The sequence below is a fragment of the Ensifer sp. 4252 genome (assembly GCF_050434565.1).
In the GTDB taxonomy this organism is placed as follows: Bacteria; Pseudomonadota; Alphaproteobacteria; order Rhizobiales; family Rhizobiaceae; genus Ensifer.
Genome location: NZ_JBNDIU010000021.1, coordinates 1 through 57,671, shown reverse-complemented (window position 1 = coordinate 57,671; position 57,671 = coordinate 1). Strand labels below are relative to the sequence as shown.

Below are 57,671 nucleotides of genomic sequence, written 5' to 3'. Positions count from 1 at the left end.
TGGTGATGAATTCCAAGCTTGCGCAATGGAGAACAGTCGCGGCCGACGCGTCGCTCGCCCTAGACCGACGCGCAGCGGCGACTACCGATCTGGTCGAGGCGATTACGGCTTACATCCCCCAGCAGAGGGCACACCAGGAGATATCCGCCGTCAACGACGCGCTTGTTAAATTGGCGAACGCACCGACGCCCGGCGATCTTACATTGATGCTCTTTCCGCTGCGCCGGTCGCTCGCCGTCCTCGAAACGGTTTCAACCGAGATCGACGAGAAGCTACGATCCCGCTTCCGACAGCGGGTGGGCGAGTTCAAGGCGCTGATCGATGGTGGCAACAGCATACCGAAGGCGCGACAGGACGAGTTTGCCGTCCTTGCTGAGGGCGAAAAACTTCTGGCCGAAAACAATCGGCTGTCCCGCAGTCTCACGGCTGCCGTCGATCGTCTTGTCGCCGCAGCAAACCGTGAGATCGCCTCGTCCGGTCTCGAGGCCGCTGTCGTCCAGCGCTACGGCACCGGCGTTGTCATCGGCTCGGCCTTCCTCAGCCTGTTGAGCTCGATTCTTGTCGTCTGGCTCTATGTCGACCGCAGCCTTCTCGCCCGCCTGGGAAGTGTGAGCCAGGGCATGCTCGCGATTGCCGGCGGCAATCTTTGTGCGCCATTACCTGCCGCGGGCCACGACGAAATCGGCCGCATGGCCGAGGCGCTCAGGCTGTTCCGTGACACGGCTGTAGAGGTCGAGGAAAAGAATCTGCGCGAGGTCGCTGAAGCGCGCCAGCGGCTCGTCGATGCCATCGAGAGCATCTCGGAGGGGTTCGCTCTCTATGACGTGGACGACAGGCTCGTTCTCAGCAACAGCCGCTACCGCGAACTGCTCTACAGCGATGTTGCGATCGAATTGACGCCCGGCACTACATTCGAACACATCATCCGCCGATCCGCCGAGCGCGGCTACATCAAGGATGCCGAGGGGCGGTTCGAGGAATGGGTCGCCGAGCGGCTCTCCCGACACCGCAATCCTGGCGAACCGTGGGTGCAGCGGCGAGGCGACGAGCGATGGATCATGATAGGCGAGCGCCGAATCACAGGCGGCGGTACGGTCGCAGTTTACTCGGATATCACGGAGTTGAAAAAGCGGGAAGAAAACCTCGCGGAGAAATCCGCAGCTCTCGAGGCGCTCTCGAGCAAGCTGGCGAAGTATCTGGCGCCGCAAGTATACAACTCGATATTCACCGGCCGTCAGGACGTCAGGATCGCCAGCCAGCGGAAGAAGCTGACGATATGCTTTTCGGACATCGCCGGCTTTACCGAGACCACCGACAAGATGGAGTCCGAGGATCTCACCCAACTCCTCAATCACTATCTGACGGAAATGTCGAAGATTGCTTTGGAACACGGCGCCACCATCGACAAGTATGTCGGCGACGCGATCCTGATGTTTTTCGGGGATCCGGAGACCCGCGGCATCAAGGAGGACGCGCTCGCCTGTGTTGAGATGGCTCTCGCCATGCAGAAGCGAATGAGCGAACTTGCAGAAATCTGGCGCGACATCGGCATTGAAACGCCGCTGCGATGCCGCATCGGCATCCATACCGACTACTGCACTGTCGGCAACTTCGGCAGTGAAGATCGAATGGACTACACGATAATCGGAGGCGCCGTGAATCTCGCCTCGCGCCTCGAGCAGGAGGCGCCGGCGGGGGCAGTGCTCATTTCCTATGAGACCTTTGCGCAAGTGAAGGACACGATCGCTTGTGTGGAGCTGGGGCATGTCCAGGTCAGGGGTATCGCCTATCCCGTCGCCACATATCGCGTCCTCGATCTGAAGGCCAATCTGGTCGCCGCTCGCAGCGCCGTTCGAACCGAGCTGCCCCATCTCAGACTAGAAGCGGAACCCGAGTTGATGTCTGCTGACGAGCGAGACGAAGCCGCGACTGCGCTTCGCAACGTGATCGATCGACTTTGCCACAAGCCTGGGTAGGGGGGCGGGCTCGCAACCGGATCGACGACAACTACCGCGGTCACTTCGTCGACCAGCAGTGATGTATCGTCCCCATCGGGAGCTGAACTGTCCTTTTCCGCTACAGCCTGAGCCCCGGCATCGGCGGCTCCAATGCGGGCAGGATCTGCCATGGCCCCACACGAGGCCTCGGGGATGCGCACAATCTGTACTGGAAGATTGCCGTCGCATTGAAGGGGCAGGTCGAGGAAACCCTCCTCGACGGTAACGAATCCGCGCGGCGCCCTGTGGATCGTCGAGTTCCGGCGAAGCGTATCGCAGGGTGTTCTTTTGGAGAACCTAAGCGAAGTGCATCATGCCTGTTTTGAAGGGTAGAGGCTCAGCCTCCTTCCTGCAAATTTGCCATGAACACTTCGGCGGGCGTCTGAAAACCGAGGCACTTTCGCGGCTGATTGTTGAGGTCGCGTGCCAGCCGATTGAGCGCGTGCTGCGGTATGACCGCGAGAAAGCGGCCGATGCGCTTGTTGGTGTTTTCCACGGCACCTTTCTGCCACGGTGCGCTGGGGTCGAAAAACCAACTGCGCGGTCGAATGCGCGCCGAGTCCGCTTCTTTGCACCTTCGCATTCCAGGTTCATCTTCGGTGGATAACAACTTAATGACGCCGCCAAACAAATTCGCGAGCACCACGCGTTCACCATTTACTTACGATGGAATTACGCGGAAAATTGGCGTCGTGGGAGGAAGCATTCGGCCCTCACGACTAGCGCGCCCGAACGGCTTCTGCCCCTTTCAAGGGAGGACCAGTTATGAGGCGTATTTTATTGCACGCGGCAGCATCGGTCGCGGCGCTCTCGCTTGGCGTCTCGTATGCATCCGCGCAATCAGGCAGTGTCGAGAAGGCGGTCGGCGGCTACAGGTTCGAGGACGCCGCAAAAGAGGCGCCCGGTACCAAGGACTTCCATTCGGCCGACGGCCACCTCACCTTTGGTATCGTGACACACACGGCTGGGAACGGGTTTTTCGATCCCGTCTATGTCGGCGCCACGGTGGCCGGCAACATGATCGGCGCCAAGATCCTGCTGCTTGGCTCGGAGTCGCCGGTGGACGATCCGGCCCGCGAGATCGAAATCCTTAATCAGATCGTTCAGGATCCGACGATCGACGGCATCATCATGACGACGCCGCAGGTCGGCGCCTACAACGACATCGTAAAGGCCGCCGAGGCAAAGGGCATTCCGGTCGCCACGACGAACTCGTTTGACGGGACGCTGCTCAACCGCAGCCGCATCAGTCATACCGGCCAGGACGCATCGGCGGCCGCGATCGGCGGCGAAGCACTTGCCAAATGCGTGCTCGACAGCGGCAAGACCAGCGGCTCGATCCTGCTGCCGTCCTCGACCGCGATGGGCAATATCGAAGTGAACAATCGGGTGACCTCGGCCTTTAATGCCATCGTCAAGACACTGAAGGATGCCGGAAAGCTTGAAAACTTCAAGGTGGACGCCGGGCCGGAGAATGTCGGCATCGACACGAACCCGAACGATCCCGTGAACGCGCTCGTGTCGCTCTTCGAGTCGCGTGGTGACGTCGTCGGGGCCTTCACCGCAAACAACGTCTTCACGCCGCCCCTCGTCAAGGCAGTCGCGCAAATGGGATGGACCGGCAAGTTCTGCGCCTTCGGCTTCGACCTGGGGCCGGCGCAGCAAGAGGGCATCACCGCGGGGAACCTTACAGGCTCGCTGGGACAACAGCCATTCCTGCAAGGCTTCTGGCCGGTCATGCAGCTCTACCTGCAGATCGACCGCGGCATCTCGGCCGCCAATCTCGACACGCGGGCCCAACTGGTGACGAAGGCAACTGTCGCCAATGTCGGCAAGCGCTTCGAGAACTGATTTCGCTCGAGCCGCCTGACACACGGGCGGGAGGGCTGAACAGTCCTGCCGCCGGCACAAGTGCAGAGATCGACCGGACAAACCCATGGCGCCCTTGGAGACGACATCGCTCGGCCGCGCGCCTCCGCAGCTCGCCGGTGGCTGGGAGGCCGGTCTCCTACTGTTCCTTGTTCTGCTCTATGTCGGCGGCGTGTTCGCCAATCCGACCTTCTTCGCCTCGACGGACGCGCTTCACGCCCTGCTTCGCGACACCTCCCGCGTGGGGATTATCGCCGTGGGGATGACCTTCGTCATCGTCAACAAGGACCTCGATCTGTCGGTAGGTTCCACCTACGGTCTCGTCGCGGTGGTGTTCGCCCGGCTTTTTTCACCGAGCTTTCTCGATCTCGACATCACGGCCTCAGTCATTCTTTGCCTGCTGCTGGGGACGGCGATCGGGCTGCTCAACGGCGTGCTCGTGACCATCCTGAAGGCGCCGGCATTCATAGCGACGCTGACAATCCTCTTCATCGGCCGCGGTTTCGTGCTGGCGCTGACGCACGGCCAGGCGATCTATTACTCCGGCAAGGCGGGTGAATTTCCGCTCTTCTTCCACTTGGGTGAAACCAATATCCTCGGCTTCAACAACCAGATCCTCGTCTTCGCCTCCGTCGTCGCGCTCGGAGCCTTTGTGCTTGCCAAGACCCGCTGGGGCTACGAGACACTCGCCACCGGTGGCAACGAACAGGCGGCAGTCTATGCCGGTATTCCCGCGCGCTGGGTGCGCATCCGCGCCTACTTGATCTCGTCGCTCTGCGCGACCCTTGCGGCCCTCCTGTCGACGGCACAGGATAAGGGCGTAACCCCCCTTTATGGCGTCAGCTGGGAGCTCACCGTCATCGCATCCGTGGTAATCGGCGGCGCGTCGATCCTCGGCGGTCGCGGTCGCGTGTTAGGCTCTTGCCTCGGGGCCGCGGTCGTCGTGCTGATCGACAAGGTCTTGCGCGAAGGATGGCCGATCACGCGCATTGTCGTCATCGACGGCGAGAATATTGCGGTCAACGCCAGGTTCACCCTACCCGCGGGCGCGGTGCTGGTTTTCCTCGGCCTCCTTCTCGTCACTGCCGTGCTGATAGAGCCCTACCTCATCCGCCGCCAGGTCGCGGGCCGCTTCTGGGCGTGGCTGCGCGGCCGCCCGCCGCCACCCGCCTATGAGATGGGCGGCGTGGCCCTCGAGGGCGTCCAGACCAAGGGAGCGATGGCGAGCGACCTGGCGCTGACGGCTACCGGGTTCGGCAAATTTCTCGCCCGCCGCGACGCGCTTGCCATCATCCTGACCGTCCTGTTGTGGCTGACGGGGCTCGGCCTCAGGCCCGACTACTGGTGGAACCTCTCCAATACGTTCGCGATCCTGCTCAACTACACAGAACTTGCCCTCATCGCGGTCGGGCTCACCTATGTCATCGCTGCCGGCGATATCGATCTCTCCGTCGGGGCGGTGCTTGCGCTCTCCGGCAGCACCGCGGCCTATTTTCTGAAGGTGTTGGGCGCCGACCCGATGACAGCCGTGGCGATGGGCCTTCTTGTCGGAATGGCAGCCGGTCTGGTCAACGCCACCATCACGGTCGGCTTTAAGCTGCCGGCCTTCATCGCTACGCTGGGCATGTTCTACATCGCCCGCGGCCTTGCCGCCTGGTTCGTTGCCGGCCAGCAACTGACGGGCTGGCCCGAAAGCTACAACCTGCTCGGCCGCAAGGCGAACGACGTCCTCCTGTATTTCGGCTTTTCGCTGCCGTCTGGCTTTCTTCGGACCGTCGCAGAAGTCGTCAGCGTGCAGACGATCTGGATGTTCTTTGTCGCCGTGGCGGCTGGCCTCGTGCTCGCTTACTTTCCGTTCGGACTGAAGGTCCTGTCCACCGGCGGCAACCTCCGCGCCGCGGCTTACGCGGGGATCAACACGAACCGCGTGCGCTTCCTCGCGCTCCTGTTGTCGGCGCTCTGCGCCTCGATGGCCGGGATCATCAACGTCGCCTACTTCCGCAGTTTCAACCCCGTCGCCGGCCAGTTCCGCGAACTGGACGCCATCGCCTCGGTCATAATCGGCGGCGGATCAATCTTCGGTGGCTACGGCACCATCATCGGCTCGCTTGCCGGCGCTGCGGCGATTACGCTCGTGCGGGCGCTGCTGCAATTGAACGTTCAGGGGTTCACCATGCCGCAGCACTGGATCAATGTCTTCATCGGCGTCATCCTTATCGTGGCCGTGCTCGTCGACATTTGGGTGCGCCAGGCCAATATTTTCGGACGCATGCGCTCCTATTTGGCGCGACGCGGACAAGCATCGGAGACCACTGATGCCCGCTGATACCCAAGGCACACCGATCGTGGAAATGCGGGGCATCGAAAAGGCATTCGGTGCCGTCCAGGCGCTACGCTCGGTCGACCTCGTGCTCTATCCCGGCGAGATCCTCGGTCTCGTCGGCGACAATTCCGCCGGCAAATCGACCCTAATGAAAATCCTGACCGGCGCCTACCAGCGCGATGCTGGCGAGATTTTCGTCGCCGGACAGCCGGCGCATTTCAGGAGCCCGCATGAGAGCCGCGACGTCGGTATCGAGATGATCTACCAGGATTTCGCGCTGTGCGGGAACATGGACGTCGGGCAGAACATCTTTCTAGGCCGCTGGCCGCTCACAGGCCCGTTCGTCAATCGGCGGAGGATGTATGCGGAAGCCGACAAGGTGTTGAAACGGCTCAAGGTCGACGTCAACTCCGTCTATCAGAAGGTCGAAAGCCTGTCGGGCGGCCGTCAGCAATCTGTGGCGATCGCCCGCGCCATCTCGTTCGAGCCCAAGGTCGTAATCCTCGATGAGCCGACCGCCAATCTTTCGGTGATGGCGACCGAACGCTTGCTTGAAACGATGCTGGAACTGAAGAGACAGGGTGTAGCCCAGATTATCATCTCCCATCGGCTGGTCGATATCTTTGCCGTGGGCGATCGCGTGATGGTGCTGAAGCGCGGCGAGTATGTCGGCGACCGCTATATCAAGCACACTGACGAACACGAGATTCTGGAGATCATTGTTTCCGGCACCCGCGAACGGGCACTCACGGCCGAGCAGGCAGCGCGTTGACCAGGCCCCGGGATGCCGGTGCAGCCGGCACCCACAAAATCCGTCGTCTACCCAGCCGGCATATTGGGCGATGACGGCGTCTAGTAGCCCAACCCTCAGCGGTTCTACGATTCGCATCCGTTTATATGGCAGGCCCCGCCAAATAGATGCGTCGCCAATTATGAGCTCGACGGTTCAGATCCGTTCGTCGCGAGCGGGTGGAGAGCGGGCATTAATTACCACGGTGCCTAACGGCGGCACTGCGACAATCGGACAATGGACCGGCGTCGGTGCGATTATGCCTCATGCACCAACCGCATAGTAGCCATTCCTTGCACTAGCCGGGCCGAATACCGCTCTGGGAGGTCGGAAGCTGCTCCCGGACCCCAATAATCAACCAATCAAGATGGTAGACGTCTGCCCGGCTGACTGGTCGCGCGCGACCAATTCCCACTAGGTAAGATCCCAGATGTGGCACCTCACTCGCCTCCCTAGAAATCGGCGACCTTACCCCAGGCAGATTTTCGGAAACGGTCCGGATGGTACGCGCGGGGGTCGACGATTGGCTCGTTACCAGTGACGATGTCGGCGATCAGGTGACCGGCGCCGGGACCAATGCCGAAGCCGTGCCCGCTGAAGCCGGCGGCGAGGATGAACCCCGGTACGGCGGCGATTTCCCCAATGCCCGGCACACCGTCCGGCGTACTGTCGATATAACCCGCCCATGCGGCGGTGATGCTGGTGTTCTTCAGGTCGGGCAGGAGGTCGAGCGCGCGCGAATGGGTGAGGCGAATGGTGGCCTTGTCGACTGCAGGATCAAGGATGCGCATGCGCTCCATTGGCGTCGGGGCATCGAGGCGCCAGTGAGTCAGGCTCTCGTGACCGGAGCGGAAGCCTTCAAGGCCGCCAGGTGCAAGGCTGCGCCAGCGCCGGGCGAACATCGGCAGAAACTGCGGCGCGAAACGTAATTGCTGCGGAGTCGGATCGACACGGCCGCGGCCGCTGATGGCGAGCGTGTAGCCGCCGTCCCCACGCCGCGTCACCGAAACGGCGGCCGTATGCAGCGCATCCGGAAGACCGATGGCGCCTGGCGAGACGGCAAGAATCGACGAGCGGACCGACGCCTGGGGAAAGAAGATGCCGAGCTGCCGGCAGAAGGCGGAGGCCCAGGCGCCGCCGGCAAGGATCGCCGTCTTCGTGCGGATGGTGCCATGCTCGGTCACGACACCGGAAAGACGACCGCCTTCTGTTTCTATGCCGCGGGCGGCGCAGGACTGATGCACGGTGCCGCCAAGCTTGAGGATCGCACGTGCGACCGCGGGTGCTGCACTTGCCGGATCGGCGGTGCCGTCGGTCGGCGAAAAAACGCCCCCCTTCCAAGGCTTTCCGGTGGCGCGGCCGCGTTCGGTTGCCTCGGCACTGCCGAGCAGATGCGTCGTGACGTCGAGCGTACGGGCAAAGTCGCGCCATCGGGCCCAGCCGGCCAATTCCTCTTCGCTGTTGCTGAGGTAGAACAACCCGCAGCGTCGGAAGCCGGTGTCTTCGTCGCTCTCGGCGGCGAAACGATCCCAAAGATCGAGGCTCTTCGTCGCCATCGGCAATTCGCGGGCGTCCCGGTTCTGCTGCCGGCACCAGCCCCAGTTGCGGCTGGACTGCTCCGCGCCGATCCGGCCCTTCTCGACGACAGCTACCTTCAATCCGCGACGGGCAAGATAGTAGGCCGCGAACACGCCGACGATGCCGCCGCCGATCACAACGGTATCGGCGTCTTCGGGCAACTGCGGCGTTGTGTCGATGAGTTTCAGCGGTGCTGGCATGGGGTGACCTCCGTTACGACCACAGTCTAGCGGCTATTACGCGATGGCGTTGCCGGACTGCGGCTGGCGCGCAGCAGAAGATTCCGTCTTGCGGGAGCAATGCCGCCCTTTCTGCTTTGGCTCGTTGTGCCAAACGAAATCGACACGTCTCTCCAGTGTGTTAAGGTCATAGCTGGGAACGTCGCAGCACGATCTGCTGTTCCGTTGGCCACTTAGCAAGGGGGAAGGCGCGCCATGAAACTCGACCGGATCGACATCAAGATTCTGTACGAACTCCAGAAGAATGGCCGCATCACCAATGTGGAACTCGCCGAACTGGTCAACCTGTCGCCGAGCCCCTGCCTCATGCGGGTCAAGAAGCTGCAGTCGGAGGGTTACATTGAGGGCTATTCGGCGCAGATCAACGTCGGCAAGCTCGGGCAGACCCTGACGGTATTCACCGAGATCACGCTGAAGAACCACCGGCAGATCGACTTTGCCCGGTTCCTGGCGGCGATAGACAAGGTCGACCAGGTGATGGAATGCCATCTGGTGTCCGGCGGCTACGACTATCTTCTGAAATTCATCACGGCCGGGATCGGCGAATACCAGACGATCATGGAGCGCCTCACCGACATGGACGTCGGCATCGACAAGTATTTCAGTTTCGTCGTCTTGAAGTCGCCGATCGTCAAGGTGCACATGCCACTGACCAGCCTGTTTCGGATGTAGGATCTTCGGAGCGGTTTACTTGCGATTTGGCCCGCTCCTCCGGAGCCTCACCCGACAAAGCATGATGTCGTCCCCGTCTCCTTCTGTCCGCCTTCGGGCTCAGGCGATGACAGCAGGTTGGGATGAGCCGGCGCCTCAGCGCCGGCAATAGGCTCGCACGAGCTCCGGATCCTGTTCGAGCCCATCGAGCCACGTGGGATCGAGCCTCGGCACCGACGAGAAGAGCAGTTGCGAATAGGGGTGTTGCGGTGTCTTGACCTTCGCCGGCGTGATTTCCTCTACCTTTCTGCCGCCATACATCACGACAATCTCGTCGCAGATCGCCTCCACCACGGAGAGGTCATGGCTGATGAAGATGTAGGAAAGACCGAGCTCGCGCTGCAATTCCTTGAGGAGATCGATGACGGCGGCCGCGACAACCGTGTCCAGTGCAGAGGTGATCTCGTCGCACAGGATCAGCTTCGGCTCGGCGGCAAGTGCGCGGGCGAAGTTGACGCGCTGCTTCTGGCCGCCCGAGAGCTCCCCCGGGCGGCGATGACGCAGGTTGCGCGGCAGGCGCACCATGTCGAGCAGCTCGTCGATGCGTGCGCTGCGCGCCTTGGCATTCATGCCGTGATAGAAGGTAAGCGGCCGGGCTAAGATGTCCTCGACGGATTTCGCCGGATTAAGCGCCGTATCGGCATATTGGAAGACGATCTGCATTTCGCGCAGTTCATCGCGCGAGCGCGCGCGGGCGCTGCGACCGAGTTCCTTGCCGTCGAAGACGATCTTGCCGACAGCGGCCGGCAATATGCCGGCGATGGTGCGCGCGAGTGTCGACTTGCCGCAACCGGACTCGCCGATGATACCGAGGTTGCGCCCCTTCTCCACCTTGAGACTGACATGCTCGACGGCGCGCACGAGGGGCAGGCCGTCGGCCTGGACCTGGCCGTAGCCTGCGACAAGATTTTCGATTTCGAGCAACGGGGCCGGACCATTCTCTGCCGCGCCCGCAGCGCCACGGGATTTCGGCTCGAAGGCGGCGAGCAGCTCCCGCGTGTAGGGGTGCTTCGCGCCGTCGAGGATCTCTTTGGTGGTGCCGATCTCCTTGGTCTCTCCGCCCTTCAAGACGACGATACGGTCGGCGATCTGGGCGACCACGGCGAGGTCGTGCGAGACGTAAACGCCGGCGATTCCGCCTTTCTTCATGACCGACTTGAAGGCGCGCAGCACCTCGATCTGCGTCGTCACGTCGAGCGCCGTCGTCGGCTCGTCGAAGATGACGAGCTTCGGGTCGCCGATCAGCGCCATGGCGGCCGAAAGACGCTGCAACTGGCCGCCGGAAACCTGGTGCGGATAGCGGCTGCCGATCGTTTCCGGCTCAGGCAGCGACAACGCCCTGAAAAGCTCGACGGCGCGGAGGCGCGCCTCGTCGGCCGACATGAGCCCATGAATTCGGGTGACCTCGATTACCTGGTCCATGATCGTGGCGGCCGGGTTGAATGCGGCGGCGGCTGATTGCGGAACATAGGTGACCTCGGTGCCGCGCACCCTGGCGCGCTGCTTTTCGCTCAGCGTCACCATGTCCTTTCCGGCGACGGAGACGCTGCCGCCGGAGATGCGACAGCCGGGGCGGGCATGGCCCATCAGCGTGAGCGCGATCGTCGTCTTGCCGGAGCCGCTTTCGCCGATCAACGCCACGATCTCGCCCTCGGCAATGTCGAAGCTGACGCCGTTGATGATCTCGACGCGCCGGCCGGAATCGGTGGTGGCTTCGACCTTCAGGCCGCGGATTTCTACGAGATTGACCATCATTCGCTCCGATCGCGGATCTTCTTTGGCAGGTTGTCGATCAGCAGGTTGACGCTGATGGTGAGGCTGGCGATCGCAAAGGAGGGAGCCATCACCGCCGGTGCGCCAAAGGGCAGGCCGCCGATGTTCTCGCGCACGAGAGCCCCCCAGTCGGCATAGGGCGGCTGGACGCCAAGGCCGAGGAAGGAGAGGCCGGAGAGAAGGAGAACGATGAAGACGAAGCGGATGCCGAGGTCGGCAAGTACCGGTCCGACGATGTTCGGCAGGATTTCCGAGCGGATCAGATAGAGGGTGCTTTCGCCTCGGATGCGGGCGACGGTGATGAAATCCATCGCGTTGATGTTGACGGCAAGCGCGCGGGCGAAACGGTACGCGCCGGGGATATAGATCACCGACAGCGTCAGGATCAGCACGGGAATGGAGGAGCCGACGGCAGCGACGACCACAAGGCCGAACAGCTTGCTCGGGATCGAGTTGAGGGCGTCGAGGAAGCGGCTCAGCACCGTGTCGAGCCAGCCGCCGGCGACCGCTGCGATCATGCCGAGCATCACGCCGCTGAAGCAGGCGATCGTAACTGCCGCAAGCGAGATGCCGACCGTGTAGCGGGCGCCCATCAGGATTCGCGAGAGCATGTCGCGGCCGAGATAATCGGAGCCGAGCCAGAAGTCGCGGCTCATCGGGCCGAAGTAATCGAGGTCGACAATCTCGCCGACAGGGTAGGGGATGATCAGCGGCGCGAAGATCGCGATCAACACCCAGAAAAGGATGACCGAGAGACCGACCATGCCGATGATGTTGAAGCGATAGCCGAGCCGGGTTCCGGAAATCCGGTCAGACTTAGTCTCAGAACTGGTCATTGTCATCGGAGCCTCGGATTGGAAAGGATGGCTATGATATCGGCGGCCGTGATCAGGAGCAGGTAGCCGAGGCAGAAGATCATCGCGCAACTCTGGATCAGCGGCAGGTCGCGAGTGGCGACGGCGTCGACCATCAGCTTGGCAATACCTGGATAGTTGAAGATCGTCTCGACAATGATGACGCCGCCGAGCAGGTATGAGAGCGAAAGCGCGACCGCGTTGACAATCGGGCCCAGAGCGTTCGGCAGCGCATGCCGAAACACGATGCGCGGCCGCGAGGCGCCCTTGAGCAACGCCATCTCCACATAGGGCGTGTTGAGCGTCTCGATCACCGCTGCCCGGGTCATGCGGATCATTTGCGCCGAGATGACGAAGGTAAGGGTGATCACCGGCATGGCATAGATGCGCAGGAGCTCTGTCAGCGACGTGACTTCGTTCGCGAAGGAGAGCGCCGGCAGCCATTTCAGGTAGACGGCGAAGATCAAGACCGCGGAGGTCGCTATCATGAATTCCGGCACTGAGATGACGCCGATCGTCAGCACGGTCACCGCGCGGTCGTACAGCGAGCCGCGTAGCATCGCCGCGGTGATGCCGAGCGTCAGCGCGATCGGCACCGAAAAGAGCGCGGTGACGCCCGCGAGCTGCAGCGTGTTGATGAAGCGCCCGCCAATTAGATCCGCGACCGGCATCTCATTGGCATAGGAGGTACCGAGGTCGCCCTGCAGCAAACCAGCGATCCAGCGCAGGAAACGGAAGATCGCCGGGTCGTCGAGATGCATGGCCTTGCGCAGACCTTCGACTGCCTCCGGTGTGGCGGCCTGGCCAAGCAGGATCGTCGCAGTGTCTCCCGGCAAGAGCGTCGTCGCGAAGAACACAGCCAAGGAGACGATCACCAGCGTGATCAAGGCGATGAGCAATCTGCTCAACACGAGCGATAGGACACGGTTGTTCACGCGCGTTCCCTTTCGGTATTCGAGATTTCAAACCAAAAGAATCAGGGCTGCAGCGGTGCGGCTGCAACCCCGACCGTTCGCTTCATCAGGCTTCGAGCCAGACATACTCCGCGAAGGCATAACCCATCTGGCCACCAAGCGGGTTGGATTCCAAGCCCTTTAGCTTGGCGGTGATCGCGTCGACATTGGAGATATAGGCCGGAACGATGGTGCCGGCTTCGTTTGCGACCATCACCTGCATCTCGTTGTAGATCGCTTTGCGCTTCTCCTGGTCGAGTGAGCCGCGCGCCTCGATCAGCATCTTGTCGAATTTCTCCGACTTGTACTGGCTTTCGTTCCACGGCGCTTCCGAAGTATAGAGCAGCGAGAACAGGATGTCCGGTGTCGGACGCGGGTTGATGTTGCCGAAATGGACCGGCGCCTTGAGCCAATAATTGTCCCAATATCCGTCGGCCGGTACGCGCTGAACGTCGAGCTTCAGTCCGATCTCGGCAGCGGAAGCCTGGATGATCATTGCCATATCGATCGACGAGTTTGCCGCCTCGGATGCGATCACCGGGATCGACTGACCGAAAACGCCGGCCTTCTCGAAATGGAATTTCGCCTTTTCCGGATCGAACGCCCGCGGCTTCAGGTCACCATTATGGTAGAAATTTGCCGGCGAAACCGGCTGATCGTTGCCGACTTCTCCGAGGCCGCGGAGCGCCGACTTGACGATCTGCTCGCGGTTGACGAGATACTTCATTCCCTCGACGAAGTCCCGTTTGCTGCCGGGCTCCAAGTCCATGCGTATGTTGAGATTGGTGTAGTTGCCCGAGGTGGTTTTCGAGAGCGCGAAGGCGTCGCCTTGGGCCTCGACCAGGCGCATCGAGCGCGGATTGATTGTAGCGGCGAGATGGATGTCGCCCGAGAGCAGTGCATTGACGCGCGAGCTATCGTCGCTAATCGCGAAGTACTCGAAGGAATCGACGTTCGGGCCGGACTTCCAATAGTTCTTGTTCTTGATGCCGACCGAGCGCACGCCGGGCTCGAAAACTTCTCTCGCGAATGCGCCGGTGCCGTTGCCCTTGGAAAAATCGGTCGTGCCATCGGCGACAATCATGAAGTGGTGCATCGAGAGAATGGTAGGCAGATCGGCGTTCGGATTTGTGAGCGTGATCTCGACCGTCTGCTTGTCAACGGCCTTGAAGCCTGTCATCTGCGCGGCGATCTTCGCGACCTTCGAACCGACGGATGGATCGAGATGGCGTTTCAACGAGAAGACCACGTCGTCGGCGGTCAACGGCTTGCCGTCGTGGAAGGTGACGCCGTTCCTCAGTTTGACCGTCCAGGTCTTGGCATCCTTGGTCTCGATCGCCTCGGCGAGCTCCATCTGCGGGGTCCCGCCCTTATCGAGGAAGGTGAGACGGTTGTAGAAGGAGCAAGAGCGCACATAGTCGGTGGAGAGCGATGCCTTGGCCGGGTCGAGCGTGTCGGCGGTCGAGGACGACCAGCCGGCCGCCTTGAGCGCGCCGCCGGAGACCGGCGTTGCAGCAACCGCGTTGGAGGCGCGGCCGAGCATGAGACTACCGGCGGAGAGGGCAACGCCACCGGCGACCATCATCTGTAGCAGTTCACGGCGTGTTGCTCCGCGGCGGATGGCGTTTTCGACCATGGTGTCGTCGGATCTGGTCCAATTGGTGATCTTGTCGTTCATGTCATTCCCCTTTTCGTCTGTTGGCGGGCCGCCCGTCTTCCGTGGGCTTAGACCCAATCCGGTGAACTGGTCAGCTACGTGCGACGGCCACGGCATCGGCAAGGCCGGCCATGGAGGTGAAGTGGTAGTCGGGTTCGGTGTCCTCGGCCGGCTCTATGGTGACGCCGTAACCTTTCTGCGCGTGGCGCCGCTCGATCCAGCAGTTGGTCAGCCCAAGCTTCCGCGAAATGCCGATGTCGTGGTACTGGCTCTGGGCGACATGCAGGACGTCGTCCTTCGAATTGCCTTCCGAGCCGACGAAGTCGAAAACCTTCTGAAAGAAGGCGGGGTCAGGTTTTTCGGTACCGGTATCGTCAGCGGTGAAGGCGGCGTAGAAGGGATCGCCCAGTTCCTTGGCGAAGAAATCGAAGGCCCAGCGGCGCGCATTGGTCATAGCGACAAGCCGGTAATTCTTCGCAAGGCGCGCCAGCGCTTCGGTGCTGTCTCCGAAGGCCCTCCAGTTCCCGGCGGAATCCCTGAGACGCTCGCCATATTTCCGCTCAGTCGGAAGGCCGAGCTTCGGCGCGATTTCGAGATAGACGCGCACCAGATCGTCCGGGAAGAGGTCGGCGTCCTTGGAGTAGCGCGCCGCGCGGTAGAAGCTGAGCGCCTCCTCGCCATCGATGGCGACACTGGCCTCGGAGGCGATGCCGGCGAGGCAATCCTTGAGGCCGCCCTCGAAGTCGATCAGCGTGCCGACGACGTCGAAGGTCATGTATTTGAATTCGGGAAGGCTCTTGTGCACATCGATTCCCCAGTTTTTTCGCGTCCTAGGTCCGAACGCCGACTTCATGAAGAAGAATATTCTGTTCCCGTCGGCGGGATGTTTTCCCCGCTCTTGGTGGAAAGGCCGCATATGCTGGGATCCGGCCGCTTCCTTGATTTGAGTTTGGCAGTTGTGCGGCGCCGGAGTCTCCGAAAGGGCGCCGTGGCGCGGCACAAAATTTCGAATATGGCGGTTCCGCGATATATCGCGTCAGTCGTCCATCAGGCTCTTAAAGCCTGGCGAACATCCGGGTCTTCCAAGGTCTCGTCCAATGTTTGGCGGGTGCGCTCGACAATCGCGTCGATCTCCGCCGCGGTGCAGCACAGCGGCGGCGCATAGCCCAGCACGCCATTGGCGAAGGCGCGGATGACGAGACCGTTTTCCCAGGCACGATCGAAGATGCGGCGCGCCGGCTCTGCGGCCGCCGGCAAAGGGGTCTTCCTCGACTTGTCGACGACGAGCTCGACGGCGGCTAGCATGCCGCGGCCGCGCACATCGCCGACAAGGGGATGGTCCCTCAGGCTTTCGAGACCTTCCATCAGCCGTGCACCGGCCGTGACGCCGTTTTCCAAGAGGCCGTTCTCGTAGAGCCTCAGCACCTCGAGGCCGACAGCGGCGCTGACCGGATGCGCTGAATAGGTGTAACCGTGGCCGACGGCGGAAGCGCCGGCGCCGTCGGCAATCGTCTGATAGACGTGGTCGGCCATGAGCACGGCCCCCATCGGCACATAGCCGGACGTGAGACCTTTGGCCGTGGTGATGAAGTCCGGCACGATCTCGTCCTCGGTAGAGGCAAAGAGCGGTCCGGTGCGACCGAAGCCGGTGATCACCTCGTCCGCAACGAAGAGTATGCCGAGCTCGCGGCAGAGTTCGCGCATCGCCTTCATCCAGCCCTTGGGTGGCACCAGCACGCCGCCCGAACCCTGAATCGGCTCTGCATAGAAGGCGGCGACACGCTCGGGGCCGATTTCCCTGACCTTGCGGCGGAGAGCGGCCAGCGAGGCCTCGATGATCGCCTGCGGGCTCGATCCCACCGGATTGCGGTAGGCATAGTGAGACGGAATTTTGTGCTGCCAGTCGTAGGGAATGCCGAAGCCGGCATGGAAGGCCGGCAGCGCGGTCAGGCCGGCGCCGACCGTCGATGATCCGTGATAGCCTTGCTCCACTGAAATGAACTGATCGCGTTGCGGCTGGCCGCGGGCAATCCAATAATAGCGGATGAAGCGGATCGTGCTGTCGACGGCGTCGGAGCCGCCGAGCGTGAAATAGACGTGGTTGAGATCGCCCGGCGCGCGCTCGGCGAGTTCCGAGGCGAGGCGGATCGCGGGCTCGCAGCCGAGCCCGAAATAGGCCGTCGCATAGGGAAGCTCGCGCATCTGGCGGGCGGCCGCTTCGACGATTGACTCGTGGCCATAGCCGGCATTGACGCACCAAAGGCCGGCAAAGCCGTCGATCAGTTGCTTGCCCGAAGCGTCGGTGACCGTCGCGCCTTTCGCCGAGGCGAGCACGCGCACGCCGAGTTTTTCATGGCCGCGATAGGAGGCGACCGGATGAATGAGGTGGGCGCGATCGAGTTCGATGAGGGAATTGCTGTACATGACGATCTCCGGATCAGCCGAGCGCCTGATTGGCGAGGGCGAAGGTGGTAGCGGCCGGATCGGCGGCGCGGTGGATCGGGGGCTTCATCATGGCGATACCCCCGCCGACATGGGCGAGTCCCTGCTCGGCAAGCCAGAGAGTAAGGCCGGTCTCGGCAGTGGTATCGAGCCTGATGAACCGGCCGGTTCGCGTGGAAATGAAGTGGGCCACGAGCGCCTTGGCGTCTTCGAGACCTTCGGCGACGACAGGGCCGATGGCCTCGCCGCGGCCGAAGGGGCGGATGGCGCAGAACCCGCAAACGCGCCCGTCCCGGCGGATCACCGCAAAGTTGCCGACCTTGCCGAGATAGGCAATCATCCCTTCCCGGTCGGCGCCGAAGGCGAGGCGGTCGAGCGCGACGATCGCTTCGATGTCGGCCGCGGCCGCCTGTTCCGTTTGCCCAGGTTCGGCGATTGCTCCGACGATGCCCTGATGCTGCAACACGCGACCCGTCTCGCGGAAGCCGAGCTTTTCGTATAGCGGCAGGCCCTCAGTCGTTGCCACGAGTCTGAGCGGACGATCGGCCGCTAGCCGCAACGCGGCGTCCATCAGCTTGCGACCGAGGCCGCGGCCGCGCATCGCCTCGTCGACGATGACCATGTTGATCGCCGCACAGTCCGACTTGTAAGGGGTGACGAGTACAGTGCCGACGACCCGGTCGCCCTCAATCGCGACGACGCCTTCGCTCAGGGTCAGTGCCATCTGCCAATCTTCAAGGCGATGTGGCCAGCCGGCCTGCCGGGAGAGCTTGACGGCGGCTTCCAGATGCTCAGGCCCGAAGGCGGCAATATCGATCTGACTTGTCTGCATGGCATTTCCTTCATTTTCTGCCCGCAAGTCTGAAGGAGTGCCGGCCAGCAGATCGTCTGAAGACTTTGGCTCGCGCGGTATCTTATAGCTTTGCACATACCGGTCGCCGCATCTTATGCTGGCAGGGAAGAGCGCTGGGAGGGCGCCGGGGCGGAAGACGCCGTTGACCACCAGCAGGCCACACAACCTTCTGCCAAAGCCGGTGCTCGATACGATAGATTCTGCTTCGAACGCCGCCAAATCAGGCGAGGCGATGGGAGGCGCAACGCCTATGATCCTCACAGAATACTTGGTCCCGTTCTTTCAAGGATACGCACATGACGACGTTCCGTCCGAAATACATCACCTTCGACTGCTACGGCACGCTGACGAACTTCCAGATGGCGGAAGCGGCCCGCGACCTCTATCAGGAGCAGCTCAACGAGGCGCGCATGGCTGAATTCATCAAGAATTTCGCGGCCTACCGCCTGGACGAGATCCTGGGCGCCTGGAAGCCCTATGCCGAGGTGGTGCACAATTCGCTGGAACGGACCTGCAAGCGCAACGGTATTAAGTTCCGCGATGAAGCCGCGAAGGTGGTCTACGAGCGCGTGCCGACGTGGGGGCCGCATGCGGACGTGCCGGCGGGGCTTGCCAAGGTCGCCAAGGAGATCCCACTGGTGATCCTGTCGAATGCAATGAATTCGCAGATCATGTCGAATGTCGAAAAGCTTGGCGCACCCTTCCATGCGGTCTACACCGCCGAACAGGCGCAGTCCTACAAACCGCGCTTCAAGGGCTTCGAATACATGCTCGACATGCTGGGCTGCGGCCCCGAGGACATCCTCCACTGCTCGTCCTCCTTCCGCTACGACCTGATGTCGGCGCACGACCTCGGCATCAAGAACAAAGTCTGGGTCAATCGCGGTCATGAGCCGGGCAATCCCTACTACGGCTATGTCGAGATCGCCGATATCTCCGGGCTGCCGGGCGTCGTCGGTCTTTAGAAAAGGCGGTGCACCATGAAGTTCCTGTCCTACTGGCATGATACGGCCCCGGCCTTTGCCGGAGCTGCGCAAGGCCCGGTCGATGGCCATTACGACGTCGCCGTGATTGGCGGCGGCTTCACCGGCCTCAGTGCGGCCCGGCAGCTTGCCAGGGCGGGGGCGAAGGTCGTCGTGCTGGAGGCGGAGAAGGTCGGTTGGGGCGCCTCCGGGCGCAATGGCGGACACTTGAATAACGGGCTCGCCCATAGCTATCTCGCGGCCAAGGCGGAACTCGGCAGGGAGCGGGCGATTGCGCTCTACAAGGCGTTCGACGATTCAGTCGACACGATCGAGGCACTGATCTCCGAAGAAGGTATCGACTGCAACTTCCGCCGCGCCGGCAAAGTGAAGCTTGCCTCAAAGCCCCAGCATTTCGAGGCGATCGCCCGCAACTTCGAGGCGGTCAACGCGGAGGTCGATCCCGATACGGCGCTTCTCAGCGCCGAGGATCTGAAGCAGGAGGTCGGCTCACCCTTCTTCGGAGCAATGCTCTCGAAGAAGAGCGCGATGTTGCATATGGGGCGGTATGTCGTCGGCCTCGCCGAAGCGGCTACGCGCCATGGCGCCATGGTTTTCGAGAGCGCGGCGGTCACCGAGCATCGGCGGGGGGGCGGCCGGCACACATTGAAGACCCCCCGCGGCAGCGTCACCGCGGATGCGGTTCTTGTCGCCACCGGAGCCTACACGCCTTCGATCTTCGGTTATTTCCGCCGCCGCATCATCGCCGTCGGCAGCTTCATCATCGCCACCCGGCCGCTGACCGAGGCTGAGGTGAAGGCGACAATGCCGGGCAACCGCACCTGCGTCACGTCGATGAACATCGGCAATTATTTCAGGCTCTCGCCCGACAACCGGCTGATTTTCGGCGGCCGCGCACGTTTCTCGGCAACCTCCGATCAGAATTCGGACGGCAAGAGCGGCGCGATCCTCAAGGCGAGCCTTGCCGAGATCTTCCCGCAGCTTGGCAATGTCGAGATCGACTATTGCTGGGGCGGTCTTGTCGACATGACCAAGGATCGATTCCCCCGCGCCGGTTATCAGGATGGCGTTTGGTACGCCATGGGCTATTCCGGCCATGGAGCGCAGCTTTCGACGCATCTCGGCATGATCCTGGCGGATGCGATCCTCGACCGGCCGGACCGCAACCCGCTGAAGGGTCTCGAATGGCCGGCCGTGCCCGGGCACTTCGGCAAACCCTGGTTCCTGCCGCTCGTCGGCATGTATTACAAGATGCTGGACAGGATCCAGTAGACAACGCGGGGGTAGGAATAAGGGCGCGGACCGGACGGGTCCGCGCCCTTATTTGTTTGGATGACCTAGTCTGGCGTGCCGCGTCAAGTGTGCAGCGGTCTTGCGAAAGAGCTGAAGCGCCTGGCGCGCGCTTGAGAGCGGGATGAAGAAATACAGCGGCTTTTCGCGCGCATCCCGCTCTACTCCCAGCACCGATCATGTTTTAGGCTTCGGTTCGATTCGACCCAAGATCGTCGTGACCTACGGCGCGTCGCGTTCAATCGAATCACGCGACGCGCCATGCATTAATCCAGTCCGCCGATGTGGAAGCTCTTCATCTCGAGATATTCCTCGATACCGACCTGGGCGCCCTCGCGGCCAAGGCCGGATTGCTTGACGCCGCCGAAGGGGGCGACTTCGGTGGAGATGGCGCCGGTGTTGAGGCCGACCATGCCGAATTCGAGCGCTTCCGCCACACGCCACGAGCGTTTCAGGCTCTCAGTGTAGAAATAGGCAGCCAAGCCGAAGGGCGTGCCGTTGGCGATGGCGATTGCCTCCTCCTCCGTCTCGAAGCGGAAGAGCGGTGCGACGGGACCGAAGGTCTCTTCGCTGGCAAGCAGCATCTCGGTGGTGGCACCCGTGAGCACGATCGGGGCCTTATATTGTCTCCCCTCCGGCACCGACCTGCCGCGCGCCGCAAGCTTCGCGCCCTTGGCAAGCGCGTCCTCGACATGGCGGTCGATCTTGTCGATCGCCGCGTCATTGATCATCGGTCCGATCGCGATGCCGGGTTCCGTACCGGGGCCGACCTTCATTGCGTTAACGCGTGCGCCGAGCTTCTCTGCAAAGGCGTCATAGACGCCGGCCTGCACCAGGATGCGGTTTGCACAGACGCAGGTCTGGCCGCCATTGCGGAACTTGGACGCGATCGCGCCTTCGACCGCCAGATCAAGGTCGGCGTCGTCGAAGACGATGAAGGGGGCATTCCCGCCCAGTTCGAGCGAGAGGCGCTTGACGCTGTCGGCTGCGCCTCTCATCAAGAGAGAGCCGACGCGCGTCGAGCCCGTAAAGGAGATCTTGCGCACTGTTTCGTTCGCCATGAACTCGTTGCCGATTGCGGTCGGCATGCCGGTGACGATGTTGATCACGCCTGCGGGAATGCCGGCGCGCTCTGCCAGAATTCCGAGGGCGAGCGCTGAAAAGGGCGTGAACTCCGAGGGCTTGATCACCACCGTGCAGCCGGCCGCCAAGGCAGGTGCCACTTTGCGGGTAATCATTGCGTTCGGGAAGTTCCACGGCGTCACGATTGCGCAGACGCCGACCGCCTCTTTCAGAACGACGATGCGCCGATCGGCCGTCGGAGAGGGAATGGTGTGGCCGCCGATGCGACGAGCCTCCTCGGCAAACCATTTGACGAACGAAGCGCCGTAACGGATCTCGACGCGCGCCTCGTCGAGCGGCTTGCCCTGTTCCATCGTCAAGAGCAGCGCCAAATCCTCAAGGTTTTCGATCATCAGCGCATACCAGCGCTCAAGCAGCGCGGCCCGTTCGGCATGCGTCTTCTTCTTCCACGGTCCGAAGGCGGCAGCGGCGGCTTCGATGGCGGCGCGCGTTTCCTCTTTGTCCATGTCCGGAATGGTGCCGAGACGCGTCCGGCTAGCGGGGTCGAAAACGTCGACGGTCTTACCCGAGGCTGCTGCCAGCCAGGCTCCGTCGATGAGGCCCTCTTGCCGGAAAAGTTCCCTATCGTTCAACTTCATGATTTCTCTCCTCTAAAAATCAGTTGAGCGCGGCAAGTACCGCCGCCTTAATCGTTTCGGTTTTGTCTTTGCCCGCCACGGTGCCGATCCCGCGGGCGGTCGTTCTTTCGAGCGCGGTCATGACAATGCGCGCGGCTTCGCTTTCTCCGAGGTGCTCCAGCATCATCGCGCCGGACCATATGGCGGCGACGGGGTTGGCGATCCCGAGATGGGCGATGTCGGGTGCGGAGCCGTGTACCGGCTCGAACATCGACGGGGCGCTTCGATCGGGGTTGATGTTGGCGGAAGCCGCAAAGCCGAGCCCGCCCTGAATGGCGGCACCGAGATCAGTCAGGATGTCGCCGAAGAGGTTCGAGGCGACCACGACATCGAGGCTCTCGGGCGCCATCACCATGCGCGCGGCCATCGCGTCGATGTGGTAGCTCGTCACCTCGACATCCGCGTAGTCGGCAGCGAGCTCTCGCGTAATCTCGTCCCAGAACACCATGGAGTATCTCTGGGCGTTGGATTTTGTCACCGAAGCGAGTTTGCCGCGGCGTTGGCGGGCCTGCTCAAAGCCGAAGCGCAGGATCCGTTCGATGCCCGTGCGCGTGAAGATCGAGGTCTCCACCGCGACCTCATCGCCCGTTCCCTGATGCACGCGGCCGCCGGCGCCGGAATATTCGCCTTCGGTATTCTCGCGGATGCAGAGGATGTCGAAATTTTCCGCCTTCAACGGACCTTGGACACCCGGCAGCAGCCGGTGCGGGCGGATATTGGCATATTGCACGAAAGCCTTGCGGATCGGCAGGAGCAAGCCGTGGAGTGAGACGGAATCGGGCACTTCCGCGGGCCAGCCGACGGCGCCGAGCAGGATTGCATCGAAGCGGCGCAAGATTTCTATGCTGTCCGTCGGCATCATCGCGCCCGTTTCCCTGTAAAAGGCGCAGGACCATGGAAAGGGCGTGCCGGTGAGCGAGAAGCCGGAATGCCTGGCGACGGTCGAAAGAACCTGCCAGGCCGCATCCGTTACGGCTTGGCCAATGCCGTCGCCGGGGATGAGTGCGATCGAATAGGATTTCATGGAGGCTCCTAGAGGCTGATGAGAACGCTCTTGCTCTTGCGGTTGGCTTGGTACGCCTCGCGTCCGAGGTCCTTGCCGACGCCAGAGCGCTTGTAGCCGCCGGTCGGCAGGATGTGGTCGCGCGAGCGGCTATAGCGGTTGACCCAAATCGTACCGGCCTGCAGCAGTCGCGTCAGCCGCAGCGCGCGCGACAAGTCGCGGGTGAAGAGGCCAGCCGCCAGGCCGTAGGTCGGGTGATCGGCGAGAGCCAGTGCCTCCTCTTCGTCGGCGAAGGTCTGCATGGTCAGGACCGGACCGAAGATTTCTTCGGTAATCGCTGGCGAGGAGCTGTCGCGCACGGCCATCAACGTCGGCTGATAGAAATAGCCCGGCCCATCCATTGGGGCGCCCCCGAACAGGCATTCGCCGCCCGCCGCAACGGCAGCCTCGACGATGCCGTGGATGCGGTTCAACTGGCGCTTCGAGATGATCGGCGAGTACTCGCTCGCCTCATCCCAGGTCGGACCCGGCTTCGCCGCCTTCATGCGCGTGACGATCGCCTCGGCGAGCGGCGCAGCAACGCTTTCCTCGACGATCAGGCGGGAGCCGGCGATGCAGGCTTGGCCAGCGTTAGACATCATGCTCTGGGCGATTACCGCGGCCGCCTTGTCGAGATCGGCATCGGCGAAGACAAGTTGCGGGCTCTTCCCGCCGAGTTCAAGCGTCATGGGCTTGACCCCGGTGCGGGCGATATTGGCCATGATGGCCGAGCCGGCGCCGGTCGAGCCGGTGAAGCTGACCTTGGCGATGTCCGGATGGCCGGTGAGGGCAGTGCCGGTCACCGGACCGTCGCCCAGCACGATATTAACGAGACCGGCCGGCAGGCCGGAGCGGATCGCGAGTTCGGCGAGGTAGACGGTCGAAAACGGCGTCATTTCCGATGGTTTCAGGACTACGGCATTGCCGGCTGCAAGCGCGGGGCCGAGCTTCCAGGCGGCCATCGAAACGGGGAAATTCCACGGAGTGATGGCGCCGACGACGCCATAGGGCTCGGTCATGACCATGCCGAGACTGCCGTCGTCGGTCGGCACGAGATCGCTGCCTTCCTTATCGGCGAATTCGGCGAAGAAGCGGATCTGCTCGGCGCTGACGGCGATATCGCCGGCGATCAGGTGTCCGACCGGGCGGGTCGAGGAAAGCGCCTCGAGCTTGGCGAGGGTTTTCGCCTCCCTTTCGATCAGGTCGGCCCAGCGTTGCAGCACGACTGTGCGCTCGCGCGGACGCACGCCGCCCCAGTTGCTCGTCTTCAGCGCATTCTTGGCGGTTTCGACGGCGCGGTCGACGAGTGCCTCGCCCGCGAGCGGGCAGCCCGCATAGGCCCTGCCGTCGGACGGACGATGCATGTCGATAACGCCCTCGGCAGGGATCAGCCGGTCGCCGATGAAGTGCCCGACGGGCAGGGGAAGAGTGTCGGGGTCAAAGCTGAGAGTCATAGCGGGTCCTCGGATAAGCTCATGCGAGGCTACCGGAAGAACGCGAGCAGCATGCATCGAGTGGCGATGCGGCGACGGCGGAAAATTACGTTTTCAGTGACGAGACAGCGAAATCTTCGGAGGCTGAGATGGCCGGTCGGTGACGTATCGGCGATGCGCCGGAGCAATCCGACAGGGGCACGAGAAAGCGATTGCCAGGCTGGAGCAGCGGACGACACGCCAGAAAGCCGCGAGCGTGCCGTGGTGGGCGAGGATGCCGGTTACCGGCAAGTTTCCGCCGAAACCAGTTTGAGCGCGATCCGAGGGAGATAGGCCTTGTATCACAGGCCTCGATCGGATCGCGCGGCGGGCACTACATGACCGTTACGTAGATCTTACGTACGGTCTCGATCGTCTTCCAGACACCGACAAACCCCGGCTTCATGACGAAGCTGTCACCGGCTTTGTAGACGACCGGCCTGCCGCCTTCCGGCGTGAGTTCGACGACACCGGAGAGGATATGGCAGAACTCGAATGTCTCGCCCTTAATCGAGCGCGTCTCTCCGGGGGTTGCCTCCCAGACGCCTGTATGGATCATCTCCCCCCGCGCGACGTCTTGAGCCCAGGTCTTGAAGGAGGGACTGCCGGAGATCAGGCGTTCCGGAAGCGGACCGGACTCGCGCGGCGGGAAAGAGGGATTGGTGTCGATGTTCTTCAAGAGGGACATGGGTTTCCTTTCCTAGGATTGAGAGCTTAATAGCCGCGGCCGCGATCGATGAGCCCCATGGGATCAAGTCCGGCCCGATGACGCTTGATGTTCTCGATCACGGCCTCGGCGGCTGTTTCCGGTTGGGTGACGCTTGCTATGTGCGGCGTCAGCAGGATTTTCGGGTGGCTCCAGAAGGGATGACCCGTTGGCAACGGTTCGGGATCGGTGACGTCGATGACAGCACCGGAGAGATGGCCGCTATCGAGCGCCCCGATCAATGCTGCATGATCGAGCTGCGGCCCGCGGCCGACATGAACAAGTGCCGCGCCGGCCGGGAGCTTGGCGAAGAGGGCGGCATTGAGAAAGCCGCGCGTCACGTCGGTTAAAGGCAGGAGACAAATGAGGATGTCGGTATAGCCCACCAGACTGTTGAGACCGTCAGCACCGTGCAGGCACCTGACACCCTCGTGCTCGTGCGCGCTGCGGCTCCAGCCGGATAGCGGAAAGCCGAAGGGCTTCAATCGTTCGAGCACCGCGGTGCCTAGCATGCCGAGGCCGAGCACGCCGATACGGCGTTCCGAAGCCTGAACCGGTGAAATGGTCCGCCAATGTTCGCTGCGCTGTTGGTCCAGATAGGCCGGCAGGTTGCGATGGAGCGCGAGCACGGCAAGTGTCACATATTCCTGCATCATCCGCACGATGCCGTCCTCGACCATGCGCACGACCTTCACATGCGGCGGCACGGCCCCGATGCGGAACTGGTCGATGCCGGCGCCGATCGAGAAGAGAATTTCAAGGTTGCGATAGCGCGAGAGATCTTCGGGAACCGTCCAGGTGATCAGGTAGCGCACCGCATCCGGATCGACCGCCGCCGGATCCGTGGCGAAAGGAACGTCCGGAAGCTCACGCGAAAAAGCTTCGGCGAAAATCGCACCGCGTTTTGCGTCGGAATTGAAGAGGAAGGTCATCGCGCGTCTCCTTCTTGATGCCTCAGGCGCGGCAACATTCGCCGAGCCGCAAGATCATCGCCTGGCAGGCCAGGAGCTCATCGACCAGGATGAATTCGTCGGGCTTGTGGGCGCGGCCGATCTCGCCGGGGCCGCAGATGATCGCGTTGATGCCAGCCCGTTGGAAAAGTCCCGCCTCGGTGCCGTAGCTGACGGCCGGGAGAGACTCGAGACCGGTCAATTCTTCCAGCAGCCGCGCAAGCGGCGCATCGGGGCCGAGCGAAAGTGCCGGATAGGAGCTCAGTTCCTGCCATTCCACTTCGAAGCCGCGTTCCGACAGCGCCTCGGCCGCCTCTCGCATCGGCGCGAGCAGTTCCGCCGGATCGACGCCTGAAATCGCCCGTGCCTCGAACTCGGCCTCGCAGGTGTCCGGGATGATGTTGACCGCCTGGCCGCCCTTCACCGTGCCGATCTGCAGAGAGGAGTAGGGCGGGTCGAAAACATGCTCGAAAGGACCACGGGCCAGTCGGTCGGCTTCGGCGACCGCCCGTGCGAAGACGCCCGCAATGGCATGGATGGCATTCAGTCCCATGTCGGGCCTCGACGAATGGCCGGAACGCCCCTTGACCGTAAGTCTGGCGGCGGCCTTGCCTTTGTGGGCGCGGATCGCGTGCAAGCTGCTCGGCTCGCCGATGATCGCGCCGAGCGGCATCGCGCAGAGTTCCGGCAGGCGCGCGATCATATGTGGCACGCCGCGGCAGCCCGCCTCCTCGTCATAGGAGAAGGCGAGGTGCAGCGGTCGGCGCAGGTGCATCTTGGCGAGCTTTGGCGCGACGGCGAGGGCGGCGGCCAAGAAACCCTTCATGTCGGTGGCGCCCCGCCCATAAAGTCGGCCCGCCTCTTGACGCAGACGGAAGGGATCGCCCGTCCAACCGCTTTCGGCCGCCGGAACGACGTCCATGTGACCCGACAGGATATAGCCCGGCACCTCTTTCGGACCGATCGTGGCGAACAGGTTAGACCGATCGCGCTCCGGGCCGGGAAGCAGGGTGACGGCGATGCCGTGGTTTTGCAGATAGCCGCGGATCCAGGCAACGATGTCAGTATTGGGGGTGCTGACGACGGAGGGGAAGCCGATGAGCTTTTCGAGGATTTCCACTGCCTGCATTCTTGTCCTCACAGCATCCCGGTTCGCTGGGGTCAGCGCCGTCGATCATGCCCAGTACTTTAGAAGCCTATCGAGGCTTTACATGCCGAAAGCGTGTCGGATTTGGAGGATTGTGTTGCGTCAGGCGGCCTCTCAAGTGAATTGTATCGATCGCAATGTCCTAGTCTAACGGGTAAAGGTTTTTGGCCGCGGGCCGGTTGGAAGGCGGGACGAGACAAGACGCCGGCAGGGACGGGAGGCAAGGAGTGGACGCACCGACATCCGAATCCAAAGTCATTGACAGTTTCGAAATGCGCATAGCCGGGATCGAGAGCGCCGATCTCGAGCAACTGCACGCCCTGTCGGTTTCCGTCGGGTGGCCGCTTCGCTCCGAGGACTTGCGGCTCCTGCGCGAGGTCGGCCGCGGCTATGTGGCGCTTGATGAAATCGGCAGGCTGACAGGTTCAGCCATGTGGTTTCCGCACGGTGATGATTTCGCGACCATAGGCATGGTGATTACTTCGCCGCGGCTGCAGACAAACGGCGCCGGGCGATGGCTCATGGACCACGTGCTTTCGGATTGCCGGGGACGCGATCTGAGGCTCAATGCGACGAGGGCCTCCCGCCGCCTTTACCATTCGCTTGGTTTTGAGCCTATACGGACCATATACCAATGCCAGGGCATGGCCCGCCGGCCGACCGACTTGATTAGGCAAATGGAGCAACCGGAGGTCCGGCGACTGGAAGGGAAGGACCTTGCCGCTGTCGTCGAGCTGGATGTAGGAGCATTCGGCGTTTCGAGGGCGGCGCTGATTGGCAAGCTCTTCGCACAATCCATAGGCTACGGCTTGGTTCGTGGCGGCCGGCTGTGCGCTTTCGCGCTTTGCCGTCCTTTTGGCAGGGGGCATGTCATTGGCCCGGTCGTGGCAGAAACTGATGCTGACGCCGTCGCAGTGATACGGCAACATGTCTCCGCCCACGAAAATCAATTTCTGCGCCTCGACACACCAGTCGAGACCGGCACTTTCGCCACATTCCTCTCGCAATCCGGCCTGACCGTCTTCGACACAGTGCTCGCAATGTCCCGGCGGGGCAAAGGCGGCGCGGTCGTAGTACCAGGACCGAACCTCTACGGGCTGGCAAGCCACGCGCTTGGCTGAGCCTTTACGGCTTCTGCAATGGCAAGATCACACGCGTTCAAGCCTCGCAAAAACTTTGGTCCTCGGCTTGAATGTCCCCGTTATTTCGCTCGAGTGCCGGCGCGCGCTCGAGACGCGGCACAGGTTTTCCAGACGGCGCGAATAACGGTATCGAGCCGTAATGTTCACGGGCGGTGGGGGCGGAATTTGGCGATTACTGCCAGCCTGTCTTGCAGTAGTAGGGCGGCGCGCGAAGGTCCGCTTTTGAGGCAATTCGGTGATTGGCGGCGTAGGGTCGAAGGGAGCCGCTCTTCTAGAGCCCTGTACAACGGCTTGTTGCAAGGATGTTCACGTTTTGGGCTGAAAAGATGGTGTAACGGGCGGAAGCCGGCCCGCCCGGTTTGAAGGGCCGGTGGTCGTTCCTCACAATGATGGTGTCGCGGAGTCAGGAGTGGCCTGCTCCCTAGCAGCACGGAGAGACGACCATGAAGCAGTATGCCGGCATCGACGTGTCACTGGAAGTGTGTGCGTGTTGGATGCGGATGGCCGCATTGTGCGGGAAGTAAAGATCCTCAGCGAACCCGATGCGCTGATCGCCTGGTTCGGCGAGCACGGCGTGGCGATGGAGCGAATTGATCTGGAGGCCGGCCCCTTAAGGGATTGACGCAAAGCCCGTTACAGAAGATCGCATAATGTATCGACTGAAACTGTCGGCAATTTAGCTATCAGTTTTTCCGGTCGCGGCCCGAACGCATAGGCAGCGGGCAATGCGAAATTGGGTAGCAAAAACCACCAGATTGGAATCTAACAAGAGTTATCCCAAACGGGCGGCAGAGTATCGGTACGCCGTCACCGAGCTCATCTACGGTCTCTCCGACGATTTATGCTGGTCCGCGCTGCATTCATCCAGCCGCAAAGGCTTGTCGAGTTGCGCCAGCACCTCGGGCGTGGCGCAGGGCGGGAATCCCGCGAGCCGCATGGTCTCGATATGCCTCTGAGTCTCGGCAGCACTGAAGGCCTTATCATTGGCGATAGTCTCGATGGCGAGGTCCGGGTGACGCCGGAGTGCTTCCTTGACCGTGGCCTCCGCCTCAGCCTTTCGGCCGAGAACGGCAAGGCTGCCCGCGCGTTCGACCCACGCATATTTGCTGTAGTTGTCGGGGGTTTGGCGCTCCATCACCTTCAGCGCGTCCTCGTAGCGGCCGGCCATGAAATATGCATAGCGCAGTCCGCCGCTTGCCCATGGTTTGTAGTTGGGGTTGAGCCGAACCGCGCGATCAGCCAGTTCCGCCCCGAGCGCAGGCTCACCGAAGGCGCTCGCCCAGCTAAGATAGTAGGTGAGAACCGAAAAAGAGCCGGGATTGAGCCGCAGCGCGATGTCGAGTTCAGTCTTGGCTCGGCCGAACTCCCCGTTACGGGCAAGTATCTCACCGAGCGCGGCATGCGTGGCATCATCGTTCGGGTCCAGCGCCACGGCGCGTTCGGCCGCTTCCATGGCTGCCCGGTTCGATTCATCCCAGTGGGCACCATAATTCGCGGCCATACTGTACGCCTCAGCGAGACCGGCCCAAGCCCGCGCGTAGCCTGGATCGGCTGCGACTGCCTTCTTGAGAATTTCAGTTGACTCCGCGAGACTGTCGCTCGTGGGGCTAAGCTGCTTTTCGATTCCCAGAAGTGTGAGTTCGTACGCTGTCAGGCTCTGTGGCTGCTTTCGCCTCGCTACGCCGAGATCGACATTCTTGATTGGACCCGTGGTCATTTCGAGTTGGCTGGTGATTTCATTGGCGATTTCGGTTTGAACTGCGAAAAAGTCTTGCACAGGGCGGTCCCAATTGTCTGACCAAACGTGAGCTCCAGTCGTCGAATCGATGAGCTGTGCTGTGGCGCGGAGGCGTTCGCCTTGGCGCTGGATCGAGCCTTCGAGCACGTACCGGACGTTGAGATCGCGTCCGATCTGCCGGATGTCCGCGGATTTGCCTTGGTAGAGTTCCGTTGAATTGCGCGCGATGACGTCGAACTCGCGCATGCGGGAAAGATCGGTGATGACGTCTTCGGTCAAGCCATCGGCGAGCCGTGCAGTCCCGGCATCGCCGCCATAGTCGTCGAAAGGTAGGACCGCGATCGACGGCTTGGCGCTGACGACAACAGTCGGCCAAAATTGCCAAGCCGTTGCCGCGAGCATCAGGACAACGATTGCGGTCAATGCACCCAACATCGCCCGACGGGGGAGCATCTTGACGCGAACGTAGCGCGCTTTCCTTCCATCAAGTCTCATGCGATAGACGCGAACTGGCCGGAGGATATTTTTCACATGTTGCTCGCCGACAAAATCGAAGGTGCAATCGACCTTGCCTTGAAGATGGTCGAAGGCTGTGCCCGATATCATCACGCCGCCAGGCTCACACAACTGTTCAAGCCGCGCGGCCACATTGACGCCGTCGCCATACACATCGCCCTCCAGCAGCGCCACATCGCCGAGGTTGATCCCGATGCGGAGCACCAAGCGCTCAGATTCGGTTAATCCGGCATTTCGCGAGGTCAAGGTTTTCTGGGTTTCCGCGGCGCAGGCGACCGCGTCAACGACACTGTCGAAGACTACAAGCGTGCCGTCGCCCATCAGCTTGACGGTGCGACCGTGATGCCCGGCGATGGCGGGATCGATCAAATCGGCGCGCAGGGTTCTTAGTCGAGCAATGGTGCCGGCCTCATCGGCCTCCATTGCACTCGAATAGCCAACAATATCTGCTGCCAGGATCGCCAGCAGCTTCCGTTCGAGCGGGGGAACCTCCATCTCGCGCCCCTCAAATATAGGTGGATGAGTCTATACCCGTGGAAGTATCGTGGCCAGCATTACCCCTCTGAAGTCATCCCACGATCCGGACGGTTCATGCGTCCATAGATCTCTAATTGTGAATTATATTAGCTTGTTAAGGCCCGCTCGTGGTCTTTGCTTATATGAGGAGGGTCAACACGGAACTTGGTTTGAATTCGACTAACAAAGACGTCATCGATATCGCGAGATCACTCGTCAGGGCGGGCAGGTGAGGCGAGCTGCCGAGGGTTACCTTCGTTGCGATTTCTCGGTCACGCGGAGCGGCTTGCCGGGCCTAGGCTCCCCGGATCCCGGCCGTCGCGATGCTGATCCTCCGAGGCGAGGCTTTTAACCGGGCAAGCCGCGCGCGAACGGGCTCTGGCAGCAGGGCTACCCGCGCCTGGTACCCTCATTCAAGAGCAGCAAGAGTTCCGATCACGCTGACGATGCAATCGGGCAAACGTTGAGCGCAGGCTCACTTTGTGATGCGCTTAAGGACACCATCGAGCGCTCGCCTCAGCGCATCCGTCCCGCCCTCACCGTCGAAATCTTGAAACACTTGCTCGTTGAGGCCACCCTTGGTGGCGAACTCGCGGCTCATATCGATAAATTTGATATCGTTTTCGGCAAGAGCTGCTGTTTCTGCGAGACCGGCAAAGAGTGGGGCGAGATAGGCGCGGCTCTTTTCTTCCGGCAAACCGTTCTCTGCGAGCCATTCCGTCGTGCGGTGCATGATGCCGAAATAGGTCGCCATCAGGGCGCTCGCGGTAGCGAGAAGGTCGTATTCCGCCTTGGTTTCACATTGGACAGAGTTGCCGAGCACATTGAAGATCGCGGCCGTGCCCTCATCCGGTGGGTAGACGTGCTTTCGGCGGCTGGTTGCGCAACTGCTCCAAGTTCACAAAGCTCTGTCACAGCCTCATATGGCCCGGTATTGCGGTAGTCGAGGCCCTAAATCGTGTGACTGGCGCGTTCGTCCGTCGCTTCGTGCCGAATGTTGGTGGTTCGGCATACGACAAAAAGCCTGATCCCCCGTTTTCAGCGCCGGTAGCTATCTAGGCATTAGTTTGCGCCACGGTTCGGGAAGGCGTGCGAACCTGCTAACGGCGCGAATCCGTCGTTTGTGAAAATAGGGAACCGTCGTCGCCGCCAGCCACGAAAGCGATGGTACCACTTCCGCGGCATTCCTCTGAAAATGAGAGTAGGATCCTTCAGGGGAGAGAAGAGATGCCAGTCGGCCTAGTAGACTATGAGCCCGTCACTCTGAGCCAAGGGTTGTGAGCTATCGATGACGCCAGGACCAGAAAATTATAAAGAGCTTCTGCTTTTTCTGACGACGGCCGGCGTCATAGTACCACTGTTTGGGCGATTGAAACTGAGCCCCGTTTTTGGGTTTCTCGCAGCCGGCATCCTGCTTGGTCCCTTCGGTCTTGGAGCACTGGTAGGAGATTGGCCGTGGCTCTCTGCAATCTCTATCACTGACGCCGGACAGATAGCGCATCTTGCCGAATTCGGCGTAGCATTCCTGCTTTTTATGATCGCGCTCGAGCTGTCGTGGAGCCGTCTTCTGCTAATGCGCAGACTGGTTTTCGGATTGGGCGGCTTGCAAGTACTTACTACGACAGCCATGCTCGCGGCCATCGCGGGCTTGCTGGGTCAAACTCCTGCTTCAGCAGTAGTGCTGGGCAGTGCGCTCGCCATGTCGTCGACGGCAATCATCATACCGTCGCTTGTTGAGCGCAAACTGCTGAACACGACAGTTGGACGGGCAAGCTTCGCCGTACTGCTCTTCCAGGATCTCGCGGTGGCGCCTCTCCTGTTCATGGTGACAGTTTTGGGCACAAATGGGGGGGCGGGGCTCGGCGCCGGCCTGTTGTATGCCCTGGCGCCCGCCGCCGTGGCGCTTTTCGCGATGGCCGGCCTCGGTCGCCTCATTCTGCGGCCTTTGTTCAAGCTGGTCGCGACGACAAAGAGTGACGAGTTGTTCGTCGCTGCATGCCTCTTGGTCGTAATCGGTTCTGGTCTAATCACAGCCCTCAGTGGTCAGTCCATGGCGCTGGGTGCTTTCGTCGCAGGTCTCCTACTCGCTGAAACCGAGTATCGTCGTCAGATCGAGGTTACGATCCAGCCGTTCCAGGGGCTTTTGCTCGGGCTCTTCTTCGTCTCCGTTGGAGCTCGTCTGGATCTGTCCGAGATCATTGCCAACCCGATCGTCACCCTCGGCGTCGCGATTGGCCTGTTTGCCATAAAGGCTCTCACCCTCTTTCCCATCGCTTGCCTGTCAGGACTGACGACCCGCAATGCCGGCGAGGTCGCACTTGTGCTAGGACCTGGCGGCGAGTTCGCGTTGATCCTTATCGGTGCTGCTGTGGCAGGCAATGTGGTCCCTGGCGCCGTTGCCGCCACTGCCACAGTTGCGGCAACCTTGACAATGATCGGCGTTCCCTTGCTCGTGCGGCTGCTAGGCCGCGATCGGGCACCTAGCGGTACGGCCGATCCTTCGTTTGCAGGATTAACGCCCCAGCATGACGACGGCTTGGAGCGTGTGATCGTTGTCGGATATGGGCGTGTCGGGCATCTGGTGGCGGAGATGCTCACGCGACATGGGTTGAGGTTCCTGGCAATCGACGCCGATCCCGTGCTTGTTGGAAAGGAGCGAGGGCGGGGTTCTACGATCTATTATGGCGATGCTACCCGAATTGAGTTGCTTCGACGCTGCGGTATCGAGAGTGCTCGCGCGCTTGTTGTGACTTTGGACAATGCCGAGGCTGTGGCGTCTATCGTCTCCTCTGCAAGATCCGAGCGGGCGGATCTCACTATTGTCGCCCGCGCACGGGATGCGGTGCATGCAACTGAATTATACGAGCTCCAAGTGACGGATGCGGTCCCAGAGACCATCGAAGCGAGCCTTCAGTTGTCCCAAGCGGTGCTTGTTGGCATCGGCATTCCGATGGGTCCGGTAATAGCATCCATTCATGAGCGGCGGGATGAATTTCGCAAGATGCTACAGCCACAGGACGGTTCGAACAGGGAACGGCATGCGATCCGACCGCGTAAGTCAAAATGAATCGAAGTCTCCTGGAATTATCGTTGACATCTTGGGACCCTCATTGACTGCGGCTCCGGGAACCACTGCGACCGGGGTAGCTTCAGAGCCGGCTTGAAGTAAACGATGGTGAGCGGCTCGCGCACGACCCGAGAGGCGTCAACGCCTGAAAAGGCGTCAGGTGCACCTTAAGCTTGGGCTAATCGGGATCCAAACCGCGTCGAGCACGTCACGGCCGGTGCGCGGCCGTGGATGCAGCCAAGGGCCCCCGGTGGCACGCCTGTCAGGCGACTGCATCACAACGGGATTGCCTGTCGCGGCACAAGACGGCCCTGCCTTGGATGGCCTCGGTTGGAGTGTGGCAACACTTCAACTCACTAAATGACGTTTTGGCAGACGCAGGAGCTTGGAGGCTACGCAACCGTGTAACGATGGAAATGATCACCTTCGGTCCAAGCCAGCAGTTGAGAGAGGGCCATGGGCCTTTGCGTCCATCGCCCGCTTTTGTCGGGGATCTGAAAATCTGGATCAAACTTCTTTAAGCGTCATCGAACCATTCAGGCTTCCGATCAACGTCGCACTCGCCTCGTTCAGGCCCAGAATGTCTACGGCCATACCATGCGCCTTGAAACGTTCAGCGACCTTGTCGAGAGCATCTACGGCGGTGATGTCCCAGAAGTGCGCCTGTGACACGTCGATAAGAACGACCTTGCCGCCTGCCTCTTCTATATCGAATGCTTCAACAAAAATGTCTGCCGACGCGAAGAACACCTGACCCGAAACGCGATATGTCAAGCGTCCCGCAGCTGCGTCGACGACAGTTTCAATGCGCAAGAGGCGTGCAACTTTGAAGGTGAAGAAAACACCGCTTAGAAGGACGCCGACCGTGACACCGAGAGCCAGGTTTGAAGTGAACACCGTGACGAGGACCGTCGCAACCATAACCGCACTCGACACCTTGGGATGAACGATCACGCTGCGCAAAGACTGCCAGTCGAATGTGTCTATTGACACCATCACCATGATTGCGACCAGGGCTGCGACTGGAACCTGCGAGACCCACGGCTTCAGCAAGACCATCAGCACCAGGAGAAAGGCCCCCGCAAACAGCGTGGACAGGCGGCCGCGTCCGCCATACTTCACGTTGCTGACGGTCTGGCCGATCATGCCACAGCCTGCGATCCCGCCGAACAGACTTGCCGCGGCATTGGCGATGCCGAGGCCCGTGCACTCCCTGTTCTTCGAACTCGCAGTTTGCGTAAGGTCGTCTACGACACCGGCCGTCATCATGGATTCAAGCAGGCCGACCATCGCGATGGCGAGCGCCGGCGCTGCGATAATCCCCAGCGTTTCCAGTGTCAGGGGAACGGCGGGCCAACCAAAGATCGGAAGAGAATCAGGCAATTTGCCGAGATCGGCAATGGTCATCACCGGAAGTTTGAACGAGATTGATACCAGACTCAATACGAGAATACAGATCAACGGTGACGGTATTGCCTTGGTGAGCCTTGGGGCAAGGTAGATGACCGCAAGCCCCGCCGCCAGCATGCTGTAGGCAAGCCAGTCACCGCCGATGATGTGCGGCAGCTGGGCTCCAAAGATCAGGACCGCAAGCGCGTTGACGAAGCCGGTGCGAACGGATTTGGAAACGAAGCGCATGAGTACGCCGAGGCGGAGAAGTCCAAACACGATCTGAAGCACGCCCGCCAGCAACCCGGCTGCAAAGAGATAAGGTAGCCCGTGTGCGTGGACGAGGGGGGCCGCCACGAGTGCCACTGATCCTGCTGCAGCCGAGATCATGGCAGGACGCCCGCCGGTGAAGGCTATGACAATGCCGATGATAAAGGATGCGAACAAACCGACCTGAGGATCGATCCCGGCGACGAAGGAAAAGGCGATGACCTCAGGGATCAAGGCGAATGTCGCGACCGCTCCCGCAAGCATTTCGCGCATAGGAGCGGCGGACCAATCCCGACGGATGGAGGAAAATCGCATTTGATGAGTTCTCGCAAAGCATGTCGAACGCGCTCTTTCGCGCGGTTTTGGAGATGGCATGCAGGTTTGCGTGGTCTGGCGGATCGGCGGCCAGAAGAGCCACCCGGAGTTTCACCGGGTCCGTGGTGAGTGATTTTTTATGACGTCATTTGTTCCGCATTGCAACATCGAAAACTGCATGGGCACAACTGGCGAGGATGGTCCTTCACCTTTGTCCGCCGTTCTCACCTTTGCAAGAGCCCGCACCATTTGCCGACCTCAATGATTCGCCCAAGCGCACCAGGCACTTCCTTCAGTCAGGAGCTTGGGAAAGGATCTTCGTTCCGGAGATCGCTGAGGAGCTCTATCAGGCGCGGTGCCATATCTCGGATCTCAGTCAGGTGAATGGTGCTCAATCGCTTCAGGATGTCCGCGGCCCGGGTGGTAAGTGCAAGTGTTTGGCGGCGCTTGTCGGCAGGATCGGGCTCCCGCGTGACATAGCCGGCTGATACCAGTCGCTCGACAAGTTCGGATGCAGTGTGCGGCGCGATGAGCAGGCGATCTGCGAGGACCCCAACTGACAGGGGTGTGTCGCCGCGGTAGCCTTTCATTGCCAGAAGCGCCTGGTGTTGCTGACTGGGGAGCCCTTCCTGCTGGGCAGCCGACGTCGAAAACTCCGAAAACCGGCGCAAGATGTAGCGCAGATTGGCAAGGGCCTCGTAGTCGGCGTCAGTGATTTCGTCTCTCTTTTTCGTCACGTGCTTTGGCACCAAAAGTGGTTTGCTGGCCTCGTGCTTACCTGCTGAGGTGCGGTCTGCCAACACCGGTTTGATTTATATCGTATCACGATATAACAGGGCCGCGGGCATTGCGCCCTCGGTCCACCGTTGCAACAGGTCTCTCGATGCAAACGAAACTTCCTCACTCACGCCAGCACGATTTCATGGGCGGACTTGCTCGCCGCGAGGCTGGCGATTTCACGACAGACAGGCGCGTACTTCTGCTGATCGGAATGGCGCTGATCGTCGGTACCGGTGGGGCCTTTGCAGCCTGGCTTCTCGTCAATCTCATCGCCCTTGCGACCAACTTTATCTGGTTCGGGCGGGTGAGCGCCGAGGAGGCGCGGATTGCCGACGTCGTCTTCTCGCCATGGATGGTCTCGATCCCCGTCGTTGGCGCGCTCGTCATCGGCTTGATGGCACGCTTCGGCTCGGAGAAGATCCGGGGACACGGCATACCCGAAGCGATCGAGGCAATCCTCATTGGCGGCAGCCGCAGGTCAGCGAAGGTGGCCGTCCTGAAACCACTGTCGTCGGCGCTTTCAATCGGAACCGGCGGGCCGTTCGGGGCGGAGGGGCCGATCATCATGACCGGTGGGGCGATCGGTTCGCTGTTTGCGCAGTTTTTCCATATGAGTGCGGCGGAGCGAAAGACCTTGCTGGTTGCCGGCGCGGCGGCTGGCATGACGGCGATTTTCGGCTCACCGGTTGCCGCCGTCATGCTTGCGGTAGAGTTGCTCCTGTTTGAATGGAAACCGCGCAGTTTCATTCCTGTCGTCGTCGCGGTCTGTGCCGCTGTGACCTGGCGTCCGCTGTTGTTCGACGTCGGTCCCCTGTTTCCAACGCATTTCCAGGTAAGTCTTCCTTGGTGGGGTATCCTGGTTTGTGCGGGGGTGGGGATTGTCTCCGGTCTTCAATCAGGCCTGCTCACGACACTGCTCTAGAAGGTCGAGGATCTGTTCGAGCGATTGCCAGTCCACTGGATGTGGTGGCCGGCGCTCGGAGGCCTTGCGGTCGGACTTGGCGGACTGATCGAACCTCATGCGCTCGGTGTCGGCTACGATGTCATCGAAGGATTGCTGCATAACAACCTACCGGCTTCGACGGTGATCGCCATTCTCATCCGGCACGTCAGGCGGTGTGCTCGCACCGCTACTGATACTTGGGGGTGCCCTTGGATGGCTGATTGGTTTGGCGCTCCCAGGAGATCCGGGGTTCTGGGCGCTCCTTGGCATGGCAGCGATGATGGGCGGCACGATGCGTGCGCCGCTTACCGGAACGTTTTTCGCCATTGAGATCACCGGCGATCTCGGCGCACTCGTTCCCTTGCTGGCTGCAACGATCGCCGCCTATGCCGTGACCGTACTGTTGCTGCGGCGCTCGATACTGACTGAGAAAATTGCGCGCAGGGGACAGCACATCACCCGCGAATATGGCGTCGATCCGTTCGAGTTCACCCGCGCCCGCGACATCATGGTCAACGCCGTCGACACTTTGCCGGCGACCATGAGCGTCGAGGACGTTTGCGCGCATTTTGCCAAGGCGGACAAGGCCCACCGAACCTACCCGGTCGTCGACGAGGGCGGCGCGCTCATAGGCATAGTATCCCGCGCCGAGGCGCTGCGGTGGCAACGGGACCCCGACGTTAGGGCTGAATTGTTGAAAGACAAGATATCAGATACATCGCTTCCGATCGGGTACGCAGACGACACCGTTGGACATATCGCAGATATCATGATTGCGAACGACATCGCTCGAATTCCCGTCATCGATCCGGTATCCAGGCAAGTGGTCGGCCTCGTCGCGCGAAAAGATCTTCTCCGGCTCAGGCAGGCACAGAAATCTTCCGAACTGGAGCGGCGGCCGTACCTTTGTAGGACGAGTGGTTCAGGGTGATGAACAACTCAGTGTCGTCGATTGTCGTTAGTGGAGGTGGCGCTTTCCAAGACGACAATGCCCGAGTAGAGCACCGGTGTGCCTTGGCGATCACGGAAGCACCTTCCGAAAGCAACGACTGAAACGTAGCGGCCACCACGCGTCCTGACGCGGTAGGCAGATTGTTGCGCCCGCCCGCCAACAATTGTCTCGGTAATCTTTTTGCCAAACGTGGCCGGTCGTGGGGGGGGGGACGCGGTCGAGGAAGGATTTGAGGGGCAGTCCGCCTTTGGCTTCCTCGGCGACAAGGCCAAAAAGCTCCGCCAAGGCCGCCATGCCTATTGCCGAGATCGGGCACGGCCTAGGGGCACGGACGAGAAGCTGCGCCGCCCATCCTTCAAGGGCTGCAAGAGGCGGCGGACAATGATGAATTCCCGTGTTTAGTGCTTTGGTAATGACGTGATTACAGAAGAGCTGCTTGTCAAGCGGTTGTGATGCGAAGCGGAAGTAATATTAGACGATGCTCATTGACAAAGTTGCTACTCGGCTCGAGCATTGTCCCCCGGCGTAGACCATGGAGGTGACCATGTCACAGGCTTTTTCGACTTCGATAACAAGACGAAGCGTGGTCGCAGGGCTAACGCTGACCGCTGCTTCTGTGACTGTTTTGGCGGGCGCGGATAACGCGCAGGCCAATCAAACCACACCTGAAAAAAGCCTGTACGAGCGACTCGGCGGAGTCTTTGCCATCGCGGCGGTGGTGGATCATTTCAGCGACGCCGTCATCGAGAATCCTATTGTCGGCCAGAAGTCCGAAAACCCGCAGTTGCGCGAATGGCATACCAAAAACCTCGGAAGGCTGCCCGGCCTCAAGTTCATGCGAACGCTGTGGGTTTGCAACGTTTCAGGTGGACCCTTTCAGTATACGGCCACCAAGCCTGGCGCGACGCCGCTCGGCCTTGAGGCGGCCCATCGGGACCTGCGCATCTCCCCCGTCGAATTTGATGAGGTCGCCGCGGAACTCGGACGGACCCTGGACTTCTTCAAGGTCCCCGAACCGGAGAAGGCCGAGGTTCTGGCGGCCTTCGCCGCCCACAAAGGCGAGGTCACCGCGGGCTAGGTCGCTGCTGACCCTCCTGCATGCCCGAAGCTGGACAATCCCGCCTATCTTTCGCTGGGCGGGATTGTTAATGCGCGATAGGCCTTGTGTACGGTCCGCTGACTTCCACTTACCGAGGGCGCGCGCGACCCCCATCTCAGCGATTGCTAAGTTTTGCGTCTTGTTGGTCTGAAGCGCCAGGGACGCCAGCCTGCGCCTCCAAGTCAATGCAGGAGTCGTCGCCTCCGCGCTCTGGAAAATGCTTCCCCCGTCTTTTCATTCTCCCGCATTGTATCAACGTGTGCCTGTATCAGGTCGATCAATCCGAGTGTGGCCTCTTGTTGGCTTCAGCCAGCGGCAGCAGCACGCTCGATGAGTATCTGGAATGCCGCCTCCATCGCTTCCTCGCAATCGATCAGTCGATCAGGGCGGTTCATCGGGCGCTTCGGTGGGGCGACATCGGCAATCTGCAAGGCAATCCTAATTGAAGGCGCCTGTCTCCCGGGCCCCGGGATGCCGGTGCCGGCGGTGCAGCCGAGCACCCACAAAATCCGTAGTCTACCCAGCCGGCATATTGGGTGATGTCGGCGTCGGGGTAACCCAACCCCCAGCGGGTCTACGCATCCGTTTACATGGCAGGCCCTGCCAAATAGATGCGTCGCGAATTGTGAGGTCGACGGTTCAGATCCGCTCAAGACGAGGGATCGGAAGACGTCCCGGAGTGACGGCATGTTGCCGGATTCCGATCGTCTCAGTCGGGTGGAACTTTGCCGTTCGACTCGCCTACACACGCGGGCAACGTAACGACCATTCCTTCACTTATCGGCTTCCCCCTGCCCAGACAAGCAGGATTGTGACTGCGAAAATTCAAGTGTTCCGCGACACCGAGAAGCTGCGGTGCCTGCGCGAGCCCTACGTGGTAGAATGAAGGCGGCGGTCTCATCACGGCATCGAAAAGGTGGACAGAGCTATGGACAGGCGGCTCACCGCGATCCTTGCCGCCGATGTGGTCGGCTACAGCCGACTCATGGGAGCGGATGAGGTCGGCACGCTGGCCCGGCTGAAGACCTGCCGCCGGGACCTGGTCGATCCCGCCGTCGAGGAGTTCCACGGCCGCATCATCAAGCTCATGGGAGATGGCGCACTCGTCGAGTTCGCGAGCGTTGTCGATGCTGTCCAGTGTGCCGCCGAGGTCCAGCGGCAAGTGGCCAGCAACGACCAGGGAGTATCCGAGACCCAGCGAATTCAGTTCCGCATCGGTATCAATCTCGGTGACGTTATTGTCGAAGGCGATGACATCTACGGCGACGGCGTCAACATAGCCGCCCGTCTGCAGGCTTTGGCTGATCCCGGCGGCATTTGCATATCCGGGAGCGCGTTCGACCAAGCAGTGCACAAGGTCGACGTCGGCTTCTCAGCTCTCGGGGAGCAAAAACTGAAGAACATAGCCGATCCGATTCGCGTCTATCGCGTTCTGCTGGACCCCTTAAAGGCGGGCAAGGTCGTCGCGGCCCCGCGGGCTGGACGGCAGGCTATGATGCTGGCAACGCTCGCAGCGCTGTTGATCGCGAGCACCACGATTGTCGTCCTATGGCAATGGCCGTTTGCGCCGCCACGCCCAACCATCGCGGTGCTTCCTTTCGTCAATTTGAGTGGCGACCCCGGCCAGGACTATTTCACCGATGGCATCACCGACAACCTGATCACCGATCTCGCCAGGCTTTCGCACCTCGACGTCATCTCCCGGAATTCGGTCTTTGTCTACAAAGGCAAGCCCGTCGTTTTGGCAGAAATCAAACGCGATCTCGGTGTGCGCTTTGTCGTTGAGGGCAGCGCGCAGCGAACCGGCGATCAAATCCGCGTCAACGCGCAACTGATCGATGCGGCAAGCGGCGACCATCTGTGGGCCAACCGATTTGGCCGAGGCGGGGCGGATGTGTTTGCCGTGCAGGACGAGCTCAGCAGGCAGATCGCCGAGGCGCTCGGCCTGACGCTGACTCCGTCCGAGGCCGAGCGGATTGCGCGACCGCCGACCGCCAATCTCGAAGCATACGACTACTACCTGCGGGCCGTGCAGGCGACGCGGACTGGCCGGCGTTCCCGGATGTTGGAGGGGCTGGCGCTCTTTGACAAAGCGGAGGCGCTCGACCCCGGTTTTGCCGAGGCCTTCGCCGCCGACGCGCACGCTACCGCCTATGTTTGGCGAAGCGCCTACGACGACGTTCTCCAGAGCGCGCTGGCGCGAAAAAGGGCCTACGACAAGGCAAGTCTCGCGCTGGCCCTCGACCCCGAGCTTTCATCGCCGTACGCCGTTCTCGCCGTCATGCAGGTCGTGGACCGCCGCTACGAGCAGGCGATCACCTCGGCGCGGAAGGCAGTGTCGCTTGGACCCGCCGATGCCGACGCTCATATGGCCTTCGCATACGTTCAACTGGTCTCCGGTAATCATGCCGAAGCCGCTGCGGCCGTCGAGGCGGCGCTCAAGCACGATCCAAACCTCTCCGCCATCGGCAGATACACTGCTGGCCTGGTGTTTTATCTGCAGCGCGACTACGCGAAGGCCATTGACAATTTCGAACACGCCCGAAATGGTTCGCCGGGGAACGGCGAGTTCGTTACTCCTCTCGCCATGGCCTATGTCCGTGCCGGCCGCCTCGATGACGCCCGCGCGGCTGTCGCCGAGGGAATCCGCCTTCAGGCCGGGCGCGATTGCCTTGCAGGCTGGCGGCTCGGCCATGCCCACTTCCGCGAGCAGGATTTGATGTTTATTCTCGATGGCCTTCGCGAGGCCGGCCTGCCGGAATGGCCGTTCGGTTTCAAGGCCGACGAGCGTGATCGGCTGAACGGTGACCAAATTGCACGCACCGTCATGGGCAAACTGCTGCGGGGTAAGACCGAGCCCTCGGGAAGCCCGGCAATCATGCAAATCGGCCTCGATGGCAACGCGGCGTTCCGCTCGGCGACGCAGTTGATGACCGAAACGGTTTCCATCAATGGAAACATGCTCTGCGAGCAAAGCGAGAATGCATTCGGTCAAGCTGATTGCGGTCCGGTCTACAGACGTGCCAACTCGCCCGACGAGACCGTCTACGCCTACGTGAACTCTACAAAGGTCTTCTATTTCTCGCCCGTGAAATAGATGCGGCCGATCTTCGGTCAGTGATACTGATCCATTTCCAGATCGGCCGCCACCTTCGGCCAATTGCCGTCTGCCTTCGCCACGGCGTCTTCCGCGTTGGCGGCGAACCCCTCCGCATGCTTCTTGTCGTAGATCAGGTAAAGCTTGCCGTCGATGATCTTGAAAGCTTCCGGATCGATATTGACCGTGACCGACCCATAGATAACCTCGCCCGCGCAGTAGCCGCCATACTGAGGCGTGTATTTGAGCGGTTCGCTAATGAACATCTCGCGGTGCTTGGCATTGGCGAAATGCCACGGCGTCCCCAGCCATTCGTAGGAGAACTTCTCCGAACCCTTCGTCGCTTTGCCTTCGGTAAAATAGGCGACCGTGTCGTATCCCATGATAGCCACACCGCCGAAGTAGCCCGTGTTTACCGAGTCGTCGGCGAAAGCAGGCGACCCAGCGGCGACCGTTGCCATAGCGAGAGCGAATACCGCCGCAGAGCGACTGATCCGTCGCTCACCGCTTCTGGTCACTGCATCCATCTGTGCCTCCTGTTCAATCGTGGAGTTCCATGCACTTCGCATAATCTTGGTCGCCGAGGAGGCTGGCCGGAGGGCAGGTCGCGCCATGCCGCTTGAACAGCCGGACGATGTCCGTGTTGCCCTTCCAGAGCGCCCTCGTGATCGGGGTGTAGCCATGAACCTCGGCGTGACCGACATCGGCACCCTTGGAGATCAGAAACTCGGCAAGTTCTACGTGGTTTTCCTCACCTGCTACCATCAGCGGCGTCACGCCCGCCTTGTTGGCCGCGTCATCGAGCGTCGCTCCGTGGTCGAGCAACAGCTTGCTGATCGGCAAGCTGCCGGAAAAGGCCGCGGCATGAAGGGGCGTAAAGCCGCCGACGTTGCGCACCATGACATCGGCATCCTTGCCGATCAGCAATTCGGCTATGGCGAGCTGGCCTGCCAGGGCGGCGTTGATGAGAGGCGTTGCCTGATCGCGTGCCCGGCTGTCCACATTGGCACCCGCGGCCAGGACCCGCTCGACGGCGGCGGTGTCTCCCGCCGCAACTGCATCGAACAAGGGTTGACCCGCGGCCGCCATTGTCGCCGCGAAAAACAACGCTACCGATGCAAGTAATCGGCGCATGGCTCCACCTTGGTCGTTTCCAATGAAAAATAGCACGTGCGCCGACCTTTGGGTAGGACAGTGTGTCCAAGATGGCAACAACCAGGCTTCGTGGAATAAATCAGTGTCGGCTCTTTCACGACGTGGACACTTTAGGCGGGACAGTCCTCAGCAGACCCCATAGAGCAGCGGACCAGCGCCGACTGCGGACAGAAGCAAGCACGCGGCGAGGGATTAAGCTCACAAGGGATTGACGCAATGCCCGTTACAGAAGATCGCATAATGTATTAACGGGACCTGTTAGATGTACACCTTCCAAGCCCCTCCCACGGCTCCAAGGAACGCGCTCGCGACCATTCTGCCCTTCGACAGCCGCGAGCTCGCCGTAGCAAGTAGTTGAGCCCGAGCCCGAGCCCTCAATCCGCAACTTTCCGTACGAGCGAACTCACCGACGCGCAGAAAGTGTCCCTTCACCCAACCATCGAGATAATCTCGGAGCCGATCCACAGACGAGCTTTTCAAGAATTGCGACCGATAGCTTCATCTGCAGGCGGCGCCTATTCCGGTGTGACCCTGATCGCGCCGCTTGCCTCTCTACGTTCAATAATTTGTGGGTTTTCATCGGCGCGTTGAATACCAGATTTTACTGAACGCCGCAAAATCAGTTCACTAAAAATGTGCATTCAACGCTCTGTTGAACAACGAAATATGATGAACGTCGTATTGTTGTGGAGTGCTTGGTCGACAGTTCGATTCCCATCAAGGAAAGCAATGCGCGGAGGCCGCACCTCTCAAGTCCGCGCAAATTCCAACAGTGGCGCGATATCATGATTGTCCGCTGCGCGTAGGGCTGCGACGTAGCGGGTACGGAGTTCGCCAACATCAGCCAGAGTTTCGCCGCCCCAACTGAAACGTTCGCCACCCAGGCGTTCGATTAGAAGGTCGGCTGCTAATCGGGCGTGGCGGCCATTTCCGTTTGGAAAAGGGTGAATGGCGACTAGACGATGGTGAAACCTTATCGCAATCTCATCCGCCGGAAATGTCTGGTGCTCGATCCAATAGCGAACGTCGCTCAATAGGCTCGCGAGCTCCATTCCGATGCGGTAGGCTTGGACGCCGATGTTGCGCTCCGTCATTCGGAAGGCGCCGGCCCATTCCCAGACGTCGCCGAGCATCCGCTTGTGCAGCGTTCTCATGAACTCCTCGCTGAGCATTCGCTCAAGCGGCGCACGTCGGCGACCCCGTGCCCAGGCCGCGCCCTCGACGATATTCTCCTGCTCCGCTTCGTTGAGATCCCGGCGGTGCGTAATCCATGTCTGAAGGAGTCCGTCACGCTCGTGCGGTTCAAGGGGTGTCGCGTCTTCAGGCTCCTGAAACAGGTCTGTCATGGGTCGTTCCAGAGGTCGCGGTCGGAGAGCCTGTCGCGAATGTACGCCTGGACGCGGGATTCGAAGGCTGCATCGTCTGTGCCCTGGGCTTCTAGCCGCATTGTATGCGCGACGCGGTGAAGCTCGCGTGTTGCGATTTTCCGTGCGCGTGCCTCGACGGCCGCCTCGAGCGAGCTGTTGGGAACGAGTGCGTAGACGAGCGTGCAATCGAGCGCCTCGGCTGCGCGACGCAAGGTGTTCAGCTGAATCGTGCCGGCGGCTTCCGACTTCTCGATGGCTTCTACGGTTTGGGGCCGCACGCCAATGCGCGTGCCAAGCTGTGCCCCCGTCATCCCGAGCGCGTCACGTAGGGCGCGCACCCATCCTTTCGGCGGCGCTTTGAACCGATCGATTGGTTTAAGCGCCCAAAGTCGCTCATCAAGCCGGAGGCGCCCCCTTTTTCGACTGTCGCTTTTCATCCAGAACTCTCAGATTGTGAGCTGATCCTGACGTGATAGATATCAGAATACAGTCTGATATTCAAGTTGCTGACTCTAACCGTGATATGATATGGCGACTCAGATTCCAGTCTGTAGGCTGTGAATCAGAGGTAAATATCAGTCTGTAATCTGAATCCAATCATCTCGCTCAGGTGGTTCTAAGACGCGAAGTGGACGTTCGGTCGCGCCTCGGCCGAACGCACGCGCCGACGACCCCCTTCGTAAGTCCGAAATCCTTGGTTTCAGTCCCATCATTTCAGCTATAAGGTGGGAGACATCGCCCAAAGGGGATTCAAGGCCATTGCCCCCAGAGAAGAAGGACCGTTCGCTTGTTGCACTGGAACAGCGCGACGTAAGCACCGACCAGCGCATGTTCTCACCTTCCGTTGCGCGAAATTCGGCGCCGATCCTCGCGGTCCTAAAACGTGTCCTTCCAACACGTGGCGCCGTGCTGGAGATTGGATGCGGGACCGGCGAGCACGCCGTGTGTTTTGCGGGAGCAATGCCCAACCTCACCTGGCAGCCGAGCGATCCGGATGCCGACGCCCGCACCAGCACATCTAGCTGGATCAAATTCGCCGGGCTGAAGAATGTGCTGGCACCGCGGGATATCGATGTGTGTTCAGGACAATGGAGTGTCGAACAAACGGGGCATTTTGACGCCATCGTGTCGATCAATATGATCCATATCGCGCCATGGGCGGCAAGCTTAGGATTGTTCGCAGGAGCTGGCCGTTTGCTTCACGCTGGTGGGCTTCTTCTTCTCTACGGCCCATTCATGCGCGACGGGGCACACAACGCCCCCTCGAACGCTGCTTTCGACGCGGCTCTAAAGGAGCGCAACCCATCCTGGGGTGTGCGTGATATCGCTGATCTTGAACAAGTGGGTGAGGCCGCTGGACTTAATCTCCGCGAGACGATCGAGATGCCTACCAACAATATGTTGCTGGTCTTCTCTAGCGGTAGTGCCTGAACGACAAGCGGGCGCGAAAGAGACGTGGGCCCATAGCAGCATTCGCGCCCTTTGCTGCCGTTCGAGGTCGATCCGAGGACCGTGCGGCATGTGCTAGAATGCCGCCGAAGGAGGAACGCGACAGACGCACTGCGAGGGGCGGTGTGATCGAACCGGAATTCGCGCGACCGAGTGCCAACGTTGTGTTCTTGGAAGGGGAGACGAGGACTATGCCGACACCAGAGCAACCCAGCCTAATAGTTCGACAGAACTCCCCACAGAACACCGAGTTTCCGTTTGCGTCGCTCTCCGATTGGTTGATCCCAACCGAGCTGTTCTTCGTGCGAAACCATTTCCCCTCGCCGGACCTCGATGCGCGAGACTGGAGATTGCGCGTTGGCGGGGCGGTGGAGCGGCCGATCGAACTTGACCTCGACAGCATCAAGGCGATGCGGAGCACGACTTTCACCGCCGTCGTCGAGTGCGCAGGGAACGGCCGCGTCTACTATGTGCCCCCGAAGGAGGGGTTGCAGTGGCAGAACGGAGCCGTCGGCAATGCTGCGTGGACAGGTGTTCTTCTGCGCGAGATTTTGGAAATGGCGGGCGTTAAGCGAACCGCACGTGAGGTTCTGCTCGTGGGCGCAGACAGCGGCGTCGTCGACACGAACAGGAAAACGGCTTCTCCCGGCCCCATCGCTTTTGCGCGCAGTTTACCGATTGAGAAGGCCATCGCTCACAGCACGATCCTTGCCTATTCGATGAACGAGGAGCCGTTGACGCGCGATCACGGCTACCCGCTACGCGCGGTCGTGGGTGGCTGGTTCGGCATGGCTTGGGTCAAGTGGATCACGCATATCACGGTTGTGGAACAACCGTTCCTTGGCTACTGGCAGGCGCGCGACTATTTCCGTTGGGAGCGCAGCCTCGGGGAACCCAGGCTGGTCCCCCTCGCGGAGATGGAGGTCAAAGCACAGATCGCGCGACCCGTGCAAGGGGCGCGTCTCATCGCCGGCCAACCGTATCGGATTTTCGGAGCCGCCTGGAGCGGCGAGGCCGTTATCCGGCAGGTGCAGGTCTGCACCGGAGATGGTAGGGGCTGGCGCGAGGGAAGGCTCCTCGAACCAGAACGTCCCTTTGCATGGCGCTTGTGGGAGTACATGTGGACTCCTGAGGAAGTGGGGCGATATAAGCTGCGATGTCGCGCGACCGATGGGGCGGGGTGCGTGCAGCCCGACCTCCAGCGTTCCGACTGCGAGAGCTACGCGGCCAATTGGATCGTTCCGGTGGAGGTTACGGTCGTTCCCGAGCCACAGACCTACGAGGAGGAATTCGTGATCTAATCACCCGCATGGGGCGGAATGGCGGCTTGGCGCAACTGCAACCCGCGTTGTCACTGCGTCATGTCCGTTTTGCAGCAACGGCGGCCGGTGGCTCCATGACCAGTATGCGGGCGCAAAGCGGCCATCCGATGTGCCGCTGCTTCAACATCCGCGACGATCTTGTCTCTGCGGTAATACAGGTGACGGCCCGTCCCGAACAGCCCGAATTTATACTGCTCGAGGCCAGCGGAGTGGCGGACCCGTCGGGCATCGCACTCACCTTCATGGACGAGGACATGCGCGATCGAATCCGGTTGGACAGCATCATGTGCATCGTCGATGCGGAGCAGGTATTCCTGGCACCCGAACTGATGGAACTGAAGCTTCGCCAAGTGGCGTTCGCGGACATGCTCATTCTCAAGAAGGTCGATCTTGTCGCCCCGAAGGAGATTGAACGGATCAAGACATGGCTCGACGACCGGTTCCACCGCTATCGGCTCGTGCAGGCGTCCCATGGAAACGTACCGCTGGAAATCCTGCTGTCAGTCGGTCGGTTTGATCCGATGCAGCTCGACGCCATCCCCCCGGTCGAGGATTCCGGTCATTACCCGGACTGTCGCGATCACAATTGCGGGCATCGCCTCCATTATCGCAGGCATGACCCCCCGCAGGTTTTCCGCACGTGGAGCTACGAGACGACAGAGCCGCTTTCACTGAAAGCCCTGCGTGAGGCGGCGCGAAAACTTCCTGCCAACGTCTATCGATGCAAAGGCATCGTCCATGTCGCTGAAGAACCAGGCCGCCGGATCGTCCTTCAAGTCGTCGGCAAGCGGGTGGATATTGCGGTCGGGGACGAATGGAATGACGAGGAACCGCGAACCCGCATCGTAGCCATCGGAGCGCGCGATGGGGTTGATGGTGCGGCGCTGCGCCAGGTGTACGACCGATGCCGTGCGGAGTCGCCGCAGGTGCTCGCGCAGCCGGCGGCCTCGGCATGGATGACTGCCGCGTCCTAAAAGTGGAACGACAGCCGGGTGAACAGGCCATGCTGCGTGGCGTCATAGCGGAAGCCGCCGTCCTGATGGTCGGTGTAGAGCGCCCGGTAGCCGAAGGACGACGAGATCGTGTCGGTCCAGTTGTAGCCCACGGTGGCCGTCCCCTGCAGGGTGATGTCCGAAGCGATGCCGAACCCGCCGACATCGGCCATCACATCGACGAACCACCGGTCGTTGATGTCGTAGTGCAAAGCCATGCCGACGATGGGATCGACCCAGCTTTGCGAGCCGCTGCGGTTCGTTCCGGGAAAGAAGACGGGGTCAATCGAAATGTCGACCTTGTAGTCCTGGTAGCGCAGACCGCCAGTGGCGTAGAGCTGCATGTTTTGGACATTCACCGGCAGCTCGTAGCCGACCAGCGCCGTGAACAGGATTTGCTCCTGTTCGAACCCGACGTTGCCCCCGAAAGGCCCGACATCCGCATCTGCGGAAATCTTCGACCACATGACATCGGAGTAGAGCAGCCAGCTATCGCCAGTCGCCTGAAAAGACCCCGCAAACGCGCCCTCAAGGTGCTCGATGGCATCGAGTGCAGACAAGTTCACGTCGGCGGCTGGAAGCCCGCGGACGCCGATACTGCCGTCCAAGGCGGTGAACCAACCATCCAGCGCCACCTGGTACTTCCACCCGCTGTCGGTGGGAGGAGCACCGTAGATATCCGACGCGTCGGCGGCTGCCACTGGAGTGGTCGCGGCGAGCGCCACTGCAAGTACGAGATATCTGCTCTTGCCAGTCATCTGCGTATACATCCATTTCTGGTCCCGGGAATCGCCTATCGACGGATGATGAAGTCCGATATTAGCTGTGTCGAGAGAAAAGTATGAATGTTCGGGCTGACGCCCGTGGCTGACACGGCTCCGCAGTCCAACAAGGTCGATATGCTCATAGCACACCCCCCCGCCCGGTCGACCGTTCCCGGACAGGTGTTCACAGGTGAGCGGGCCCGGAAGCCGACCTACGCCCAGATCACCGTTTCCATTCCGCCGGGCGGAAAGGGCAAAGTCGGCGAAGTTGCTTAGCCGAAGAAACTGCCGTTCCAATCCGGCAACCGAAACATACTTGGCAGGCACCGGAATGGCGCGCAGATTGCTTGACAGACGTGAAAGCCGAAACTGTATTTTCCTTGAGGAGGAATGACGATGCAGGATTTGAGCAGTAGTCGAAGAAAACACGGCTTTGGGAGGGGTCTCCTCATCGGCCTCTTGGCAACTTGTTTCTCTCATCCGGCCTGGTCCCAGGAGGCCGTGCCCACCGACATCGGCGACATCGACAAGGAGAAGGCCGCGGGGGTCTTCGCCAAGCAGCGTGCCTACTCGCCCTACGCTGACAGGAACTTTCCGACGCGGCCGTTCTTCGGAGACACCCACCTCCATACCTCCTTCTCGATGGACGCCGGAGCGTTCGGTGCAAGGATTGGTCCCCGGGACGCCTATCGTTTCGCCCGAGGCGAACAGATCACCGCCTCGTCGGGCCAGCCTGCCAAGCTCTCCCGTCCTCTCGACTTTCTTGTGGTCGCGGATCACTCGGACAACATGGGTTTCTTCCCGGACCTGTTTGCTGGCAAACCGAACATGCTTGCCGACCCGACAGGTCGCCGATGGTACGACATGTTGCAATCAGGCCAAGGGGCCAATGCCGCGATGGAGATTATCGTCGCCTTCTCCCATGGGAAGTTCCCGAAGGACCTCATGTATTTTCCAGGTACGGACGCCTATCGAAGCGCGTGGCAGGAGACGATCGCTGCGGCTGAGGAGTATAACGAGCCGAACCGCTTCACGGCGTTCATCGGCTACGAGTGGACGTCGAACACAAACGGCAACAACCTGCATCGCAACGTCATTTTCCGCGATAACGGCGACAAGGCAAGCCAGGTCGAACCCTTCACCGTCTATCCGCCGATGGGCAGCGACAACCCTGCGGACCTCTGGAAATGGATGGCGGCCTACGAGCAGAAGACCGGGGGCCGGGTGCTGGCGATCGCCCACAACGGCAATCTGAGCAACGGCACGATGTTCCCAATCGTTGAGGCGTTCGGCAGGAAGATCGACGCGGATTATGTCCAGACGCGCGCGAAATGGGAGCGCCTCTACGAGGCGGCTCAGACCAAGGGAGCAGGGGAGTCCCATCCGTTCCTGTCTCCGAACGACGAGTTCGCAGATTTCGAAACATGGGACAAGGGCAATCTGGATGGCAGCGTGCCCAAGACCAAGGAGATGCTCGAATTCGAATATGCGCGGTCAGCCTATAAGAACGGACTGAAACTCGAAGAGCAATTCGGCACCAATCCATACAAGTTCGGGCTTATCAACAGTACCGACGCCCATACCGGCCTCACTGCCGTGGAGGAAGAAAACTTCTTCGGCAAAACCACACCGCAGGAGCCAAGCCCGCACCGCATGACCGCCGCTTTCATTGAAAATAAGAAATCGGGCGTCAGGATCATGGACTGGGAAGTATCGGCTGCAGGCTACGCCGCCGTGTGGGCCTCGGAGAATACCCGTGCCTCAATCTGGGATGCGATGCAGCGAAAGGAAACCTACGCGACGACAGGCCCACGCATGGTTGTTCGCTTCTTTGCCGGTTGGGATTTCGAGCCTAAGGATGCGCAAAGCCGCATGCCAGCGGATGTCGGCTACGCGAAGGGCGTCCCTATGGGCGGCGACCTTGCCGCAGCACCCGCAGGCAAGGTTCCGACGTTCCTGGTTGCGGCTCTCAAAGACCCGATTGGAGCTAATCTTGACCGCTACCAGATCGTCAAGGGATGGCTCGACAAAGATGGCAACGCGCAGGAGAAGGTCTATGATGTCGCGTGGTCCGATGACCGAAAGTCAGGGTCAGACGGAAAACTGCCGTCAGTTGGCGATACCGTTGACCTGGCGACAGCAACATGGACGAATTCGATCGGTGACCCGGAGCTGATCGCGGTCTGGAAAGATCCGGAATTCGACCCGGCGCAGCGGGCATTCTACTATGGCCGCGTCATCGAGATTCCGACACCGCGCTGGACCGCCTACGATGCCGTCCGTTTCGGCGTCAACCCTTTGCCGGGGACGAAGATGACGCTGCAGGAACGCGCCTTCACGTCGCCGATCTGGTACAACCCGTCATGAAGGACGGTGACAAACCGCGATTGTATTCGATTGCGGCGGCCACGCTAACTGCTGCGTCACTCTTGCTCAGCCCCCCAGCATTCGCTCACGACGCTGCAGGCGTCGCAGGGGGGGGCGCGTCAGGCTTCATGCATCCGCTGCTGGGATGGGATCACATCGCCGCGATGGTGGCGGTCGGCATCTGGGGGGCGTTTCTCGGTGCGCCCGCAATCTGGGTACTGCCCGTCGTGTTTCCGATGGTCATGGCGTTTGGTGGTGCGCTCGGCATTGTTGGCGTGCCGCTTCCAGGCGTCGAGCTGGGTATCGCGCTGTCGGCTATCGTACTGGGCCTGATGGTGGCACTGGCGGCGCGTCCGCCAATATGGGTCGCGGCACTCTTCGTCGGGGCATTCGCGATTTTCCACGGTCACGCGCATGGCACGGAACTGCCCGCCGCGGCCGACGGCGTGGCCTTCGCAGGCGGCTTCGTGCTGGCGACCGGTCTTCTCCATCTGTCAGGGATCGCGCTCGGGCTGCTCACGAAATGGGATTTCGGCAGGCTCGCAATTCGCGCACTGGGTGGAGGCATCGCGGCGGCGGGCGTGGCATTCCTCGCAGGTGTGGCATGAAACGCGGTCTGGCCACGGCTTTTCTGTTCGTCGCAACCGTCGGACCTGCGTCCGCGCATAGTCCCGTGAAGGGGATCGGCGTCTTCTACACCGGGATGCTGCATCCCTATCTTGTGCCCGGACATCTGCTGGTACTCCTGGCGCTGGGACTGATGATCGGTCAGCATGCGCCGACCAGCAGCAGGTATTCGCTACTGTCTTTCGTTGTCGCGCTTGCTGGTTCGGCAGCTTTGGTGTCGTGGCTCCCGGTCGAGGCTCCACCCGAGAGAATTCTCCTTATGGTCGCGCTATTCGCAGGCCTGATGGTCGCTGGATCGGTGGCTCCCGGCGTCCTGCTTTCGGTCCTGTTAGCGATTGTCGCTGGCGCAGTCCTGGGAGCGAACAGCGGCCCCGAGGGAGTCCTGCCCGAGGAGGCGTGGCTGGCTTTCGCCGGAACGTTGTCAGGAGCAAGCCTCGCAACCCTTTACTGCGGTGGACTTTCAGCCTGGCTCAGCCGTTTCCCGTCGTGGCAAGCAATCGCCGTGCGCGTCCTCGGCTCGTGGACGTCCGCCTGCGCGCTTATCGTCCTTGTTTTCGAATATGCCAGGACCGGAGCGGTCACATGAGCCCGTTGCGCAAAATTCTCACTGAACCACTGGCGCAGTTTTTCTTTCTGGGTGCGGTCGTGTTCGGTCTGTATTCCGTGATGGACCGTTCGCCTCCGGCCGGGGACAAGGGGGTGATCGAGGTCGGCGAGGGCCAGCTCGCTCAGTTGTTCAAAACCTTTTCCAAGACCTGGCAGCGCCCGCCCACCGAAGCGGAATTGACAGGTCTCATCGACAGCTTTGTAAAGGAGGAGGTGTTCTATCGTGAGGGCCAGAAGATGGGCCTCGATCAGAACGACACTGTCTTTCGCAGGCGCATGCAGCAGAAAATGGAATTCCTGCTGGAACCAAGTGCCGAACAACTGACGCCGAAGCCCGGCGAACTTGAGGACTATCTCAAGGCGCATGAGGACAAATATCGGCGTCTGCCGCAACTTGCTTTCCGGCAGGTCTTCTTCAAGAGCGATCGTCCTGGCGACGGAGGTGAGACGTCGGCGACCACCGCTCTGAAAGTCTTGCGGCGTGCACCTGAGACGGGTGGCACTTCTCTCGGCGACACGACGCTTTTGCCCGGCCGAGTGGATCTGACCGACGCCGATATGATCGCAACGACCTTCGACGAGCAGTTCGTCAAGGTGCTGTCATCCGCGCCGACGGGGCAATGGTTCGGCCCCGTCCGCTCGCAATATGGCGTTCATCTCGTATTGATCGAGCAGAGAATCGAGGCGAGTGCGCCATCGCTTGAAGGCGTCAAGGTCGCTGTCCAGTTGGATTGGGAAAGCGAGAGGCGGAGGGAAATCGCCGCGCGGCGCTATGATGAAATGAAGAGGCGGTATGAGGTCAGGGTTCTCCGGCCGACCGACATGCAGAGACCGCCAGTCGAGATAACGGAGGCACATTGATCCGTTTCCTGAATCTTGTTGCCGCATGCTTCCTTCTGCTGGCGTCGGCCGCACGGGGACATGAACTGCGCCCCGCATTTCTCGAGATCAATGAGATCGCGCCGGCCCGCTATGCGGTCACATGGAAGGTTCCAGCGCGTGGCGATGCAAGGATGGCTCTCTATGTCAGGTTACCCGAGACTTGCAGGCAGGAGGTCGAACCTGTTGGCGGTTTCATAGAGACCGCCTATGTCAGCCGCTGGCAGACGGAGTGTGTCGGCGGGCTGGCGGGGCAGGTGATCTCCATCGACGGCCTGTCATCGACCTATACCGACGCCTTGGCGAGGATTGTCAATCTCGATGGCACCACGCAAACCAGCCGGGTTTCGCCTGACTTCCCGGACTTGACGGTGGCGGCATCTCCTACCAGCATGGATACGGCAAGAACGTACTTCCTTCTGGGCGTCCAGCACATCCTGTTGGGTATCGATCATCTATTGTTCGTCTTTGCGCTGCTGTTGTTGATCCGCAAACCCCAGGCACTCCTGGTTACCGTCACCTCGTTCACGGTGGCGCATTCGATCACGCTCGCCTTTGCCGCCTTGGGCATCGCGTCCGCACCGCAGCCGCCCGTCGAGGCGCTGGTAGCGCTCAGCATTATGTTTGTGGCTTCCGAAATCGTCCGTTCCGGTCGCGGCGGCATTCATCTTTCCAGCCGCTATCCTTGGTTGATCAGCTTTCTGTTCGGTCTTCTGCATGGTTTCGGCTTCGGCGGTGCGCTGCGCGAAATCGGTTTGCCCCAGAAGGATGTTCTGCTCGCGCTGCTCACTTTCAACCTCGGCGTTGAGGTGGGACAACTTTTGTTTGTCGCGATTGCGCTCCTGGCGCTGGCTAGCATGAGGCTATTGCTGGCCCTCGACCTTTCGCGCTTGCGGTTAGGGCTCGCATATCTGATTGGAACGCTGTCCGCTTTTTGGTTCCTCCAGCGCATTTCGGGATTTGGATAAGGGCTTGCTGTTTGGATGACTGCTGTACGGCCTAGCCGCAATCAAGCGGGATGAGTTGCGCGTCTCTGGCAGGGGCAGATGCTGGCTCCCGTAAGCTCGCGAATGGTGGAAGGAAACGTCTTCCGCTAATCCTCCAGCCGGCACTTGCTGTTGGAGACGAAAAGCCCGTCGATGAGTTTCAGCGACTACGCCGAGGTCTTTATCCGAGCGCTGCGTACAGTTTGGATTTACCGCCCTCCAAGCCAGGGCCCTCAGCGAGCTCGCCTGAGACCTGTTAAGGTGGTCGACGACGAGGATGCGGCCGAGCCGCCACTGGCGCCGCGGCAGCTCAGCCCATGGGACGCTCAAACCTCGCCAACAGGGAATAGGGCAAAATTACCGGCACGAATCTGTTGCAGATTCCCTCGCACGCTCGCTCCGGGCTCGAAGAGGGCGGCGTGATCGAGGTGGGTTCGCCGGGACATGGTGTGGTCGAATTTCGGACGCGAGATGAATACTTTCATCGTCAAGCTGCGAACCGGTGGATGTGTGCGGGCGAGGAGGACGCGGCGTTAGCTGGGACGCTTTTGGGCGAAGGGAGCGATCTCCGTTCTGGTATTGTGCCTCTAAGATCGCGTAATGTATCGACTGTAACTGCGCGCCATCTTTCCGGGTAGTATGGTCCTAGGATAGCATCTCGAGGCCATGCTTTTGTACGATAGAAAGTAGCTGTAGTGCTGGTGCGCTCGGCCGCTTCGCGCCCGTTTCCCATTTTTGCACGGTGGACTCGCTGGTATTGAGGAAGCGCGCGAAGACTGGCTGGCTTACGTGATTGTTCTCGCGCAGCGCCTTAATCTCACCCGGCCTCAGCTCCTGAGGGATGGACAGGCAAGTCTCATCGAAGGTCTTCATGGTTTTCTTGTCGATGGTGCCCGCCGCATACATATCTTCGACGGCGCTGTGGATCGCCTCAAAGGCATCGCTTTTAACCCTGCGCTTAGTCGCCATGGCAAATCTCCAATAGGGCGCCGGTCACCATTTCGGCATCACGCTCGGCCTGTGTCTTGTGCCGATAGAGTCGGCGAGCTTCCGAAAAGCCAGGAGCTCGTCGTCATCGATGTTTGCGCGGTCCTTCTTCGCAAACAGATAGGCAAACACCCAAAACTCACCGGCTTTCGCCACGACGATCGAACGATGCATGTCGTCGTTGAGCCGCTTCTTGAACACGCCGCCACCGAGATCATCAGCCTGTCCGCTTGCGACTTCTAAATCGCCTTGCAAAGGGCCTTGTCGGAGATCCGCGCTTTCTTCGCTGCCTTGGAAAACCACGCCGTTCTGAAAGTCCGTTCTGACATCGTTTTATATGCACTGGGTGCTACACCTATCAAGGTCTTTGGCTGAAACCTCTGTCTTGGCTGTAGCCCTTTATCGCCGTATCGCTGAACCTTTCAGCTAGGCAAGAAGCCGTGTGTACGGAGCCGGGGCACTTCATCACGCAGCGTTTCGGTGACCGGCCGGAACTCCAGACCCAATTCTCGTGTGCTCTTCGCACAATCGTAGCGAGAGCGGTCATTCTCCAAGTCAACTGTTCGCGCCATGGCCCAACTCAGCTTGTCCAGTAATGGCCGGTAAAGCTGGGTGAATGCGTGGCTCGCGGAATAGAGGGAAAAGCAGAGCATCCCGGCGACGCCGCGATGGTCGTCTGGCTTCGTCATGGCGATCTCCTTTCCGCACAAGTAATTCGCGCACGATCTATTTGCCAGCGGTTGACATGGTCAATTCAGAAACATATAGATTGTACGCAAATAAATCGTACACAAATAAATCGGACGCAAATAAATAACTGCCTCACGCCTGAACCTAGATCCCAAGCCATGAAGGATATCGTCATGTTCAAACTCGCCGCCACCCTTGCCTTTGCCGCAGCTCTCCTGTCCGGCAGTGCAATTGCCCAGCCCGCAAAGCCCACAGTCATTCTCGTCC

General features: G+C 61.0%; 44 protein-coding genes, 7 pseudogenes and 1 other annotated feature (1 of these 52 running past the window's edge). Of the genes and pseudogenes, 24 read left to right on the top strand and 27 right to left on the bottom strand.

Annotated elements, in window-relative coordinates:
- Positions 1-1,976, top strand: partial view of an adenylate/guanylate cyclase domain-containing protein gene (locus ABIE33_RS28180; RefSeq protein ID WP_429131194.1) — the 3' portion only. Its footprint begins 493 nt before the window's first position; 1,976 of the gene's 2,469 nt are visible here — the last part of the coding sequence; the start codon falls outside the window, past its left edge; its stop codon occupies positions 1,974-1,976.
- A gap of 107 nt (positions 1,977-2,083) precedes the next feature.
- Positions 2,084-2,323, top strand: a complete 240-nt coding sequence (locus ABIE33_RS28175) for an FAD-dependent monooxygenase (protein WP_429131298.1) — start codon at positions 2,084-2,086, stop codon at positions 2,321-2,323.
- Positions 2,324-2,334: 11 nt separating this feature from the next.
- Here ABIE33_RS28175 and ABIE33_RS28170 read toward each other — a convergent pair whose 3' ends face one another.
- Complete coding sequence (locus ABIE33_RS28170; RefSeq protein WP_429131303.1) at positions 2,335-2,643, bottom strand: hypothetical protein; 309 nt, start codon at positions 2,641-2,643, stop codon at positions 2,335-2,337.
- A 119-nt stretch (positions 2,644-2,762) separates the two neighbouring features.
- Between ABIE33_RS28170 and ABIE33_RS28165 the strand changes: the two genes are divergently transcribed.
- The 3 genes from ABIE33_RS28165 to ABIE33_RS28155 all read left to right on the top strand — a co-directional run bounded on the left by ABIE33_RS28165 (position 2,763) and on the right by ABIE33_RS28155 (position 6,961).
- Entirely contained in the window at positions 2,763-3,848 is a 1,086-nt protein-coding gene (locus tag ABIE33_RS28165; RefSeq protein ID WP_429131192.1) for a substrate-binding domain-containing protein, read from the top strand.
- Positions 3,849-3,933: 85 nt separating this feature from the next.
- On the top strand, positions 3,934-6,192 hold the full coding sequence (locus ABIE33_RS28160; RefSeq protein ID WP_429131190.1) for an ABC transporter permease: 2,259 nt from the start codon (positions 3,934-3,936) through the stop codon (positions 6,190-6,192).
- Positions 6,182-6,961, top strand: coding sequence for an ATP-binding cassette domain-containing protein (locus tag ABIE33_RS28155; protein ID WP_429131188.1), 780 nt, complete (start codon positions 6,182-6,184; stop codon positions 6,959-6,961). Before ABIE33_RS28160 ends, ABIE33_RS28155 begins: the two co-directional genes overlap by 11 nt.
- A gap of 470 nt (positions 6,962-7,431) precedes the next feature.
- Here ABIE33_RS28155 and ABIE33_RS28150 read toward each other — a convergent pair whose 3' ends face one another.
- Entirely contained in the window at positions 7,432-8,757 is a 1,326-nt protein-coding gene (locus ABIE33_RS28150; protein ID WP_429131187.1) for an NAD(P)/FAD-dependent oxidoreductase, read from the bottom strand.
- Between the two features lie 234 nt (positions 8,758-8,991).
- On the opposite strand from ABIE33_RS28150, the gene ABIE33_RS28145 reads away from it, so the two are divergent.
- On the top strand, positions 8,992-9,468 hold the full coding sequence (locus ABIE33_RS28145) for an Lrp/AsnC family transcriptional regulator (RefSeq protein ID WP_429131185.1): 477 nt from the start codon (positions 8,992-8,994) through the stop codon (positions 9,466-9,468).
- 135 nt (positions 9,469-9,603) lie between these two features.
- Here the strand turns inward: ABIE33_RS28145 and ABIE33_RS28140 are convergent, their stop codons facing one another.
- From ABIE33_RS28140 to ABIE33_RS28110, 7 genes are all read right to left on the bottom strand, one after another.
- Positions 9,604-11,259, bottom strand: a complete 1,656-nt coding sequence (locus tag ABIE33_RS28140; protein ID WP_429131183.1) for an ABC transporter ATP-binding protein — start codon at positions 11,257-11,259, stop codon at positions 9,604-9,606.
- Entirely contained in the window at positions 11,259-12,122 is an 864-nt protein-coding gene (locus tag ABIE33_RS28135; RefSeq protein ID WP_429131181.1) for an ABC transporter permease, read from the bottom strand. The genes ABIE33_RS28140 and ABIE33_RS28135 overlap by 1 nt, the downstream gene beginning before the upstream one ends.
- Positions 12,119-13,069, bottom strand: a complete 951-nt coding sequence (locus ABIE33_RS28130; RefSeq protein ID WP_429131179.1) for an ABC transporter permease — start codon at positions 13,067-13,069, stop codon at positions 12,119-12,121. Before ABIE33_RS28130 ends, ABIE33_RS28135 begins: the two co-directional genes overlap by 4 nt.
- A gap of 85 nt (positions 13,070-13,154) precedes the next feature.
- Positions 13,155-14,765 carry an ABC transporter substrate-binding protein gene (locus ABIE33_RS28125; protein ID WP_429131177.1) on the bottom strand — a complete coding sequence of 537 codons (1,611 nt, stop codon included), beginning with the start codon at positions 14,763-14,765 and terminating at the stop codon, positions 13,155-13,157.
- Between the two features lie 70 nt (positions 14,766-14,835).
- Positions 14,836-15,549: an HAD-IA family hydrolase gene (locus ABIE33_RS28120; protein ID WP_429131175.1), complete on the bottom strand. Its 714-nt coding sequence runs from the start codon at positions 15,547-15,549 to the stop codon at positions 14,836-14,838.
- A gap of 242 nt (positions 15,550-15,791) precedes the next feature.
- Positions 15,792-17,168, bottom strand: a complete 1,377-nt coding sequence (locus tag ABIE33_RS28115) for an aspartate aminotransferase family protein (protein ID WP_429131173.1) — start codon at positions 17,166-17,168, stop codon at positions 15,792-15,794.
- Between the two features lie 13 nt (positions 17,169-17,181).
- Complete coding sequence (locus ABIE33_RS28110; RefSeq protein WP_429131171.1) at positions 17,182-18,018, bottom strand: GNAT family N-acetyltransferase; 837 nt, start codon at positions 18,016-18,018, stop codon at positions 17,182-17,184.
- A 317-nt stretch (positions 18,019-18,335) separates the two neighbouring features.
- On the opposite strand from ABIE33_RS28110, the gene ABIE33_RS28105 reads away from it, so the two are divergent.
- Positions 18,336-19,004, top strand: a complete 669-nt coding sequence (locus ABIE33_RS28105; protein WP_429131169.1) for a haloacid dehalogenase type II — start codon at positions 18,336-18,338, stop codon at positions 19,002-19,004.
- Between the two features lie 15 nt (positions 19,005-19,019).
- Positions 19,020-20,294 (top strand): NAD(P)/FAD-dependent oxidoreductase, encoded by a 1,275-nt coding sequence (locus tag ABIE33_RS28100; protein WP_429131167.1) that lies wholly within the window; start codon positions 19,020-19,022, stop codon positions 20,292-20,294.
- Between the two features lie 284 nt (positions 20,295-20,578).
- Here ABIE33_RS28100 and ABIE33_RS28095 read toward each other — a convergent pair whose 3' ends face one another.
- From ABIE33_RS28095 to argE, 6 genes are all read right to left on the bottom strand, one after another.
- Positions 20,579-22,033, bottom strand: a complete 1,455-nt coding sequence (locus ABIE33_RS28095) for an NAD-dependent succinate-semialdehyde dehydrogenase (RefSeq protein WP_429131165.1) — start codon at positions 22,031-22,033, stop codon at positions 20,579-20,581.
- 19 nt (positions 22,034-22,052) lie between these two features.
- Entirely contained in the window at positions 22,053-23,096 is a 1,044-nt protein-coding gene (locus ABIE33_RS28090) for a tartrate dehydrogenase (RefSeq protein ID WP_429131163.1), read from the bottom strand.
- 8 nt (positions 23,097-23,104) lie between these two features.
- The gene (locus ABIE33_RS28085) at positions 23,105-24,568 is read right to left on the bottom strand and encodes an aldehyde dehydrogenase family protein (protein WP_429131161.1); all 1,464 of its coding nucleotides are present in this window, start codon (positions 24,566-24,568) and stop codon (positions 23,105-23,107) included.
- A 352-nt stretch (positions 24,569-24,920) separates the two neighbouring features.
- Positions 24,921-25,274 carry a cupin domain-containing protein gene (locus ABIE33_RS28080; RefSeq protein WP_057249992.1) on the bottom strand — a complete coding sequence of 118 codons (354 nt, stop codon included), beginning with the start codon at positions 25,272-25,274 and terminating at the stop codon, positions 24,921-24,923.
- Between the two features lie 26 nt (positions 25,275-25,300).
- The gene (locus ABIE33_RS28075) at positions 25,301-26,224 is read right to left on the bottom strand and encodes a 2-hydroxyacid dehydrogenase (RefSeq protein WP_429131159.1); all 924 of its coding nucleotides are present in this window, start codon (positions 26,222-26,224) and stop codon (positions 25,301-25,303) included.
- A gap of 22 nt (positions 26,225-26,246) precedes the next feature.
- On the bottom strand, positions 26,247-27,371 hold the full coding sequence (argE, locus tag ABIE33_RS28070; RefSeq protein WP_429131157.1) for an acetylornithine deacetylase: 1,125 nt from the start codon (positions 27,369-27,371) through the stop codon (positions 26,247-26,249).
- Positions 27,372-27,616: 245 nt separating this feature from the next.
- Here argE and ABIE33_RS28065 point away from each other — a divergent pair, with 245 nt between their 5' ends.
- Positions 27,617-28,510 (top strand): GNAT family N-acetyltransferase, encoded by an 894-nt coding sequence (locus ABIE33_RS28065; RefSeq protein WP_429131155.1) that lies wholly within the window; start codon positions 27,617-27,619, stop codon positions 28,508-28,510.
- A gap of 464 nt (positions 28,511-28,974) precedes the next feature.
- A pseudogene (locus ABIE33_RS28060) lies at positions 28,975-29,144 on the top strand (IS110 family transposase); the annotation flags it as partial.
- A 207-nt stretch (positions 29,145-29,351) separates the two neighbouring features.
- Here the strand turns inward: ABIE33_RS28060 and ABIE33_RS28055 are convergent.
- Both ABIE33_RS28055 and ABIE33_RS28050 read right to left on the bottom strand, forming a co-directional pair.
- Entirely contained in the window at positions 29,352-31,280 is a 1,929-nt protein-coding gene (locus ABIE33_RS28055) for an adenylate/guanylate cyclase domain-containing protein (RefSeq protein WP_429131152.1), read from the bottom strand.
- A gap of 496 nt (positions 31,281-31,776) precedes the next feature.
- A pseudogene (locus ABIE33_RS28050) lies at positions 31,777-32,163 on the bottom strand (pyrroline-5-carboxylate reductase dimerization domain-containing protein); the annotation flags it as partial.
- A gap of 426 nt (positions 32,164-32,589) precedes the next feature.
- On the opposite strand from ABIE33_RS28050, the gene ABIE33_RS28045 reads away from it, so the two are divergent.
- A complete protein-coding gene (locus tag ABIE33_RS28045) occupies positions 32,590-34,368 on the top strand; it encodes a cation:proton antiporter (protein WP_429131151.1) in 1,779 nt (592 codons plus the stop codon).
- A gap of 507 nt (positions 34,369-34,875) precedes the next feature.
- On the opposite strand, the gene ABIE33_RS28040 is transcribed toward ABIE33_RS28045, so the two are convergent.
- Together ABIE33_RS28040 and ABIE33_RS28035 are read right to left on the bottom strand one after the other, a co-directional pair.
- A complete protein-coding gene (locus ABIE33_RS28040; RefSeq protein ID WP_429131149.1) occupies positions 34,876-36,342 on the bottom strand; it encodes a SulP family inorganic anion transporter in 1,467 nt (488 codons plus the stop codon).
- A 69-nt stretch (positions 36,343-36,411) separates the two neighbouring features.
- Positions 36,412-36,467: a sequence feature (sul1 is cis-regulatory element that is thought to sense ions involved in sulfur or methionine metabolism; They are found in Alphaproteobacteria), on the bottom strand.
- Positions 36,468-36,638: 171 nt separating this feature from the next.
- Positions 36,639-37,079, bottom strand: coding sequence for a MarR family winged helix-turn-helix transcriptional regulator (locus ABIE33_RS28035; protein WP_429131295.1), 441 nt, complete (start codon positions 37,077-37,079; stop codon positions 36,639-36,641).
- A gap of 146 nt (positions 37,080-37,225) precedes the next feature.
- Between ABIE33_RS28035 and ABIE33_RS28030 the strand changes: the two are divergent.
- The 3 genes and pseudogenes from ABIE33_RS28030 (at position 37,226) to ABIE33_RS28020 (ending at position 43,213) form a co-directional block, all read left to right on the top strand.
- Positions 37,226-38,996, top strand: a pseudogene (locus tag ABIE33_RS28030) (chloride channel protein).
- Between the two features lie 565 nt (positions 38,997-39,561).
- On the top strand, positions 39,562-40,095 hold the full coding sequence (locus ABIE33_RS28025) for a group I truncated hemoglobin (RefSeq protein ID WP_429131147.1): 534 nt from the start codon (positions 39,562-39,564) through the stop codon (positions 40,093-40,095).
- 949 nt (positions 40,096-41,044) lie between these two features.
- Complete coding sequence (locus tag ABIE33_RS28020) at positions 41,045-43,213, top strand: adenylate/guanylate cyclase domain-containing protein (protein WP_429131145.1); 2,169 nt, start codon at positions 41,045-41,047, stop codon at positions 43,211-43,213.
- A 17-nt stretch (positions 43,214-43,230) separates the two neighbouring features.
- Here ABIE33_RS28020 and ABIE33_RS28015 read toward each other — a convergent pair whose 3' ends face one another.
- The 4 genes from ABIE33_RS28015 to ABIE33_RS28000 all read right to left on the bottom strand — a co-directional run bounded on the left by ABIE33_RS28015 (position 43,231) and on the right by ABIE33_RS28000 (position 46,172).
- On the bottom strand, positions 43,231-43,740 hold the full coding sequence (locus tag ABIE33_RS28015; protein WP_429131144.1) for a YHS domain-containing (seleno)protein: 510 nt from the start codon (positions 43,738-43,740) through the stop codon (positions 43,231-43,233).
- Between the two features lie 13 nt (positions 43,741-43,753).
- On the bottom strand, positions 43,754-44,347 hold the full coding sequence (locus ABIE33_RS28010; RefSeq protein ID WP_429131142.1) for an ankyrin repeat domain-containing protein: 594 nt from the start codon (positions 44,345-44,347) through the stop codon (positions 43,754-43,756).
- Between the two features lie 770 nt (positions 44,348-45,117).
- Positions 45,118-45,714 (bottom strand): mobile mystery protein B, encoded by a 597-nt coding sequence (locus tag ABIE33_RS28005; RefSeq protein ID WP_429131141.1) that lies wholly within the window; start codon positions 45,712-45,714, stop codon positions 45,118-45,120.
- Entirely contained in the window at positions 45,711-46,172 is a 462-nt protein-coding gene (locus ABIE33_RS28000; RefSeq protein ID WP_429131139.1) for a mobile mystery protein A, read from the bottom strand. The genes ABIE33_RS28005 and ABIE33_RS28000 overlap by 4 nt, the downstream gene beginning before the upstream one ends.
- Positions 46,173-46,494: 322 nt before the next feature.
- Here ABIE33_RS28000 and ABIE33_RS27995 point away from each other — a divergent pair, with 322 nt between their 5' ends.
- The 3 genes from ABIE33_RS27995 (at position 46,495) to ABIE33_RS27985 (ending at position 49,480) form a co-directional block, all read left to right on the top strand.
- Complete coding sequence (locus ABIE33_RS27995) at positions 46,495-47,166, top strand: DUF938 domain-containing protein (protein ID WP_429131137.1); 672 nt, start codon at positions 46,495-46,497, stop codon at positions 47,164-47,166.
- 209 nt (positions 47,167-47,375) lie between these two features.
- Entirely contained in the window at positions 47,376-48,485 is a 1,110-nt protein-coding gene (locus ABIE33_RS27990; protein ID WP_429131134.1) for a sulfite oxidase, read from the top strand.
- Between the two features lie 26 nt (positions 48,486-48,511).
- Positions 48,512-49,480 (top strand): CobW family GTP-binding protein, encoded by a 969-nt coding sequence (locus tag ABIE33_RS27985; protein ID WP_429131132.1) that lies wholly within the window; start codon positions 48,512-48,514, stop codon positions 49,478-49,480.
- Here ABIE33_RS27985 and ABIE33_RS27980 read toward each other — a convergent pair.
- Positions 49,477-50,256, bottom strand: a complete 780-nt coding sequence (locus ABIE33_RS27980; RefSeq protein ID WP_429131130.1) for a hypothetical protein — start codon at positions 50,254-50,256, stop codon at positions 49,477-49,479. The two genes, ABIE33_RS27985 and ABIE33_RS27980, sit on opposite strands and share 4 nt — an antisense overlap.
- Positions 50,257-50,343: 87 nt before the next feature.
- On the opposite strand from ABIE33_RS27980, the pseudogene ABIE33_RS27975 reads away from it, so the two are divergent.
- The 6 genes and pseudogenes from ABIE33_RS27975 to ABIE33_RS27950 form a co-directional block, all read left to right on the top strand.
- Positions 50,344-50,535 (top strand): annotated as a pseudogene (locus ABIE33_RS27975) (esterase); the annotation flags it as partial.
- A gap of 123 nt (positions 50,536-50,658) precedes the next feature.
- Positions 50,659-52,629, top strand: a complete 1,971-nt coding sequence (locus ABIE33_RS27970; RefSeq protein ID WP_429131128.1) for a DUF3604 domain-containing protein — start codon at positions 50,659-50,661, stop codon at positions 52,627-52,629.
- Positions 52,626-53,237 carry a HupE/UreJ family protein gene (locus ABIE33_RS27965; RefSeq protein WP_429131126.1) on the top strand — a complete coding sequence of 204 codons (612 nt, stop codon included), beginning with the start codon at positions 52,626-52,628 and terminating at the stop codon, positions 53,235-53,237. The genes ABIE33_RS27970 and ABIE33_RS27965 overlap by 4 nt, the downstream gene beginning before the upstream one ends.
- Positions 53,234-53,842, top strand: coding sequence for a HupE/UreJ family protein (locus tag ABIE33_RS27960; RefSeq protein WP_429131124.1), 609 nt, complete (start codon positions 53,234-53,236; stop codon positions 53,840-53,842). The genes ABIE33_RS27965 and ABIE33_RS27960 overlap by 4 nt, the downstream gene beginning before the upstream one ends.
- On the top strand, positions 53,839-54,723 hold the full coding sequence (locus ABIE33_RS27955) for a peptidyl-prolyl cis-trans isomerase (RefSeq protein ID WP_429131122.1): 885 nt from the start codon (positions 53,839-53,841) through the stop codon (positions 54,721-54,723). The genes ABIE33_RS27960 and ABIE33_RS27955 overlap by 4 nt, the downstream gene beginning before the upstream one ends.
- On the top strand, positions 54,720-55,709 hold the full coding sequence (locus ABIE33_RS27950; RefSeq protein WP_429131120.1) for a HupE/UreJ family protein: 990 nt from the start codon (positions 54,720-54,722) through the stop codon (positions 55,707-55,709). The genes ABIE33_RS27955 and ABIE33_RS27950 overlap by 4 nt, the downstream gene beginning before the upstream one ends.
- Before the next feature lie 663 nt (positions 55,710-56,372).
- Here ABIE33_RS27950 and ABIE33_RS27945 read toward each other — a convergent pair.
- The 3 genes and pseudogenes from ABIE33_RS27945 to ABIE33_RS27935 all read right to left on the bottom strand — a co-directional run.
- Positions 56,373-56,696, bottom strand: coding sequence for a helix-turn-helix domain-containing protein (locus ABIE33_RS27945; RefSeq protein WP_429131118.1), 324 nt, complete (start codon positions 56,694-56,696; stop codon positions 56,373-56,375).
- A pseudogene (locus ABIE33_RS27940) lies at positions 56,686-57,043 on the bottom strand (type II toxin-antitoxin system RelE/ParE family toxin). Before ABIE33_RS27940 ends, ABIE33_RS27945 begins: the two are co-directional and overlap by 11 nt.
- 255 nt (positions 57,044-57,298) lie before the next feature.
- Positions 57,299-57,391 (bottom strand): annotated as a pseudogene (locus ABIE33_RS27935) (MarR family transcriptional regulator); the annotation flags it as partial.
- A gap of 186 nt (positions 57,392-57,577) precedes the next feature.
- On the opposite strand from ABIE33_RS27935, the pseudogene ABIE33_RS27930 reads away from it, so the two are divergent.
- A pseudogene (locus ABIE33_RS27930) lies at positions 57,578-57,671 on the top strand (alpha/beta hydrolase); the annotation flags it as partial.

What these genes read in the sequence shown, in the direction of transcription:
- ABIE33_RS28165 (WP_429131192.1), top strand. Translation starts at nt 2,763, where the DNA reads ATGAGGCGTATTTTATTGCACGCGGCAGCATCGGTCGCGGCGCTCTCG.
- ABIE33_RS28160 (WP_429131190.1), top strand. Translation starts at nt 3,934, where the DNA reads ATGGCGCCCTTGGAGACGACATCGCTCGGCCGCGCGCCTCCGCAGCTC.
- ABIE33_RS28155 (WP_429131188.1), top strand. Translation starts at nt 6,182, where the DNA reads ATGCCCGCTGATACCCAAGGCACACCGATCGTGGAAATGCGGGGCATC.
- ABIE33_RS28150 (WP_429131187.1), bottom strand. Translation starts at nt 8,757, where the DNA reads ATGCCAGCACCGCTGAAACTCATCGACACAACGCCGCAGTTGCCCGAA.
- ABIE33_RS28145 (WP_429131185.1), top strand. Translation starts at nt 8,992, where the DNA reads ATGAAACTCGACCGGATCGACATCAAGATTCTGTACGAACTCCAGAAG.
- ABIE33_RS28140 (WP_429131183.1), bottom strand. Translation starts at nt 11,259, where the DNA reads ATGGTCAATCTCGTAGAAATCCGCGGCCTGAAGGTCGAAGCCACCACC.
- ABIE33_RS28135 (WP_429131181.1), bottom strand. Translation starts at nt 12,122, where the DNA reads ATGACAATGACCAGTTCTGAGACTAAGTCTGACCGGATTTCCGGAACC.
- ABIE33_RS28125 (WP_429131177.1), bottom strand. Translation starts at nt 14,765, where the DNA reads ATGAACGACAAGATCACCAATTGGACCAGATCCGACGACACCATGGTC.
- ABIE33_RS28115 (WP_429131173.1), bottom strand. Translation starts at nt 17,168, where the DNA reads ATGTACAGCAATTCCCTCATCGAACTCGATCGCGCCCACCTCATTCAT.
- ABIE33_RS28110 (WP_429131171.1), bottom strand. Translation starts at nt 18,018, where the DNA reads ATGCAGACAAGTCAGATCGATATTGCCGCCTTCGGGCCTGAGCATCTG.
- ABIE33_RS28105 (WP_429131169.1), top strand. Translation starts at nt 18,336, where the DNA reads ATGACGACGTTCCGTCCGAAATACATCACCTTCGACTGCTACGGCACG.
- ABIE33_RS28100 (WP_429131167.1), top strand. Translation starts at nt 19,020, where the DNA reads ATGAAGTTCCTGTCCTACTGGCATGATACGGCCCCGGCCTTTGCCGGA.
- ABIE33_RS28095 (WP_429131165.1), bottom strand. Translation starts at nt 22,033, where the DNA reads ATGAAGTTGAACGATAGGGAACTTTTCCGGCAAGAGGGCCTCATCGAC.
- ABIE33_RS28090 (WP_429131163.1), bottom strand. Translation starts at nt 23,096, where the DNA reads ATGAAATCCTATTCGATCGCACTCATCCCCGGCGACGGCATTGGCCAA.
- ABIE33_RS28085 (WP_429131161.1), bottom strand. Translation starts at nt 24,568, where the DNA reads ATGACTCTCAGCTTTGACCCCGACACTCTTCCCCTGCCCGTCGGGCAC.
- ABIE33_RS28080 (WP_057249992.1), bottom strand. Translation starts at nt 25,274, where the DNA reads ATGTCCCTCTTGAAGAACATCGACACCAATCCCTCTTTCCCGCCGCGC.
- ABIE33_RS28075 (WP_429131159.1), bottom strand. Translation starts at nt 26,224, where the DNA reads ATGACCTTCCTCTTCAATTCCGACGCAAAACGCGGTGCGATTTTCGCC.
- argE (WP_429131157.1), bottom strand. Translation starts at nt 27,371, where the DNA reads ATGCAGGCAGTGGAAATCCTCGAAAAGCTCATCGGCTTCCCCTCCGTC.
- ABIE33_RS28055 (WP_429131152.1), bottom strand. Translation starts at nt 31,280, where the DNA reads ATGGAGGTTCCCCCGCTCGAACGGAAGCTGCTGGCGATCCTGGCAGCA.
- ABIE33_RS28045 (WP_429131151.1), top strand. Translation starts at nt 32,590, where the DNA reads ATGACGCCAGGACCAGAAAATTATAAAGAGCTTCTGCTTTTTCTGACG.
- ABIE33_RS28040 (WP_429131149.1), bottom strand. Translation starts at nt 36,342, where the DNA reads ATGCGATTTTCCTCCATCCGTCGGGATTGGTCCGCCGCTCCTATGCGC.
- ABIE33_RS28025 (WP_429131147.1), top strand. Translation starts at nt 39,562, where the DNA reads ATGTCACAGGCTTTTTCGACTTCGATAACAAGACGAAGCGTGGTCGCA.
- ABIE33_RS28020 (WP_429131145.1), top strand. Translation starts at nt 41,045, where the DNA reads ATGGACAGGCGGCTCACCGCGATCCTTGCCGCCGATGTGGTCGGCTAC.
- ABIE33_RS28015 (WP_429131144.1), bottom strand. Translation starts at nt 43,740, where the DNA reads ATGGATGCAGTGACCAGAAGCGGTGAGCGACGGATCAGTCGCTCTGCG.
- ABIE33_RS28010 (WP_429131142.1), bottom strand. Translation starts at nt 44,347, where the DNA reads ATGCGCCGATTACTTGCATCGGTAGCGTTGTTTTTCGCGGCGACAATG.
- ABIE33_RS28005 (WP_429131141.1), bottom strand. Translation starts at nt 45,714, where the DNA reads ATGACAGACCTGTTTCAGGAGCCTGAAGACGCGACACCCCTTGAACCG.
- ABIE33_RS28000 (WP_429131139.1), bottom strand. Translation starts at nt 46,172, where the DNA reads ATGAAAAGCGACAGTCGAAAAAGGGGGCGCCTCCGGCTTGATGAGCGA.
- ABIE33_RS27990 (WP_429131134.1), top strand. Translation starts at nt 47,376, where the DNA reads ATGCCGACACCAGAGCAACCCAGCCTAATAGTTCGACAGAACTCCCCA.
- ABIE33_RS27980 (WP_429131130.1), bottom strand. Translation starts at nt 50,256, where the DNA reads ATGACTGGCAAGAGCAGATATCTCGTACTTGCAGTGGCGCTCGCCGCG.
- ABIE33_RS27970 (WP_429131128.1), top strand. Translation starts at nt 50,659, where the DNA reads ATGCAGGATTTGAGCAGTAGTCGAAGAAAACACGGCTTTGGGAGGGGT.
- ABIE33_RS27965 (WP_429131126.1), top strand. Translation starts at nt 52,626, where the DNA reads ATGAAGGACGGTGACAAACCGCGATTGTATTCGATTGCGGCGGCCACG.
- ABIE33_RS27960 (WP_429131124.1), top strand. Translation starts at nt 53,234, where the DNA reads ATGAAACGCGGTCTGGCCACGGCTTTTCTGTTCGTCGCAACCGTCGGA.
- ABIE33_RS27955 (WP_429131122.1), top strand. Translation starts at nt 53,839, where the DNA reads ATGAGCCCGTTGCGCAAAATTCTCACTGAACCACTGGCGCAGTTTTTC.
- ABIE33_RS27945 (WP_429131118.1), bottom strand. Translation starts at nt 56,696, where the DNA reads ATGGCGACTAAGCGCAGGGTTAAAAGCGATGCCTTTGAGGCGATCCAC.